The following is a 57671-nucleotide window of genomic DNA, read 5'->3' on the forward strand; positions in this document are numbered from 1 at the left end:
CCGACTGAGCTATCCGGGCAACGGAGCGCTATTAAACGGATTTTCAGCCTTACCGTCAACTGGTTTTTGTAAAAAAAGCGAAAAAAACTTTTGTTTGCTGTGAATTTGAGCAAAAAAAACAATTTCGCTGCTTTTTACTGCAATTTCTCTATATTTCTAGTGTTCAATTATGACGTTAAAAATTATTTGGCAGAATTAAATTCTCTTTGATAAGCCGTCACTTTTTCTAAATAACGTCTTGATTCTGCATTCGGATGCTTTTTAGTTAACGCCCAATAAACTTGATCTGGTGATAAATTATTCAAATCGCGCATCGCTTGGCTGCGGTTTGAATCGAAGGTATTCAGGACTCCTCCAGTGCCTCCGTTATACGCTGAAATCATACTGTATTCCAGAGACGTTGGATTTTGCACCGCTTTTAGGTAGCGTGTTTTTAGTAAGTGAAAATACGCCGTTCCGGTATCAATGTTATTGGCTGGGTTATATAGGTATTCCGGTGTTGGCATTCCAGAGCGACCTTTGACTAAATTAAATACATCATGCCCAGCCGTTTTTGGCACAATTTGCATCAAGCCATAAGCATTGGCCCAACTGACCGCGTAGGGGTTAAAGCTACTTTCAGTTTTAATAATGGAATAAATTAAATCTTCTGGAATATCGTATTTTTTTGAAGCATTACGAACGATATCAGCATATTGATAACTACGAAGCTGAGAGTGATTTTGTACCATAGGGATGGTGACGTAATACGATGTTTTAAAATCCACTTCTCGAGTTTGCAACTTGTTAGCAATTAAGTAATCGGCAAATTGATTGGCGCGCCAAGACCATTGTACTGATTGGCCATTTTGATCCACCACTTGATCGGATAAAAATGGTTTTCCGCCCATAGCAATCTCTTTGGAAGAAAAAAGATCAACATTAGCAGGATTGTCGGGAGTTAATAAGGTGGTGACAATGGCATGTTTTAAGTGGGCTTTCGGATCGGTTGAAGCGATCGTTTCAATGGTTACGGTGCCTTTATCAAAATCAATGTCAGCTCGGTTTAGATAACCATCCGTATATTTGACGTAGGTTTTCGCACCCGCCATTTTGATATTATCTTGACCCCACTTATCAGCAACTTGGCCTGAAAATTGATTCATTAAACTGTCAAGTGCATCAGTATCCTTGGCAAATTGCCCAGGCAGAGGGGCAAGGTTTTTTGCAAAACGGTTGGATGGGGTGTAATCAACATCATAAACGCTTTCAATAAATTCACGGCTACAACCGGAGAGTAGGATAACGCTAAGAATAAGTAGGAATTTATTTCTGTTCATTTTTTGAATTCATGTAGATAAAGGGCGAACGCAACGTGCTTATTGCTTAATTTGCCACAAAATAAAACAGGCATTGCTATTTTTACTTAGCAATGCCTGCCATAAAATTTATGTGGGTATTATACCCTTATTTATTCACTTGGTGGGGTGTAACCATCAATAACGATGTCTTTGCCTTCAAATAAGAAATTCACCATTTCAGTTTCAAGTAATTTACGATGCTCAGGATCCATCATGTTGAGTTTCTTTTCGTTGATCAGCATAGTTTGTTTGTGTTGCCACTGTCCCCAAGCTTCTTTACTGATGTTATCGAAAATACGCTTACCTAAGTCGCCAGGGTAAAGTTGAAAGTCTAAACCATCAGCATCTTTTTTTAAGAAAGAACAATATACGGTGCGGCTCATAGGAGCTCCTTGCGAGTTTTTAAATAATCTTTAAGTTCAAAGGGCAGGCTTTCTAGTAACTGCTTAACCGGTGCAGCTAAGCCGACTTCTTTAGGCTGGGACAAGTTATACCAAAGTCCCTTGCTTCCTTCCATCACCAAGTTAGGTTCTTGGGTTAATTTCACCAAGATTGGCGTAATGTCTAGGTGATAGTGGCTGAATGTATGCCTAAATGCATTTAAGACTTGCTTGCTTTGTACCATGTTGTCATGAATAGAGCGTAGATCAAGCTGATGCTCTATCTGATCGTTTTCATGTTGTGGAAAACAAAATAACCCACCCCAAATACCGCTTTGTGGGCGTTGTTCTAACCATACTTGGTTATCGTGATACAGCATGACAAACCACGTCTCTTTCACTGGCTTTTCTTTCTTTGGCTTTTTGCCGGGAAATTCTAACTGGCGCTGTTGAGCTTTGGCTTGGCAAAAATTACTCACAGGGCATAAATCGCATTTAGGCTTGCTGCGAGTACAAACAATCGCACCCATATCCATCATGGCTTGGTTGTATTTGTCGACATCGTGTTGAGGGGTGTGGGTTTCGGCAATCTCCCACAGTGTGTTTTCGACTGTTTTTTGTCCCGGCCAACCTTCGACGGCAAAACAGCGAGCTAAAGTGCGTTTTACATTACCGTCTAAAATCGCATGTGGCTGCTTATATACCGAAGATAAAATAGCCGCAGCGGTGGATCGACCAATTCCGGGAAGGGCATTCATTTGTTCAATATTGGTTGGAAATTCACCGTTAAATTCTTGCTGAACAATTTGCGCGGCTTTATGTAAGTTACGAGCACGAGCGTAATAGCCAAGCCCTGTCCATAAATGAAGGACTTCATCTTGATGGGCATTCGCCAGATCGGTCACGGTAGGAAAGCGTTCTAAAAAGCGATAAAAGTAAGGAATAACCGTGGTGACTTGAGTTTGTTGCAACATGATTTCAGATAACCAAACGGTGTAAGCGGTTTTATCTTGTTGCCACGGTAGCGTTTTACGCCCAAAGTTTTCATACCAATCTAAAATGGCATTTGAAAATGAAGTCACGGATTGCTCTTTATTTTAATTTTAGTTGAAGCGAATTGCATCATAGGCTCAAGGGTAAGTAAATAGAGGATAAAAATCGAAAGACAACAATTTCGTACAATACGCTTTTTTCTAGTGAAATATCATGGATGGTCAGTGAAATATTAAGGACGATTTATGACCATGTTTTTTGCAATGGCTATGTTTGCTTTTGTTACATCAATATCACCCGGGCCGGTTAATATTTTAGCAACGGTGACTGGTGCTAATTTCGGTTACTCGCGAACGGTGCCGCATATTTTAGGCGCTACAATAGGCTTTGTCTCAATATTGTTTTTATTGGGCCTCGGCTTTGCTCAGGTCATATCTAGCTCCCTTGTGATAACAAAAGCGTTAACTTATCTTGGTGGTGTTTTCTTGCTTTATTTAGCTTATAAAGTAGCGACAATCCATGAAATCAATGCTGATAACTCAGTGAGTGGCAGTGCCCCATCATTATCACAAGGCATTTTATGTCAGTGGTTAAACCCTAAAGCTTGGATTGTTTCTTTATCTGGGATCAGTGTCTTTTTTAATACTGGAGACGTTGTTTCAAGTGATCTAATGATTTTTTGCTTTATCTTTTTTATTGTTTGCTATGCTTCAATCTCGATATGGGCCATAGTCGGTTTAACGATTGGAACCACGTTGAAAAAATCCAAGCACTACAAGATTTTTAATATCACGATGGGAGGGCTGTTGGCATTGAGCGTTGTTTATGTTTTTTTTCTATCCCTCTAATAACAAGGGCCACTATTGATGTCTAAGCAGAAGTTTTTTAGATCATCCCATGTTCCTATTGAATTGCGTTATTCATCAGCAAGTCATGCTTGCTATAAAAAACATACTCATGATGAGTTTTCGATTGGCGTGGTTGATAGTGGTGTCAGTGAATACTTTAATCAAAATAACATCCACCTTATTCGAGCGGGGACCACTGTTATTGTGAACCCGAATGAGGTTCATTCATGTAACCCCAAAAAAGGAACGAGCTGGAGTTATAAAATGCTATATGTGTGCCCTAAGTGGTTAGCGCATGTGCAAGGTATGGTTCTTAATGAATCAAACCACGAGTTTATTCCTTTTCAACAAAATCATACAAACAGCACTGTGGTGTTTCAGCAGTTTCAGAATTTGGTTGATATTTTAATCCAAGATAATTCAAAACTTGCGGTGGAAGAAGCCAGTATTACTTTTTTTTCTAACCTTTTTTCCTTTATAAATACTCGTAATTTAGATTTTGAAGTCTCGAAGCCTAAACTTTTAAACGCTTACCATTACATTAGCGATAACTGCCATAAAGCGTTATCTATAAAGGATATTGCGGAATATTCATATATTAGTGAATTCCATTTAATCCATTCGTTTCGAAAGGAGTTTGGTATTACACCACACGCTGTACAATTGGTTATGAGAGTTAATCTGGCGAAAAGCTTATTAAAGGAAGGGCAAAGTATTGCCTCGATTGCGACCGATTTAGGTTTTGTTGATCAAAGCCATTTTTATCGTAATTTTAAAAAAATTGTGGCTGCGACACCGTTAGAATACAAAAATGGTTAACACATAGGCTTTTGGGTTTGGCGTCTTATTTTGATTTCCCCTTCTGCGATGACTCCTGCTAAATTCATCTTTAAACGAATTGACGTAATTTAACGATAAAAGCTTGCACCTTGGGCGTATCTTTGGATAATTCTCACTCCATATTCACAGTACTTGAATCGGCTGTTTTACGGCGACTTTATTTATTTTGAATATACTTTAATTTTGAACCTGCCAATTTTGTACCTGCTTAACATGGTCAATGGCAACTAACCTTCAGGCGAAACCATGACAGAAGTAACAACAAACGAAGTGAATGAAGATGGCAAAATTGTACGAAGAATTCGCAGTTTTGTTCGCCGTGAAGGGCGTTTAACCAAAGGCCAAGAAAATGCCATAAATGATTGTTGGCCTAACATGGGCATTGATTACACAAAGCAGCGTTTAGATTGGAATGCGGTGTTTGGTAACGACAACCCAGTAGTATTAGAAATTGGTTTTGGTATGGGCGCATCATTAGTCGAAATGGCAAAAAATGCTCCAGAGAAAAACTTCTTAGGCATTGAAGTACATAGCCCTGGCGTTGGGGCTTGTTTGGCGTCTGCTCAAGAAGCAGGTGTCACCAACTTACGTGTAATGTGTCATGATGCGGTTGAAGTTTTTGAACACATGATCCCCGATAACAGCTTAATTACTTTACAGTTGTTCTTCCCTGATCCTTGGCATAAAAAGCGTCACCATAAACGTCGTATCGTTCAACTTGGTTTTGCTGAAATGGTTCGTCAAAAGCTAATGATTGGTGACGGCATTTTCCACATGGCGACAGATTGGGAAAACTACGCAGAGCACATGGTTGAAGTAATGAATGAAGCGCCGGGCTTTGAAAATATTGCCACTGATGGTGACTTTATTCCTCGTCCAGATGAGCGTCCTTTAACCAAGTTTGAAGCTCGTGGTCATCGTTTAGGTCACGGTGTATGGGATATTAAATACCGCCGCACTGTTTAATGATGCCTGTGTAGGATTGAAACCTACTGATTATTTTCAAAAGCCAGTCGCTGATGCCGCTGGCTTTTTTGCCCTAAGGAAATGGTATGCCACAAGCCACAAAAGAATTATTAGCCGATATTCTAGAACAAGTTCGCCCTTTAATTGGCAAAGGTAAGGTTGCCAATTATATTCCGGCTTTAGCTTGTATCCCTAACGACAAATTGGCAATCGCGATATACACCAATAAAGGTGAAGTGATCAAAGCGGGTGATGCTGATGAAGCGTTTTCCGTACAATCGATTTCCAAAGTGCTAAGCCTGACTTTAGCGATGCAAATCTATCAACCAGAAGAGATCTGGCGTCGTGTGGGTAAGGAACCTTCAGGGCAAGCCTTTAATTCTTTAATTCAGCTTGAAGTCGAACAAGGCATTCCACGCAATCCATTCATCAATGCAGGGGCGATTGTGGTGGCCGATATGCTGCAAACGCGTTTATCCGCACCTAGGCACCGTTTACTTGAGTTTGCGCGTCAGTTATCAGGTGATACTCATATTGTGTACGACAAGGTCGTTGCGGCTTCAGAAATGCAACATAGCGATCGAAACGCAGCGATTGCTTATTTAATGCGTTCGTTTGGTAATTTCGAGAATGATGTGATTCCGGTGTTGAATAACTACTTCCATGCTTGCGCGTTAAAAATGAGTTGTGTGGATTTAGCGAAAACCTTCAGTTATTTAGCCAACCAAGGTCAATCTGTACAAACCAAAAAACAGATAGTGGCGCCGAATCAAACTAAACGCTTAAATGCTCTGCTTGCAACATGTGGATTATACGATGGAGCGGGTGAGTTTGCCTTTAGAGTCGGAATGCCGGGTAAATCGGGAGTGGGTGGTGGTATTGTCGCTGTGATCCCTGGGGAGATGAGCATTGCAGTATGGTCGCCAGAGTTAGATAAATCGGGTAACTCGCTGGCTGGAACCGCGGCTTTAGAACTTTTATCGACAGAGTTAGGTCGATCGATCTTTTAGCGTTATTTAGAATCCAGTGACTCGTAGCTCGAGTTATAACCATCGAGCTACGAGATGCGAAGCACTCTAAAAACCAGAATCATCTCTATTCTTCAACAAACAACTCAACCAAATCATTAAAAAATAATTTCCCTTTCTGAGTGATATGCCAGTGAGTGGCGGTTTCAGTTAAGTAACCTTGCTCAATCGCCGTTTGTATTTGTACTTCTATGTGATTTATCGATAAACCTGTGCGCTCAACAAACTCAGCTTTTGGGCATGGTTCAATTAAGCGAAAGCGGTTCATGAAGTACTCAAAAGGGCGATCTTCATCAGCGACTAAGGTTTCAGCGTCTAAGTAAGGTTTTACTAAGTTTTGATACGCCGCTAAGTAGCCTTTAGGGTGTTTGACCTTAACCGTTCTCACAATACGCCCATCATTAAAACTTAACTTTCCATGTGAGCCACAACCAATGCCTAAGTAATCACCAAAGTGCCAATAGTTTAAATTATGGCGACATTGATAACCTGGCTTGCTGTAACCTGAAATTTCATATTGAACATAACCGGCTTCGGTTAAGCGCTGGTGGCCTTGTTCGAAAATATCCCACAAATCATCATCGTCTGGTAAAACAGGTGGCTTGGAATAGAACAAGGTATTTGGCTCAATAGTGAGCTGATACCAAGATAAATGATATGGATTCAGTTCAATCGCTTTGTCTAAATCGGCCAGTGCTTGTGCTTGGCTTTGATTAGGTAAGCCGTGCATTAAGTCCAAATTAAAGCTGTTCAAACCTATTTTATGGGCAAGATTTGCTGCATTGATCGCTTCTTCTTTGCCATGAATTCGACCAAGTGCTGTGAGCTTTTCATCTTCAAAACTTTGTACGCCAATCGAAATACGGTTGACGCCTTGCTGTTGAAATTGTGCAAATCGTTTCGCTTCAATGGTGCCGGGGTTGGCTTCCATCGTAATTTCAATATTGTCTTCAAAAGGAATTTGAGCCTCAACGCCTTTTAAAAGTCGACCAATTTGTTCAGGTGAAATCAAGCTTGGCGTACCACCACCAATAAAAATCGAATGCAGTTTTCTATTATCATTGTGAGCGTTTGTGCCATTTTGTAATTGATACTTAGCAATGTCGGTGGCTAAGTCTTCCAATAAGGCATCGATATAAAGTACTTCAGGGATCTCGCCTTTTTGTGCGTGAGAATTAAAATCGCAATAAGGGCACTTTTGTACGCACCAAGGAATATGAACGTATAAGCTAAGTGGTGGTGGGGTAATCAAGCGATAGCCTTATTGAGTCAGTTGTGGTGTTTGTGCCAAAGTAGCAAACAGTTTTTTCAGTGCTTTACCACGGTGCGATAATTGTTTTTTACGCATCGAATCTAATTGCGCTGATGAGCAGTTATCTTCAGGTACCCAGAAAATAGGATCGTAACCAAAACCATTTTCGCCTAATGGATTCTCAAGGATTTTTCCTTCCCACTGACCATGACAAACAATCGGCGTTGGATCGTTTTCATGCTTCATAAGTACCAGTACACAATGAAAACGTGCTGTGCGTTGCTCTTCTGGCACCCCTTTCATTGCTTCTAATAGCTTTTCTAGGTTTTGTTGATCGCTGGCATTTTCTCCAGCGTATCGCGCAGAATAAATTCCCGGCGCACCTTTAAGATAATCCACTTCTAAGCCTGAATCGTCAGCAATGGCAGGAAGCCCGGTTTCTTTTGCTGCATGACGAGCCTTGATAATGGCATTTTCAATAAAAGTGGTGCCAGTTTCGGCAACTTCTGAAACGTTATATTGGTTTTGCGCTTCAACATCAAAACCGAATTCAGAGAGTAAATCTGCCATTTCTTTAACTTTGCCTTGGTTGCCCGTAGCAAGAACAAGCTTTTTCATTGTCTATCCTGTGATCGAAAGAGTGGTTATTCTTCGATATAAAATTTTTGAGTAAAACTGAATGGACCGCTGCCAGTATTACCGGCATCCACATTAATGTTGAAGGTTAGGTTCTCCTCATCACTAATTGGAAACTCGGTAAGGTAATAAATGGCGCTGCCTTCTTTCACTTGTTTGAATTCAAGTTGGCGAGTTTGCCCAATTAAATTTTTGCTAGTACCGGTGATCTTAGCATTTATTGCCGGTTTACCCAGTTGGCTTTTATCCAAAACACTAATATTTAAAATAGCCGAATAACCATTTCGTTTGAGTTTGTATTGTGTCGCCACTTCAGGGGTGATCATGGTGGAATTAAAGGCGGAATAATGGATTTCACTATTCTTTATCGTTTTAAACTGTTCAGCATGCGCTGGTATTGTTGCCATGATGAAGAATAACGCGGTGAGTATTTTTTTCATTATCATTTCCTTATGAGGTTTACTACGACGAGCTGTAATCAACGGATAAGCAGTGTTTGGATTTCGCTTGGAATGTGAGTTGGCGAGCAAATACGAATGGTTTTATGTCGCCCCAATTCACCTTTTTCAATACAAACACTACTTTTGGCAATTTTGAATTGTTTGGCTAAATACTTTGTAAGATAGGCATTGGCTTTGCCATCGACCGGTGGAGCGGTGATGGCAATTTTCAATTCATCACCATGCAAGCCGACAATATTATCTCGGCTTGCTTTAGGCTGAACGTAGACTCGCAAAACAATATCGTCGCCTGCGAGTTGTGCGGCTTGTGCCATTAGTGAATCGATAGCATGGCTATAGTTGGAACCAGATAGGACCAATCAAATCACCGATTAAGAAGTTCGCAAATTGTAAAATGAGGAACAGAACCAGTACGCTTAAATCGAAACCGCCCATCGCGGGTAAAATTTTGCGGATAGGTGCTAACAGTGGTTCAGTTAATTGCACCATCACAAATTCAACAGGACTGCGACCTTGGCTTACCCAACTTAAAATGGCACGCATTAGTAGAATCCAGAACAGCAATCCACCAATCGCTTTTAGTAATGATAGCCCACCCCAGATCAGGAAGGTCATATCAAATACAAGCTGACCATTTGAAATCAGAATTAAAGTAATGAATTTTAATACACTTAATACGTAAGCAAATAAAATGGTGGCAAGATCGATATTGCCGATAGATGGAATAACACGACGTAATGGGCCAACAATGGGTTGCGTAGCTTTCACGACAAATTGTGAGAACGGATTATAAAAATCAGCACGGGCCATTTGTAGCCAAACACGCAAAATCACGACCATAATGTATAAGTCGAATACGGTTGAGACTAAAAAATTCAAAGAGTTCATTTAAGTAAAACCTTGTTTGATATTAAAAATTTATGTTGGAATTTATACTTAGTAAAAGAAAAGCGACATCTCGAGAGTTCGTCCCTCACTTTCGAGATAAAGGTAACTCGCTTTACTTTTCTAGCATAAACAGAGTGCTTAAATCAGCTTTTCCATTTCTTCCGCACGTTGCACAGCGGCTTGCATTGCTTTTGAGACAATGTCCGAAAGATTGTGTTCATTAAAAGTGCGTAAGGCTTCTGCGGTTGTACCGCCTTTAGAGGTCACTTGTTCACGTAACGTCGACAGTTCTAATTCAGGGTTGGCGACTACCATTTCAGCTGCACCTAAAGCGGCTTGTTGAACCAAAAGGCGTGCCGTATCTTGATTGAAGCCTTGTGCTATTGCTTCTTTTTGCATCGCTTCCATAAATAAGAAGAAGTAAGCCGGAGCGCTACCTGCCGCAGCAATGATGTTGTTAATGCCAGATTCGGTATCTACCCAGCAAATTTCACCAACAGCGGCCATAAGATCGCCAGAGAAATCTTTGTCGTTTTCTGAAACATTAGCCGTGGCAAATAATCCGCTCATGCCTTTGCCAACCAAAGATGGGGTATTTGGCATAACTCGTACCAGTTGAACTTCTTGGCCAAGCATTTCATTCAAACGTTTTGCAGAAATCCCTGCCGCAATCGAAATAACTAATTTATTGCTAAGATCAAGTGACTGGAAATCGGCGCACACACCTTCCATCATTTGAGGCTTAACCGATAGGATTACCACATCCGCTTGCTCAACCGCTGCAACATTATTGGTAGTGGTATGGATACCGAAGCAATCAGTTAAATTTTTTAGTTTTACTTCATCACGACCTGTTGCTGTAATGTTAGCGGCTTTGTAGCCACTGGATAACATACCAGCGAAAATTGAACGAGCCATGTTACCTGAACCAATAAAACTGATTTTCCGTTGTTCCATATTAAGTCATCCTATTGTCGTCAAAGGGGATTTGAGTGACACGCCTTGTCTATACTCGATCATAACGGTTAGGTCATTATGCCCTATAATTTATTTGATGTGATCTGATTGTCCATTTTTTGCTGTTTATCAGCACTATGAACGGTTCACGTTATTTTTTATTGTAATCTCTTTCACCGAAAATGGCGGTTCCAATACGAACCATAGTACTACCAGCTTCAATGGCCGCTTGCATGTCACCGCTCATGCCCATAGATAAGGTATCCACTTGAGGGTAAAGTGCCTGTAATTGTGCTTTTAGAGCTGTCAATTGTTGAAAAGCCGCTAGCTGAGATGCGTAATCGGAAACATTTTCAGGGATTGACATCAGTCCTCTTAATGTGAGGTTTGGAAGCGTATTTATCAACTCAGCAAGAGCAAATACTTGATCGTGATTGGTGCCTGATTTAGACGCTTCACCACTGGTATTGACCTGAATAAGGACTTGAATTGGTGCGCATTGTTGATTTTGTTTGCTTTCTTCTCGTTGATCATTGAGGCGTTGTGCGATTTTTTCACGATCAACAGAGTGAACCCAATCAAAGTTTTCTGCGATGAGTCGAGTTTTATTGGATTGAATAGGACCAATGAAGTGCCATTCAAGCTCACTCTGGCTATAGTGTTGCTTAAAGTGCTGAATTTTATCGACACCTTCTTGCACATAGTTTTCGCCAAAGGACTTTTGGCCTGCATGAATAGCGGCTTGTAGTGCTTCAATTGGTTTGGTTTTACTGACCGCGAGTAGCTGCACAGAATGCGGCTCACGAGAGTAACGCAATTCAGCCTCACGAATTTGTTGGCTGAGTTGCTCAATGTTTTTTTGAATAATGCTTTGATGAGAACAAGTCATAGTTTTTCTTTCAGTAAGGAATTTTAATGGATATCGCTGAATTATTGGATTTTAGTGTAAAGCATAATGCATCAGATCTACATCTTTCTGCAGGCGTTCCGCCCATGTTACGCATTGATGGGGATATGCGAAAGCTTGAAATGGATGCATTTAGTCATTCTGAGGTACATGCATTGGTATTCGATATTATGAATGATGCCCAACGTAGTGAATATGAAGAAAAATTGGAAATCGACTTTTCTTTTGAATTACCGAATGTAGGGCGTTTTCGTGTCAATGCCTTTAATCAATCTCGTGGTTGCGCAGCGGTCTTTCGTACGATTCCTATGAACATTCCTTCATTTGATGATATTTCTGCACCCGAGATTTTTGAAAAGATCTCTAATTATGAAAAAGGGTTAGTATTGGTCACAGGGCCAACCGGTTCGGGTAAATCGACTACCTTGGCGGCGATGGTAGATTACATTAACCGTAACCATAAAAAGCACATACTCACGATTGAAGACCCGATTGAATTTACTCACCCGAATAAAAAATGTTTGGTAAACCAACGTGAAGTGCATCGTGACACTCACAGCTTTAATGCTGCTTTACGTTCAGCCCTTCGTGAAGATCCAGACGTGATTTTAGTAGGGGAGTTGCGTGATAAAGAAACCATTAGTCTTGCGTTAACTGCAGCTGAAACGGGACATCTAGTGTTTGGTACATTGCACACCAGTTCGGCGGCTAAAACCATCGACCGTATTATTGATGTATTCCCCGGTGCAGATAAAGACATGGTGCGCTCAATGCTGTCTGAATCTTTACGCGCTGTTATCGCGCAAAAATTATTGAAACGTAATGGTGGAGGGCGTGTTGCTTGCCATGAAGTTATGATCGCCACACCGGCAATTCGTAACTTGATCCGTGAAGATAAAGTCGCGCAAATGCTATCAATGATCCAAACCGGCTCTGCAACCGGAATGCAGACAATGGAACAAGCGGCTCGTCAATTATTGATGCAAGGCTTAGTCGATCAAGAAGAAGTGCAACAAAAAATTGAAACGTTGGCTTCACCATATTAAACAAGGATGAGTATGAGATTTTTTATTATTGTCATGTCTGTTTTTTTAACGGCATGTTCAGCACCAAAGTATTCTGTTAGCCCTATTTAAAATGATCAAACCGAGACTAATGTTACCGTTATAAAAGATGATGCTACGAGAAGTATATTTCCTGAAACTATTCAATCTTGGTGTTTAGATACAGCCCATTTGTGCAAGTTTATGGATGACTACACTCAACCTAATCCAGATGAATTAACACTTACTTATGTATCTCGTTGGAGTTGGGATTTTACAACTTTTATCGCTGATGCAAAAATTTCTGCTTTTAAAAATAATAAGAAAGTAGGGGAAGTTCAGTTTCAAGCTCCAAATACTTTAGATACCAGTAAGTTTGGTGATGACGAGAAGAGAATTTATATGATGCTTCAGCTTTTATTTGCTGAAAAAACGATTAATGAAGCTCAAAACTCGATATCTAGAGGGGATATTTGATGCAACTCTCTCAAGTGCTAGAAATCATGGTGTCGTCGAAGGCATCCGATATTTACCTAACGGTTGATGCTCCTTGTTTATTTAGAATTAATGGCGAACTAAAGGCGCATGGTGAAAAGCTGGATAAAGGTGGAGTGGAAGCCTTATTGTTTGAGATGATGGACACAGATCGTCGTGAAGAGTTTCAAACTCAACATGAAGCAAACTTTGCCATTATGCGCCCAAGTGGTCGTTTCCGTGTGAGTGCTTTTTTTCAACGTGAATTACCGGGGGCGGTGATCCGTCGTATCGAAACACGTATTCCAAGCATGGAAGAGTTACATCTACCTGAAGTGCTCAAAGATCTCGCTACTTCTAAACGTGGCTTAGTGCTGGTGGTTGGGGCGACAGGTTCTGGTAAGTCAACCTCGATGGCCGCCATGACTGGGTATCGAAATATACACCAAACTGGGCATATTTTGACGGTAGAAGATCCGATTGAATTTGTGCATGAACACAAAAAATGCATTATTACTCAACGTGAAGTCGGGCTTGATACAGAAAGCTATGAAGTGGCGCTGAAAAACTCACTGCGCCAAGCACCAGATATGATTTTGATTGGTGAGATTCGTAGCCGTGAAACCATGGAGTACGCCATGACTTTCGCCGAAACTGGGCATTTATGTATGGCAACCTTGCATGCAAATAATGCCAACCAAGCGCTAGAACGTATATTGCACCTGGTTCCAAAAGATCAAAAAGAACAGTTCTTATTTGATTTATCGTTGAATTTAAAAGGCGTGGTGGCACAGCAGTTGGTTCGAGATAAAAATGGTAACGGTCGTCACGGTGTGTTTGAAGTCTTGCTGAATACGCCGCGGATTTCAGATTTGATCCGTCGAGGTGATCTACACGAATTGAAACCGACGATGGTTCGTTCCAAAGAAGCGGGAATGCAAACGTTTGATCAAGCGTTATTTGATTTACTTAGAGCGGATAAAATTTCTTTGGATGATGCGATGCACAGTGCTGATTCTGCGAATGACTTACGTTTAATGCTGAAGTCTACAGGTGATGCAGGTGTTGAAAGCAGTAAGTTAAAAGGCATTAAGATCGATATGTGAGTGTGGATGATTATCCTGCCTGACTTGAAGTTTGGCGGTCATCAATACTTCAAAAGCGCAATGGGAATTAACTCATTGCGCTTTTTTGAATTTAGCCTTCTATCACCAATCTAACTTGCCCAGCAATTTTTCACCGAGTGTTGTCAATTGAGCTCGTGAGTAGCGAGTTTGTTCCCAATTTCGTGGATCACCGGGAAATGCAAACCCTTCTGGAGGTAAACGTTTATCCCAAGATTGAACGCGCCAATCTTTTATTGTGGTATTTTCTGGCTCTGCGGGCACCATGGAAATGTATTGCGCCATACGAACTTGATCAGAACGGTTAGGGCGAATGCCATGAGGTAATAAGCTGTTAAAAATCAATAAATCGCCTTCTTCCATTGCAATAAACTCAGGATCATAACCATGAAGATCAGGAACATAAGGGTCGCGATCGCTTGGCTGTGTTTCGCGCCATGTTTCTAAATCGCGATAGAGTTGTGGAACACACTGAAAGCCACCGGTGTCTGGGGTTGTATTGGAAAGTGCAAGTACGCCTTGAATATTAACCGGCAAAGGCGACAAGCTTGTATCGGCATCCCAGTGAATGAATCCATCAAATTGGCGACCATTGCGATTTGGGGGATTGAGGTTGGCACGATCAATGGTGACCCATAAATCTTCACGATCCCAAATATCAACAAAAGCGTGATAGATCTTTTCAGTTTGGCGGTTATTCCAAAGTATTTGGTGGTGATAACATTCCACCATACCGGAGTTGTTTAGCTCGGTCATGGCATGATCTTTAAGTTGAGGTTTATACCAAGAGTCAGGGACATTTGCGTCCATTTCTTGAAACTCCCACAATAGGTCTTGTGTCGCTTTGACTGCATTGGAATCAACTGCATTTTTGATCACGATATAGCCATTGTGTTGCCAGCTAGCAAATTGTTCTTCAGTCAGTACTTTAAGAGGCAACGATTTGACGATGTCTTTTAATTGCACATCATGCAGATTTGAAACACTGTTATTGCCTGGGGCGTTATCACCAAATCCGTAGCGATTCTTCATGGCGTTCTCCTTTTTATTATTGTATTAGCATTCTAGAGATTCAAAGTAAGGAACCCTTAATAGGGGCACTGTGGTGTAGCACGTTAAAGTGACTTCATTATGGAAGTAAAGCGGGCATCAATGTGGTGAAATGTGAGCAATAACTAATACTATTTGCTCATTATTAGTGTATCTATAGGTGGAATTTAATTGTTAATGGTGGAGTTGATTGGTGAAAGCTCAATTAGAAAAGATAATGTTACCGGAAGGGGGATCGTGGTGTTTCTTATTAAGAGATATTGATGCGATTCCATTTGAGTGGCACTTTCACCCTGAATATGAACTGACGTTAACGTTAAATGAGTCAGGAGAGCGCTATGTGGGTGATTCAATTGAAGGGTATCAACAATCCGATTTAGTTTTAGTTGGACCTAATCTTCCTCATACATGGCAATCTGCCCCTTCTGTTGAGTATACAGAGCAAAAGCCATTGGTGTTTGTTTTGTGGTTTAGCCAACAATGGGTTGATCAATTAGTCCAACAATTTCCTGAGTATGCTGAGCTGCCAAAATTACTTCAGAAATCTTATCGAGGTATTAAGTTCAAACCAGAGCTTGCGCAAGTGTTAACGGAGAGCTTTACATCTTTGGCCGAGGCGAGTGTGCGTGAGAGGTTGATTATTTTATTATCGATTTTAGATGCGTTACTAGAGCAACCAATGGAGATGCTGGCTTCTTATCATTTTCAAACCGATGTGGTCGACAATGATCATCAAGATGTCTTGAATCATATCTTGTTTGATGTACACCAAAATTTTAGTCAATTATTGACTTTAGAGATGATGGCAAGCCGTGCCAATATGAGTGTGAGTACTTTTGTGCGCTTTTTTAAAAGGCATATGAAGCAGAGTTTTAATCAGTATTTAACGCAGATTCGGTTAGGTCATGCATGCCAGTTATTGATCCGGAGCCAAAAGCCGATCACTTTCATTGCAGAAGAAAGCGGTTTTCACAATCAATCTAACTTTAATCGGCTATTTAAAAAATATAAAGGGATGACACCTGCTAAGTTTCGTGACAGCTTTCGTAATAAGTCGATGAACTAATATTGATTTTCAAACCAACTTTCTAAAATGATCACTGCCGATTGGCAGTCCACATTACCTTTGCTTAACGCTTTATAGCCGCCCATTGAAAAGAGTTCCGCTCTGGCTTCTTGAGTTGAAAGGCGTTCATCATGCAACTCGACTTTGACTCCAAAGCGACCATGTAGGCGATTCGCGAACTTCTTGGCGCGAGAGGTAATATCGGTTAGATCTTTACCTTGCATATCAGTAGGCAGACCAACAACGACAAGATCAGGTTGCCATTCTTTAAGCTGTTTTTCGATTTCTTCCCATCTTGGAATACCATCTAGGGCTTTAAAAGCTTTAAGTGGAGAGGCGGTGCCAGTAATGGTTTGGCCTATGGCACTCCCAATGCTTTTAGTGCCGTAATCGAAAGCCATGATGGTTTGGTTTGACATAGTGTTTCTCGGTTTAAAAATCTAAAAATTAAGCGTGACCAGCTTGGTCTGAGAGTTGCGCAACATTGATACCCAGTGATTGTACAGCTTTTTTCCAACGAGAATGAGCCGGTGTATGGAAGATGATATCCATGTCGGCCGGAGTCGTTAGCCAAGAATTATCTAATAGTTCTTGCTCTAATTGACCAGCATCCCAACCAGAGTAACCTAGTGTGACTAAGTAATGCTTAGGTTCAGCTTCTGTCCCTAATACCGTTAAGATATCTTTTGATGTGGTGACGCTTAAATCGGGTGTGACGTCTATGCTGGATTGGTAGGTATCTTTTGGTGTGTGTAGAACAAATCCTCTGTCGCTGGCAACTGGGCCGCCATTAAGAACAGGAGTCGATAAACTTTGTGTACAGACTTGAGGATGAACAGGTTGAACATCGATTTGTTTGAGCATGTTACCCACATCGATACCAACGGCGTCGTTGATGACCAAGCCCATTGCACCGTCCTCATTGTGCTCGCAGATGTAAATCACACTGCGAGAAAAACTAGAATCTGTCATGCTTGGCATAGCAATCAAAAAGTGGTCGGTTAAATTCATCCTATTCTCCATTGATAAGATTTCAGTATGGCAGAATGATGCCACACTGAATTTCTCTATGATGATGGTTATTGGATTATGCTTTTAGATAACGTACCTAAATCATACTCTTAATATCACTTAGCAGCTTGAACTCGACGTTCAATCGCATCCATCAATTTTCCAGTAATCGAAATATCAAAAGCCGCTTCAATTTCTTTAATGCACGTTGGGCTAGTGACATTGATTTCAGTTAGCTTATCACCGATAACATCTAGCCCAACAAAGATCAGGCCTTTTTCTTTTAATGTTGGGGCGACTGCTTGAGCAATTTTAAGATCAGTTTCGCTTAATGGACGCGCTTCACCACGGCCACCGGCCGCTAAGTTACCACGAGTTTCCCCTTCCGCTGGAATACGAGCAAGGCAATACGGCATTGGCTCACCATCGACCACTAAAATACGCTTATCACCATTGCTAATGTCTGGAACAAAGGTTTGTGCCATGGCGTAGTTTTGGCCGTGATTGGTCAGTGTTTCGATGATCACCGATACGTTTGGATCGCCTTGTTTTACTCGGAAAATAGACGCGCCACCCATACCATCAAGCGGTTTTAGGATCACATCACCATGTTGCTCACGGAAGGCTTTAATTTTTTCGGCTTTTCGAGTCACGATAGTGATTGGCGTTAATTCTGGGAACCAAGCCGTAAACAGTTTTTCGTTACAATCACGCAAGCTTTGTGGTTTGTTGACGATCAAAGTACCTTGTTCTTCTGCGCGCTCTAAAATGTAGGTCGCATAAATGAACTCAGTATCAAATGGCGGATCTTTACGCATTAATACCGCATCAAGTTCGGATAGCTCAATGGTTTGTTGTGAATTGAATTCATACCATTTGGCAGGATCTTCGATGAGCGTGACTGTTTTGGTGTCGGCAATCGCCACACCTTGCTCTAGATGAAGATCGGCCATTTCCATGTAGTGAATTTCCCAACCGCGTCGTTGGGCTTCTAGCATCATGGCAAAGCTAGAGTCTTTTTTAATGTTAATAGACGAAATAGGGTCCATTACGATGCCGATTTTCATATTTTTCTCCTGCTAGTTTGGCGACTTATCTCATCTATGCCTTGGCATAAGATGGTGAGTTAACCAAGATCGCCAAAACGAAGTTGTAGGGCGGTGATTGCGGTCAGGCCGGCGGTTTCGGTGCGCAGCACACGAGGGCCTAATAAGGTTTCTTCAAACTGATATTGTTCAGTCATTTGAATTTCGTTATCGGATAATCCACCTTCAGGGCCAATCAGTAAGCGGACTTTATTGACCGGTTCTGGAAGGGTGTTGATTGAGTATTTTGCTCGAGGGTGCAAGTTGAGTTTTAAGCCATCGTAATCTTCCGCGCACCATTGCTCGAGTTGCATCAATGGTCGAATTTGCGGCACGATATTACGGCCGCATTGCTCACACGCCGCAATCGCAATTTTTTGCCATTGCTGTAGCTTCTTTTCAAACCTTTCTGCATTCAGCTTTACACCACAGCGTTCTGAGATCAGTGGTGTAATAGTATTCACACCAAGTTCGACTGCTTTTTGAATGGTGAATTCCATCTTATCACCACGAGAGATGACTTGACCGAGATGTAAGTCTAAAGGTGATTCGATACTGCGTTCAATACGTTTTTGTATTGTGACGGTCACGTTTTTTTTCGATACCACTGAAATGGTTGCTGGAAATTCAGCGCCAGAGCCATCAAACAGTAACACTTCTTGTCCTTCGGACATGCGAAGTACTCGACCAATATGGCCTGCGGCATCTTCAGATAAACTTATCTCCCCTGAAGTCGAAATGGTTTCAGGGTGATAGATTCTTGGGATTCTCATGATTTAACCTGTGTAAGCGAAAGAGCTTTTCATAACATGGATGTTTTTGAGGTAAAAAACAAGGGGGGATAGGCGCTTTAGTTGACCTGAGCTTCGGATAAGAGCGGATCTCGTTATCCGAATGAGAGATTAAGGTGTATTAATCAAGCATGATGACTTGGTTACGACCTTGTTGTTTTGCAATATACAGAGCCTTATCGGCTTGGCCATAACTCGTATCAATATCATCATCGGCGTTGAGCGCGGTTACACCAATTGATAGTGTGCATTGAATACGAAGTTCATCTTGTGTGTCTTTATCACTAATAACGAAGTGATTTTGTTCGATAGAGGTACGGATCGATTCTAAACGTTTCAGTACTTTTTCTTTCGATTGAGACTTAATCAATAGAATAAACTCTTCACCGCCTAACCTTGCCAGATGGTCTTCTGGTTGAGTGAAATCTTGCAAAATTTGCGTGAACTGCAGTAAAACTTTATCCCCCGCAAGATGACCATATTTGTCATTAACCTTTTTAAAGTAATCAATATCCATAATTGCTTTAAAGTATTGATTAACGGTTTGATCTTTATGGATATCTCTTAATACATTGAGTATATAGCGACGATTATGGATTTGTGTTAGTGCGTCCTGCTCAGATAGTCGTTTTAAATGTTGCTGCTTTTTGATGGTATCCGTCACTATGCTGATATAAGTGCATAATGCTTGTTGACCTTGCCACATAATCGACTTATCGGTTATTTCAACCATAACAGGGTTACCGGCTAAATCGGTATGAGCAATGATTTTGGAGTCGGTTTTTTTATTGTCTAAGGCGAGTTGATAGCGAAGCAAAGCGTCTTCACGTTCTTCAGGGTTGATGAGCACCATAAGTGAATCCATAGTAAGAATTTCTTTTGCACTTTCTAAGCCACTGAAACGCGCAAATGCATCATTAGCATACAGAGGTTTAAAATTAACATGCACAACAAATGGATTAGGGTGCATGTCCAGAATATCTTTGAACTCATTCATGGTGAGATTAACCGTCCTTTTAAGAGGCACAAATCATAATGCGCTTTGTATCACAATGATAGTGTAAGAAAGAAATAAGTCAGGTTTTTCTGATGCTTATCACTTATGCTTTTATCAATTGTGATTGACAGGCGGTGCAATGGTATTGCATCTGTTGACGTTGAATTTTGTTATGGCGGCGAATCGACAGTTCATGCTGTCTGCATTGGCATTGGTAAAGAAAGGTTTCGCCTTGTACCGATGAGACATCAAATGTGTGGCGTGTTTGTGCTGGGATATGAAAAACGTTAAGCATGATAAATTGCCATTCTTTTCCATGAGGCTTTACTCGACCAAATTGATGGAAGGTTATCAAGTGGGCAAGCTCATGAGGAATAACGTGCTGTAAAAATGCCTCTTGATTTTCAAGCAACAAAGTTGGATTCAAGCGGATCTGCCATAAATGCAAATAGGCTTTGCCTGCGACTTTCCCTCTTACCTTAAAGTTGTAAGTGGGAATGGCAAACTCGCATTCTAAAGCTTGTTCTGCTTTTTGCAGGTATAGCTCAATAGTTTGTTGAATAGAGAGTTCAAGTGAGGTGGGTATAGAGTTTGATTGCACGAGTTGTTCTCTTGTTATACCAATACCAGCTCTGCTTAAATCACAGCAGAGTGGCATGGTAACCAAGAGAGGTTAAGGAATCTATCTTTTATTCTTTGGCTATCGATCTCGGTGAGTTGATTGTTCGCTCCTTAATGCTTACGGCTAATGGTGCTGCGATAACCATGCCAAGTCGCGTAACCTAAGACAGGCATAATAATTAACATACCAATTCCAGCAGTTAAAAACCCTACCGCTATTCCAACGACAATGATCATCGCCCAAACGAACATAGCACCTATATTATTTTTAACCGCGTTATAGCTCGTAAATACGGCGGTCATCATATCGACTCTTCTTTCCATCATTAAGGGAATAGAGAAAGCAGATATAGCAAAAATGATACAAGAGAAAATGATACCTACCACTGAACCGGTTACTAAAAATGGTAAGAAGGCTTGAATGGAAGCACCTTGCATTTCTGGGTACAGTGCGTGCAGTAACGATGCGATTCTCATCCAAAAAATCATTGCCACACAAAGCAACAAAGCAAAGCTCCATTGAGAAACACCATTTCGGCGAATGGCTTTAATAGAATGAAACAGTTTTGGTTTGTGATTTTTTTCTACTTGCCAGCTGGCATCATACAATCCTAGCGCTAAGAATGGTCCAATGAGCATGTAGACAATTAGGCTTGGGAAAACCACTAAATGCGAGCCTTGCATATAAACAAGCCATTCAATAGCCGCTGCGGCTACAGCAAAGCATAACCCGTAAAAAAAGGTGATTAGTGGAGCTTTAAAGAGATCGTTGACTCCCATTCTTACCCATTGAAATGGTGCGAAGGTTGTTAGCGTCTCGCATGGAATCGTGCGGGCGTATTCGGTATCTGGTGTTTTAAAATCTGAGCTTTTGGCAGTACGAGGCATAAATCCCCCTTAAGGTTCATGTAAGAACAACTTTCATAGGTTTTACTGACAAACCATTTTGTTTGCGTACCTATTTATTCCAAACCGTCCAAGGATCTTATCGTTATTCAGAATGAAGACCTGAATGGGCTGATCTAGATACTTATAACTATTATCGTAGATATCCAGAATTACAAATTTTATGATTAAAAAGTGAGCGGTGAAAGACGTATTAAAATCGGCAATAACTAAGGGGTAGATAAACAAAAGCCCCAACCAAAAGGTAAGGGCTTGATACACAAATTCTTTTAAAGAAAATTAACGAAAGGCGTTAATTAAAGACCTGCGAACGCACGTAGTGATTCAGCTTTGTCTGTTGCTTCCCAAGGGAATTCTTCACGACCAAAGTGACCGTATGCTGCAGTTTTCTTGTAGATAGGTTGTAGCAAATTCAGCATTTCTTGTAGGCCGTATGGGCGTAGGTCGAAATGTTGACGAACGGCTTCAACGATAATATCGGTAGGCACTTTTTCAGTACCGAATGTTTCCACCATGATTGAAGTCGGCTCTGCCACACCAATTGCATAAGAAAGTTGAATTTCACAACGATCAGCAAGACCCGCTGCAACAATATTTTTCGCAACATAACGCGCGGCGTAGGCTGCACTACGGTCAACTTTTGATGGATCTTTACCAGAGAATGCACCACCACCGTGACGCGCTGCGCCGCCGTAGGTATCAACGATAATTTTACGACCTGTTAAGCCACAGTCACCCATTGGGCCACCGATCACAAAACGACCAGTTGGGTTAATAAAGAATTTAGTTTCTTTGTTTAACCATTCTGCTGGTAGGACTGGTTTGATGATTTCTTCCATTACCGCTTCACGTAGATCCGGTGTTGAAATTGAATCACAGTGCTGAGTTGAAAGCACAACCGCGTCAATACCCACGATTTTGCCTTGGTCGTATTGGAAAGTAACTTGAGATTTAGCATCTGGGCGTAAGAAGTTTAATTTACCACTTTTACGGACTTCAGCTTGTTTTTTAACCAATAAGTGAGAGTAAGTAATTGGCGCAGGCATAAGGATTGGAGTTTCGTTAGTTGCGTAACCAAACATGATACCTTGGTCGCCAGCGCCTTGATCTTTAGGATCTGCTTTATCCACCCCTTGATTGATGTCTGGAGATTGCTTACCGATAGTGTTTAATACGGCACATGAATCGGCATCAAAGCCCATATCTGAATGCACATAACCAATTTCGCGAACGGTTTCACGAGTAATCTCTTCAATATCAACCCATGCAGAAGTCGTGACTTCACCACCCACCATGACCATACCGGTTTTTACATACGTTTCACACGCCACACGTGCTTTCGGATCCTGTTCTAGGATTGCATCTAATACCGCATCAGAAATTTGATCAGCAATTTTGTCTGGATGACCTTCAGATACAGATTCTGAAGTAAATAAATGCTTAGACATGTGTGAGTGCTCCACTTTGAATCACGTTAATTCATCGCTTAATGAATCAATTTGAGTTAGAAAAGACGCGTTCTTATAGCTTTTTGCTATGAATCGCGTCTTCTTAAAAACAGTTAAGTTTGTAGGTGTTTCTACATCTAGACGTCTATTCTAGTTTTGATTGGTCGAATTACAAGCCTTTTTTTAATGCTGGCGCAGGAAAACGATTGCCCGTTGATAATAAGAGAGAATTTTTTTTAATTATTTTTTTGGGAATGACTTTATGGTCAATACGATAACGTTTGCGTTGCTAACCCTATATTTTGTTTAGATTCCAGTTAAATGTGGGGAAGTGTGGGCTAGGTAAAAAAAGGAAAAAAAGAAAGGCAAAAACGAAAATATGATCACCTTAATGTTTGCAGTCATTCCGGTGCTTTGCGACAATACCGACCACAAAGTGGGCTGAACGAATTCAGTTGGCTTTATCCAACCTTAAATAAAATCGCTTATGCACTCAGGAGCAGACATGACGTCTCGTAAAGATTTAGCAAATGCAATCCGCGCTTTAAGCATGGATGGTGTTCAACAAGCCAATTCGGGTCACCCGGGCGCCCCAATGGGGATGGCCGATATCGCTGAAGTTCTTTGGCGTAACCATTTAAACCACAACCCACAGAACCCTGAGTGGGCGGATCGTGACCGTTTCATTCTTTCGAATGGCCATGGTTCAATGCTGATTTATTCTCTTCTTCATCTTTCTGGCTACGCATTGCCAATTGAAGAGCTGAAAAATTTCCGTCAACTGCACTCTAAAACACCAGGTCACCCAGAATACGGTTACGCTCCAGGTGTTGAAACCACGACTGGCCCACTAGGTCAAGGTATCACCAATGCAGTTGGTATGGCGCTTGCTGAAAAATCACTTGCTGCACAATTTAATAAAGAAGGTCACGACATCGTTGATCACTTCACATACACCTTCCTAGGCGACGGTTGTATGATGGAAGGTATCTCGCATGAAGCATGTTCTTTAGCGGGTACGTTAGGTCTTGGTAAGTTGGTTGCTTTCTGGGATGACAACGGTATTTCTATCGATGGTCACGTTGAAGGTTGGTTCTCTGACGATACACCTAAGCGTTTTGAAGCGTACGGTTGGCATGTTATTCCTGGCGTTGATGGTCACGATTCAGACGCAATTGAAGCGGCTATTCAAGCAGCTAAAGCCGATCCTCGTCCATCACTTATCTGTACTAAAACAGTGATTGGTTTTGGTTCGCCAAACAAAGCGGGTACGCACGATTGTCACGGCGCGCCACTAGGTGCAGACGAAATTGCAGCGACTAAAGCGCAACTTGGTTGGGAACATGGTCCTTTTGAAATTCCAACTGACATTTATGCTCAGTGGGATGCGAAAGAAGCCGGCGCTGCAAAAGAAGCAGCTTGGAACGAAAAACTTGCGGCATATGAAGCAGCTTACCCAGAGTTAGCGGCTGAATTTAAACGTCGTACTGCCGGTGATTTACCTGGCGATTGGGAAGAGAAAGCGAACGCTATCATTGCTGATCTACAAGCAAACCCAGCGAACATTGCTTCACGTAAAGCGTCTCAAAATGCACTAGAAGCATTTGGTCAAATGTTACCTGAGTTCATGGGCGGCTCTGCTGACCTTGCACCTTCTAACTTAACCATGTGGTCTGGTTCTAAATCACTGACGGCTGATGATGCTTCAGGCAACTACATCCACTACGGTGTGCGTGAGTTTGCGATGACAGCTATCATCAACGGTATCGCGCTACACGGCGGTTTTGTTCCTTACGGCGCAACTTTCCTAATGTTCATGGAATACGCACGTAACGCAATGCGCATGGCTGCTTTGATGAAAATTCAAAACATCCAAGTGTACACACACGATTCTATCGGTCTTGGCGAAGATGGCCCAACTCACCAACCGGTTGAGCAAATTGCATCATTACGTATGACACCAAATATGAGCACATGGCGTCCATGTGACCAAGTTGAGTCTGCGGTAGCGTGGAAACTTGCGATTGAACGTAAAGATGCGCCTTCTGCACTTATTTTCTCTCGTCAAAACCTAGCACAACAAGAGCGTACGGCTGAGCAAGTTGCGAACATCGCAAAAGGTGCTTACATTCTTAAAGATTGCGCAGGTAAGCCTGAGTTAATCTTGATTGCGACAGGTTCTGAAGTTGAGTTAGCGGTTGAAGCGGCTGCACAACTTACCGCTGAAGGTAAGCAGGTACGTGTTGTATCTATGCCATCAACCGATGCATTTGATAAGCAAGATGCGTCTTACCGTGAAGCAGTATTACCATCTGATGTGACGGCTCGTATCGCGGTTGAAGCGGGTATTGCTGATTACTGGTTCAAGTATGTTGGCCTAGACGGTCGCATCATCGGTATGACCACATTTGGCGAGTCAGCACCTGCTGGCGAACTATTCAAAATGTTCGGCTTTACAGTTGAAAACGTGGTTGAAACTGCGAGAGAGTTGATTGCTTAATCCTTTAAGGTTTAGATAATTGAAAGATGAAAGCCGGGCATTATGCTCGGCTTTTTTAATGCGTATTAAAAGTCGATGAGGTAACATACTGCCACTTTATATTGATGCCATGGAAAGATTATGCTTAGAATTGCTATTAATGGATTTGGTCGGATAGGGCGCAGTGTAGTGCGCGCTTTATATGAAAGCGGTAAAAACCAATCGATCCAAGTTGTTGCGATTAATGAGTTGGCAGAACCTGAAGGCATGGCGCATCTTCTTCAGTATGACTCAAGCCATGGTCGCTTTTTCAAAAAAGTGTCTCACGACCAAGAGCATCTCTTTATTCACCACGATGGGTTAAAACTATCCACTAAAAAAAATGCAGCGGAGACTACCGAGGTTGACTCGATCCGAATTTTGCACCTTGCCGATGCAAAGTTATTGCCTTGGAAAGATCTTAACGTGGATATTGTTTTAGATTGCACCGGTAAGTTCGGCTCACAAGCCGATGGGCAACTTCATTTGCAAGCCGGGGCGAAGAAGGTGTTATTTTCTCACCCTGGTGGAAATGATGTCGATAACACCATTATCTATGGTGTGAATCATGAGAGTTTAACTGCTGAGCATAATGTCGTGTCGAATGGTTCTTGTACCACTAACTGCATTATCCCTGTGATCAAAGCTTTGGATGATAGTTTTGGTATTGAATCTGGGACCATCACCACCATCCACTCTTCAATGAACGATCAACAAGTTATCGATGCCTATCATTCCGATTTACGCCGTTCTCGAGCTGCCAGCCAATCGATTATTCCAGTGGATACTAAACTGCACTTAGGTATTGCACGAATTTATCCAAAATTTTCTGATAAATTTGAAGCAATTTCTGTACGAGTTCCTACAATTAACGTCACTGCGATGGATTTAAGCGTTACTGTTCACAAAAATGTGAAAGTTGATGACGTAAATCAATCTATCGTGGAAGCATCTCGTTGTACATTGGATGGCATATTAGATTACACCGAAGCCCCATTGGTTTCGATAGACTTTAACCATGATTCACACAGTGCAATTGTTGATGGCTCACAAACTAGAGTCAGTAATCATCGCTTGGTGAAAATGCTGGTTTGGTGCGATAACGAATGGGGATTTGCCAACCGCATGCTCGATACGACTCAAGTGATGGGAGCAATGATTGACTAAATAACGGTATTTGGTGAATATTTAGTCGATTTATTATTTTTACCCTTGAAATAATAAAAAATCACCCCCAGTATAAGTAACAGATGATAATTACATCGCTGAAGCATTACATTTATCAGCGATAAAGAAATGAACAAAAGAATCACATTGTTGGGCGTTTGCCAAGCAATGAGCCGTTTTAACTTTATTAATTTCATTAACATTTTAGAGGACAAACAATGTCTGTAATCAAGATGACTGACCTGGACCTTGCAGGTAAACGTGTATTTATTCGTGCTGACCTAAACGTGCCAGTAAAAGACGGTAAAGTAACTTCAGATGCTCGCATTCTTGCATCACTTCCAACGATCAAAACTTGTTTAGAAGCGGGTGCTAAAGTCATGGTTACTTCTCACCTTGGCCGTCCTACTGAAGGTGAATACAGCGAAGAGTTCTCTCTTGCTCCTGTTGTAAACTACTTAAACGATGCCCTAGATTGTGACGTGAAACTAGCAAAAGACTACCTAGATGGTTTAGAGCTTAATGCTGGTGAGTTAGTGGTTCTTGAAAACGTTCGCTTTAACAAAGGCGAGAAGAAAAATGAAGAAGAATTATCTAAAAAATACGCAGCACTTTGTGATGTATTTGTGATGGATGCATTTGGTACGGCTCACCGTGCACAAGCGTCTACACACGGTGTTGGTATGAATGCACCAATCGCGTGTGCAGGCCCTTTACTTGCAGCTGAACTTGATGCACTTGGTAAAGCAATGGATAACCCAGAGCGCCCACTGGTTGCTATCGTTGGTGGTTCTAAAGTATCAACAAAACTAACGGTTCTTGAGTCTTTATCTAAAATTGCTGACCAGTTAGTGGTTGGTGGTGGTATTGCGAATACCTTTATTGCAGCAGAAGGCCATAATGTTGGTAAATCTTTATATGAAGCAGATTTAGTTGAAACAGCTAAGAAGCTAATGAAAGATTGCGCGATTCCAGTCGCAACAGACGTGGCTTGTGCAAAAGCTTTTGATGAAAACGCAGAAGCTGAAATCAAAAACGTGGCTGACGTTCAAGATGACGATATGATTTTTGACCTTGGCCCAGACTCAACAGCAGTATTGGCTGACATCATCAAGAATGCGAAAACTATTCTTTGGAATGGCCCTGTCGGCGTCTTTGAATTCAAAAACTTTGAAGCGGGTACAGCTGGTATTTCTAAAGCGATTGCAGAATCAGCAGGTTTCTCTGTTGCTGGTGGTGGTGACACATTAGCGGCTATCGACAAGTTTGGTATCAAAGCGGACGTTTCTTATATCTCAACGGGTGGCGGTGCTTTCCTTGAGTTTGTTGAAGGTAAAGTATTACCTGCAGTTGCGATGCTAGAAGAGCGTGCAAAAGCTTAATAATAGTTGCAAAAGGCGAGAGACACCTCTCGCCTTTTTTACATTGGTATCAATTAAAAATAACGATTGATGCAACGTGCATAGATCACACTATGTGAATCTGAGCTTTTTATTGCTACAATGCGCCGCATCAATCAAGCAAACGTTTACTAAATGCTCATTTTGTTCTAAAACGAACGAAAAACTTAAACGGCTGTAATTTAAACGACAGTAAAATAGGACTCAAATCATGTCTAAAATCTTTGATTTTGTAAAACCTGGTGTTATCTCTGGTGATGACGTACAGAAAGTTTTCGCAGTAGCGAAAGAAAACAACTTTGCTCTTCCAGCAGTTAACGTTGTGAATACTGACTCTGTAAACGCAGTACTAGAAGCAGCAGCAAAAGTTAAAGCTCCTGTAATCGTTCAGTTCTCTAACGGTGGTGCAGGTTTCTTCCTTGGTAAAGGCGTTAAGCTTGAAGGCCAAGGTGCACAAATCCTAGGTGCAGTTGCTGGTGCAAAATATGTACACGCTGTTGCAGAAACTTACGGTATCCCAGTTATTCTTCATACTGATCATGCTGCTAAGAAACTTCTTCCTTGGATCGACGGACTACTAGACGCGGGTGAAAAACACTTTGCAGAAACTGGTAAGCCTCTTTTCTCTTCTCACATGCTAGACCTTTCAGAAGAGTCTTTAGAAGAGAACGTTGAAACTTGTGCTAAATACCTAGAGCGCATGGCTAAGATGAACATGACTATCGAAATCGAACTAGGTTGTACTGGTGGCGAAGAAGATGGCGTTGATAACTCTGACATGGATGCATCTGAGCTTTATACTTCTCCTGAAGATGTTGCTTACGCGTACGAAAAACTAACTGCTGTTAGCCCACGTTTCACCATCGCTGCTTCTTTCGGCAACGTACACGGTGTTTACCAAGCAGGTAACGTTGTTCTAACTCCAACGATCCTACGTGATTCTCAAGCGCATGTTTCAGAGAAATTTGGCCTACCAGCTAATTCTCTAAACTTCGTATTCCACGGTGGTTCTGGCTCTTCTGAAGCTGAAATTCAAGAATCTATCGGTTACGGCGTTATCAAAATGAACATCGATACTGATACTCAGTGGGCTTGTTGGGATGGCGTTCGTCAATACGAAGCTGACAACCACGATTACCTACAAGGTCAAATCGGTAACCCAACTGGTGAAGCTGCGCCAAACAAAAAATACTACGATCCACGCGTATGGTTACGTGCTGGTCAAGCGTCTATGGTTACACGTCTTGAAAAAGCGTTCGCAGACCTTAACGCAATCGACGTACTATAATCCGTCTTTAGTTTCTTAAAGTGTGAAGCCCTACAGTAATGTGGGGCTTTTTTTGTCGGTAAATTATGGGTGTTTGTCTATTATTTGTATCTATAGCATATCTATGAGGGTGTTACCTTTAATTAGTTTAACGATAATTTATGTAGGATTTCTCGTAAAGTGGAGTGGCTTTGGTGGAATTGTTTTTGTTGTAATGACAACAAATAGTTTTCAGCAACATGAAAAATAGATATATTGTGCCTTAGACGTATAGTGTGTGGGTGTTTATTTAACAAATTAGTTTTTAATAAAATTTTTTAAAATGAAAACACACTATTGACTCAGTTTTAACTAAGCATTTTTATGATTAAATCGTTAGGAAGGAAATAACAATGGCAACAGAAGATCAAGTAACGGAAGTAGCACATGCTATCGCTCCAAAGGTAACAGATTGGCTGACATCTAACTCTGATTTATTGGTTCAATATGGCGTGAATATTCTTTCCGCATTAGTCATTCTTTTCATTGGTAATATTGTTGTTAAAACAATCAGCAACAGTGTTGCTAAGTTGCTTGAAAAGAAACAAATGGATCAAGCGGTAGTGCACTTTATTAGTTCACTTGTTCGCTATGTGTTATTTGTTATCGTATTAATTGCTGCTCTAGGCCGTGTTGGCGTTGAAACGGCTTCAGTCGTTGCTGTGATCGGTGCTGCAGGTTTAGCGATTGGTTTGGCACTGCAAGGCTCATTAGCTAACTTTGCTGCTGGTGTGTTGATTGTGGCTTTCCGTCCATTCAAAGCTGGTGACTACGTTGAAATTGGTGGCGTTGCAGGTAGCGTTGAATCTATCCAGATTTTCCAAACTGTTTTAACGACACCAGATAACAAAATGATCGTTGTACCAAATGGTGGCGTAATCGGTGGTCCAATTGTGAACTACTCTCGCCATGCTACTCGTCGTATCGATCACGTGATTGGTGTTTCTTATAAAGCTGATCTGAAAAAGACTAAAGAAGTGATTGCTCGTGTGCTTGAATCTGAATCTCGCATTCTTTCAACGCCAGCACCAACGATTGGTGTTGTTGCTTTAGCTGATTCTTCAGTGAATTTTGTAGTTCGCCCATGGGTAAAAACGGCTGATTACTGGGATGTTTATTTTGATACTCTGCAAGCGATTAAAGAAGAGCTTGACAATGAAGGCATCGAGATTCCATTCCCACAAATGGATGTGCATTTGAATAAGCTTGATGTTTAATCAACGAGCTTTATGTAACAAATAAATCAAAGGCGCCTAGTGCGCCTTTTTTATTGCTACAATGAATGCTTTATACCAATCCTAGTTTTAGAAAGAGGTTGTTATGCGAGTATCTATTAAACATCTTTTATGTGCAGTATTGTTTTTTTTAAGTGCCAATGCTTATGCCGCAGAGGCAAGTCAGCCCACACTATCAACAACGGGGTATGGGCAAGTGATTGCTAAGCCTGATATGGCTGAATTTTCTGTGGCTATTCAGTCAGAGCGAACTCAAGCAAAGCAAGCGAAAATGGCGGTAGATAAAGTTGTCGAAAAATTAATGAAATCTTTAGAATCATCTAACATCGACAGAAAAGACATTGAAAGCAGTAATTTACAGATTACGCCTCAGTATATTTACCCTAAAGATGGCAAACCGCAACTCTCTGGCTACCGTGCGGTACGTAATATTACGGTTACGGTAAAGCAATTAGATAAGCTAAATGATTATCTCGATCTTGCGTTGCAATCAGGCATCAATCGAGTAGATAGCATTCAGTTAAAAGTACAAGATGAAGCCAAATATAAAGAGCAAGCGCGTCAATTAGCTATTGATGATGCAAAAAGCAAAGCTGCATCATTAACAAAAGGCTTTGATGCGACGGTAAATGGTGTGTGGTCTATTGAATATAGAAGTAATATATCTCGCCCTGTTGTCGCAAAATCAATGGCAATGGAAAGTCGTGTTGCCGATCAAGGCTATCAAGATCAAAGCATTATGATCAGCGATCAAGTAAGTGTTGTGTTTTTAATTTCTAATAAATAAAGACGTAAAAAAAGCAGTCGCTTAAGGGGCGACTGCTTAATATTCGGTAGATAGGAGCAACTATTCTTAGTGCAGAATACGCGCTCGAATGGTTCCTTGAACAGCTTTCATTTTCTCTAATGCTTCTTCTGAACGATTCGCTTCGATATCAATGACCACATAGCCCATTTCTGCATTGGTTTGTAGATATTGAGCTGCGATATTAATACCAGCGTCAGCAAATATGCTGTTAATTTGCGTTAGGATACCAGGTCGGTTTTCATGAATATGTAAAAGACGTGACGTGCCTGTGTGTTCTGGTAATGATACTTCAGGGAAGTTTACACAAGATAACGTTGAACCATTGTCTGAGTATTTAGCTAATTTCCCAGCAACTTCAATACCAATGTTTTCTTGGGCTTCTTGAGTTGAACCACCAATGTGAGGTGTCAAAATCACATTATCGAATTTCATTAATGGAGACTCGAATGGGTCGTTATTGGTTTTTGGTTCAACTGGGAATACATCGATTGCCGCGCCACCTAAATGACCAGACTCCAGAGCGTCACATAACGCTGGAATATCGACAACCGTTCCACGAGCTGCATTGATAAAGATTGCGCCCGGTTTCATTTGAGCAAACTCATCAGCACCCATCATATCTTTGGTACTATTGGTTTCTGGCACATGTAATGAAATGATATCTGATTTATTAAGCAACTCACTCATAGTCGCTACTTGATTCGAGTTACCTAACGATAGTTTATTTTCGATATCGTAGTAGTACACGCGCATGCCTAAGTTTTCAGCAAGGATACTCAACTGAGTACCGATATGGCCGTAGCCAATGATGCCTAGACGTTTGCCACGGGCTTCATAAGAAGCATCGGCACTCTTTTTCCAAATGCCACGGTGAGCCAGTGCATTTTTTTCTGGAATACCACGAAGTAGCAGTAATGCTTGACCTAATACCAACTCAGCCACACTGCGTGTATTGGAGAATGGGGCATTAAATACTGGAATACCACGTGCAGCAGCAGCATGAAGATCCACTTGGTTTGTACCAATACAGAAACAACCTACAGCAACGAGTTTCTCGGCAGCATCAAAGACTTCTTGAGAAAGATGAGTACGCGAGCGAATACCAATGAAATGCGCATCTTTTACCGCTTCAAGCAACTCATCTTCAGAAAGTGAACCTTTGTGGTATTCAATGTTTGTGTAGCCAGATGATTGTAAAACTTCGACAGAAGAAGGATGAAGACCTTCTAATAGGAGAATTTTGATTTTATCTTTACCGAGAGATACTTTGGCCATGTAACGTCGTCCTTAATAGAGAATATAGATTCTTTGCACACATCAACTACTGGTTTACCTTATTGGGTATTGCGAGCATTCCTTGTGCGGCACTGTGAATAAAATATCAAAAAAATGTGAACTTGGGTAAGATTTTTAGAGAATAAAGTATAAAAAAACGGCGCATTTAAGCACCGTTTTGTTAATTACCACCAAAAAGACAAATAATGTTGTTTAGCAGCATATTATTCTTCTATTTTTGCACCTTCTGGGGTGCCAGTAATCACGACATCAGCACCACGATGGGCAAACAACCCAACAGTTACCACACCAGCCAAGGCATTAATTTTATCTTCAAGTTCTTTTGGATTAATAATTGAAAGATTATGTACATCTAAAATGATGTTGCCATTATCGGTTACAACACCTTGACGATATTCAGGAGTACCGCCAAGTTTTACTAATTCGCGGGCAACATAAGAGCGTGCCATTGGAATAACTTCAACTGGCAGCGGGAATTTACCTAAAACATCAACAGCCTTAGTGCCATCGACAATACACACGAATGTTTTAGACATTGCCGCGACGATTTTTTCACGCGTTAATGCTGCGCCGCCACCTTTGATCATGTCACGTTGTGCGTTAATTTCATCAGCGCCATCGACATACACATCTAAGCCATCGACTTCATTTGAATCAAAAACTTCAATGCCAAGTTGTTTTAGTTTTTCAGTTGAAGCGACTGAACTTGAAACAGCACCTTGAATTTGACCTTTCATGGTCGCTAATGCATCAATGAAGTGATTCACCGTTGAACCCGTACCAACACCAACGATGGTGTCAGGCTTAACGTAATTTAGTGCAGCCCAACCAGCGGCTTTTTTCATTTCATCTTGCGTCATGCGAACTCCTAGATAGATAAAGTAATCGATTGCGTTGTTGTCTGTAATTGGGCGAGATTATATACCCAAGTGACTTTAAGATGCGAGTTTCAGTGAGAGAAAAGCAGTGATTAATATGGCAAATTGAAGATGGTAGATATTTTATCTCATCGTACCCTATTATTTATGTCCCAGTGCCAAGCCTGTTTTGGCGTGACAATGATAGGTAATGGAATATCCCAATGCTGTGAGGGAAGGTGTTCAACTTGTTGGCATTGATGAGCGAGCCCAATGGGGGTAGCACCTCGGCCTGTGTTAAACCATGTTTCAAGTGTACGGTCGTAATAACCACCGCCCATACCTAGGCGTTGTCCTGTGGGATCGAAAGCCACAAGTGGTGTGAAAATAATGTCTATATTACTCACTGGGCACACTTGAGTTTGATCGAGTTTAGGTTCAACAATGCCATATTTATTATGACAAATAGGACTGTTGGCGTGATATTTAAGAAAAAGAAGGTGCCCTTTGGAAAAAGGATGAAGTACAGGGAGCAATACTTGCTTGCCTTGCTGCCATAACCAATTAATGGTTGGTTGGGTATCTATTTCACCATCGGATGAAAGATACAGAGCAATATTGTGTGCGTCAGTGATGTTTGAAAGTTGCTTGATTTGCTCTAATAGCTCAAGGCCAGCGGCCTCTTGTTCTTCTTGAGAGAGCGACTGGCGTTTTTGACGAATAAGTTGTCGCCATTGAGTGCGAGATAAATCTTGTGTGATTGGATATTTCATAAAAGAAGGAATACCCCAAAGTGCCGTTGAGAATTGATGGACCTATGAACCAGCGAGTTCAAGGCGGATCCGCAATGAAAACCGTAGGCTTCTCGGTACTAGCCGAGCTTGCTCAATAGTTTTCAAGTACCAATCCTGGGTTGTTGCTTATCGGCTCAGGGACTTAAATCCTCTGACAAACACTCCAGGGTAAATTTTGTATGCACTATCACCTAACGTGAGCCACCTAAATCCTTGGTGAGTGCTGATTTTATTCCTTATTTTTGCCTAACGCTTTGTCTAAAGCTTCATTTAAGTGAGCAATTCTTTGGTTGAGTTGCTCATTGTCAGACATTTCTTTCTGCAATGCTTTCACTTCATAACAAGCATTGAGAGCAGCTATGGTGAGTAGCTGTTCGATGTTGTGTACTTTAGTACGTTCAGTCATCTGTTTCAAGCGTTGGTTTAGCTCGGATGCTGCAGCATGCAAAGCTTCTTCTTGCCCTGGTGGACAATTGACACGAGTGAGTTTTCCTAAAATTTCGACTTCCACTGTGGCGCACTCTTTATAGCTGATGACAAAATGAACAATCGCAAGTCAATAAATGACATTTTGAGATTGATTTGAACAGGCTGTTCTCTTTAAGGTAGAAACTATAGGCTAAACTGCCTTTGATATTCAAGCATTTCAGTAATGAGGGGCGCTATTTTGCTTAATGTTGACCGATCCGATTACAAAGTGAGTCATTTCGTGGTGATTATGTTTTCGGGTGTGCTTGGTAATTGGTATACTCAGATTAAATTCAAATATTAAATGAGACTTCCTATGAGCGACATTCGTCTACCTGATTACACTACAGCCCAAACTGAACTCACCACGGCCTCTTTATCCGTTACGCCAGCAGAGTTACAAGGTTTGATTACTGGGATGTTAAGTGGAGGGCTAACTCTGGAAGATGACAGCTGGAAAACAATCTTATTTGATTATACTAATGATGGTATGGGTTGGCCGAGTAAGGCTGCGGTGCTTGCTGATACTATTTATGCACTTTCAGTTGAAGAGTTAATTAAAGCTGATGTGGTGCTTAGCTTATTACTACCTGATGAAAATGATTTAATACATTATGCTGATGCGGTGTCTGACTGGGTGAATCACTTCATTTCAGGACTAGGTCTGGCAGGATCGAGTTTGGCAAAATTATCATCGGAAACCAAAGAAGCTTTGTCGGATCTAGAAGAAATATCAAAGCTTGGAATTGATGAAGATGATGATTTACAAGAGCAAGCTATTTTACTTGAGCAAGTGATTGAGCATGTTAAGGTTTGTGTCTTGACGATTCATTCTGACTTAGGTGCGAAACCTGCGATTGAAACAACCACCAATACCAGTAAAACCCTGCATTAAAATTAAATTAAGAAGGTCATGGTATGAAGCAGTATGATGTAGCGATTATTGGTGCGGGCATGGCAGGGGCAACCTTGGCACTTGCGATACACCAATTATGCGAAGGCAAACTTAAAATCGCGGTCGTTGAAGCTAATCAGATGGATGGTTCAGCGTTACATCCGGGGTTTGATTCTCGAGCTATTGCTTTGTCATTTGGTACTTCGAATATTTTAAAGCAACTGAATCTTTGGCCTGATTTTTTACCTTTTCTCACACCAATTACTGACATTGAAGTGTCTGATAAAGGGCATTGTGGATTGGCCGACATTAAAGCTGAGTCACAAGGTGTTGAGGCGCTCGGTTATGTGGTGGAATTAGAAAATGTTGGGCGTATTTACCAACAGAAATTAATGCAATGCCCTTCGATTGATTATTTCTGCCCGAATACGATTAAGACAATTAAACGTACTCTTGATGACGTTGTGGTCACCCTTGATGATGATTCTCAATTTAGTGCTAAGTTGCTAGTTGCCGCTGACGGGGCATTATCTGAAAGTTGTCAGCAATTGGGGATTCCATTAACTGAGATTGATTTTGAACAGTTCGCAGTCATAGTGAATGTGAGTACAGAGCAGCTTCCTCAAGGCCGTGCATTTGAGCGTTTTACATCGTCAGGTCCATTGGCATTTTTGCCGATGTCGGAAGGTAGAAGCTCCGTCGTATGGTGTGTCTCAGAACAAAGATCACGTCAGTTAATGGCAACAAGTGATCACGAGATCATTACACAGTTGCAACAGGATTTTGGTTGGCGATTAGGCAAAATTACCAGAGTCGGTGCACGCGGTTGTTATCCATTATTATTGCGCTATCGCGAGTCGGTGGTTTCTCATCGAAGTGTGGTTATTGGCAATGCTGCGCAAACCTTGCATCCTATTGCGGGGCAAGGCTTCAACCTCGGCATTCGAGATGTCATCAGTTTGGCTGAAGAGATCCAGAAAGCGCATAAAGTTTGCGGTGATATTGGCGATTACTCGGTCTTATCTCAATATCGACAACGTCGTGATCATGATAGAAATAGCACCATGTCTTTGACGTCAAGCTTAGTAAACTGCTTTTCAAATGATTTACTTGCCATGAGAATTGGTCGTAATCTAGGTTTATTGGCGATGAATTACTTACCTTATATAAAGCAACCTATAGTCAAACAGACTATGGGATTAGTGGAGCGATAACATGCAAAGTTTTGATATCACTGTTGTTGGTGGAGGAATGGTTGGACTCGCACTTGCAGCGTCCTTTGCTGAAACTAATTTGCGTATTGCCGTTATAGAAAGTGTGATTCCGGATGATACTTTACTTGCTATGCCAGACACCCGAGTCTCTGCGTTAAGCCGTGCCAGTGAGCTGTTTTTGAAAAACATTAAAGCATGGGACGGTATTATTTCTCGTCGACTTTCTCCTTATCAAGCAATGGAAGTGTGGGAAAAAGACAGTTTTGCTCGTTTATCTTTTAACGCAGATGACCTATCACAATCAAATCTAGGTCATATTGTTGAGAATCGAGTTATTCAATTGGCGTTACTTGATCGAGTTAAACAGCTTGCGAATGTAACCTTATTCATGCCTAGTCGTTGTATGAATATGGCCGTTGGTGAAAGTGAAACTTGGATAACGCTTGAATCGGGCGATTCCATTTCAACCAAGCTGGTGGTCGGGGCTGATGGTGCTAATTCTTGGGTGCGTAAACAACAAGATATCCCATTAACGCATTGGGATTATGGGCATAGTGCCATTGTTGCCAATATCAGAACCTCTGAACCTCACGAAGGTGTGGCAAGACAGATCTTCACCCCACAAGGCCCGATAGCCTTCTTACCGTTATCGGATCCTCATTTGTGTTCATTGGTATGGTCGACCGATCCTAATCGAGCCGATACTCTAATATCACGCTCAAATACTTCGTTTAATCAATACTTAACCAGTGAGTTTGATGGGCGCTTAGGGCTTTGTGAAGTGGAAGGAGAGCGTCATTCTTTTCCACTAAAAATGCGTTACGCTCGTAATTTTGTGGTTAACCGTGTTGCCTTAGTTGGTGATGCCGCTCATACCATTCATCCTTTAGCCGGTCAGGGGGTGAATTTAGGCTTTCTTGATGCAGCTAGTTTGGCAGAAGTAATCATGGCGTTGTGGGAGCAAGGAGAAGATATTGGCTTGCAACGCAATTTACGCTCATACGAACGTTGGCGCAAAGCAGAAGCTGCAAAAATGATTGCCGCGATGCAAGGCTTTAAAGACCTATTTGAAGGTGATAACCCTGCCAAGAAGCTAGTGAGAGGTTTAGGTATGCAATTTATTGGTCATTTACCTGGTATGAAAGAAGAAATGATGAAAAGAGCTTTAGGCATTACCGGTAAGCTACCGAGCTTGGTGAAGTAATCTCAGGTTTAGCTAAGAGATTCCGTAGAACATATACTGACAGGTAATAAAAAAGGTTGGCGTAATGCCAACCTTTTTGTTTTGAAGCTCTTTACACAAGTAAAGTCACCAATATCAGTGAGTATTATGCTGCAATACAGCGAATACGGCTTACTTCTTGATTGATTTCTTTCACCGTTTGGTAGTGCTTATTTTCGGCTTCAGAAGGAATGATTAACTTAGCGTTATCAAACTCAAATTTTCCTACACCATTAATATAAATACGTCCTTTAAAGAAACGGCTTATGTGCTTAGCTATTTGCCCAGGCACATATTTATTAAACAATCTCATACTAACATCCTTAATAGTAATTGAGATTATTATACCAATTTTTATAGCGTTTAAATGTTATTTTTAAAACAAATATGTAGGAATTGACTTATTGTTTGGAGTTTAAATCTATTCTGTTTATCATTTACAGGGAATGTATTTATGGTCACTATGGTTCATATGCTTTGCCTGATTTTATGGTGTTTAAATTGAAAGCAAAAAAAGCCCGCACTCATAGGCGCGGGCAAATAGTCACAGATGCATTATACAAAGTGGATATAGCTAGTAGAACCAGCTCTACACTTTTACTTGAAATAGATGCTGAAATTTCAACACCATGTTAACAAGTTTCCTAACCATACAATAAAACGACCAAGATCAATAACTATTCATTTATATTAAATAAAAATTCTCTATCACTTTTTATTATATGTGATAAAGATCAATTAGGAATATTTTTTGTTGCATTAGATTGCATGGTTAAGTGTTACTTTAAACAATGATTTAGATTTTTTGTGAAGATTTAATTACAAAAAAGCCACCAAAGATATAGGTGGCTTTAGGGCATTTAAAAGCTGATTTTTATTCTTGTAATGAATAGGGTAGCTCTGCAAACGTCAACAGGGTAGTCGGTGAATCTTCAAATCTAAATGAAGTATCAGGCTCTAAATTATTGGGTAATACCGCAAGGGCGATAATTTTTCCGTCGGTAAATTGATATTGAGCGAGTAACTTACCTGCTCCTCTCCAATTTTCACCCACTTGCCTCTCTATGGTGGTTTTACTAGGAAGAGGGGAGTCTGAGTGACCTTCTAATTTGAACATTGCACGTTTATTAATGCCACGGTATTTTGCTCTAGCAACCGTTTCTTGTCCCGTGTAACACCCTTTGGTGAAAGAAATGCCATCTAATGCCTGCAAGTTCATCGCTTGAGGGATATGCTCCAGTTGATCTTCTGAGCTTATCCTTGGTATCGCGTCAAGGATATCCGCGTAATCCCAAATGGCGTCATTAGCTAGGCTAGCAGTTGTATCAGTGTCTAAAATTTGCTCCGCACTTTCTTGAGTTAATAGCAATAACCAACGTGTTGTACTGATTTGCACCGCGCTACCACCGTTAATCGCAACGACTTGGTTTGTGTGCTCAGAATTGAATGACTTAGAGGCTAACTTTTGAATGAAAGTATTGGCATGTACGCCGATTACGCCGAGACAAACATCAGTGCTTTCTTGTATTTCGACTTTAGAGAAGATGGCGTATTTTTTTATTTCGACAAGCTCTTTTTCAATTGCAGAGCGATGTTGGAACATGGCATAGCCATTATTATGATGAAATAAGCGAAAGGTACTCAGCATTTTCCCTTTGCCATCACAATGTGCTCCTAAGGTGGATTGGTTTGGTTCTAAAGCCACGACATTACTAGTAATTTGTCCTTGAAGGTAAGACTTTTTGTCGTCACCTACCATGGTGATCGCGCCCCAAGAGGGTAAATGACAAATAATTAAATCGGGAAGATCTTGAGTTGAAGAGATGGGCAAGGCCGTGAATGTCTTTGTCAAATTCATCATAACATCCTAGTTCAGGTGGTAATTATGCACCCATGGTAATGTCGCAATTGATATTTGTCAGCTTTTCTTGCGATTGATTTAAAATTGCATCGAGTTTGTGATAGCTGCACTAGAGGATAAGTTGAGCAACTGATAGACTCAGGGGCATATGTATTATCAGATGGAATGAATATGTACAAACCTGAAGAGAAAGCTCGAATTAAATGGGCATGCCGTCGTGGTATGTTGGAACTTGATGTCGTTATCATGCCATTTTTTGAAGAATGTTTTGAAGAGCTAACGGAACAAGAGCAGCAAGAGTTTGTTGCTTTGTTGGAATGTGATGATCCAGATTTATTCACTTGGATCATGGGACATGGCAGGAGCGAGCATCTAGGCCATGCTAAAATTGTAGATAGAATCGTTGCCCATAATCTCAGTAAAGTGCGTTAATACTCATACGAACGCGCAACACATTGAATCGTTTTATTACCGCGACACCCTGATTGCCCAGCTATTGATTATCGTTATGAGTATTTTCAGTATTTGGGCCATCATCATTTCGACAGCCCCCTTCGTTTTTTCCTTATTATTGATATCTTTGTTATATAGCCACGGTTACAAGCATCTAATGGAATCTTTTAATCTCAATGACTTTGGTGAATATTGCAAAGTTATTAGAGTGAATAGATCTTTAAATGAATTTATGATCCAAGTTTATCTTTCCCCGCAAGTACCATATCGTTTATGGCGTCATCAAATGACGGATCATGATTACAAGCAGTTTATGGCGCTAATTAATGATGAACAATTCGGTTCAGTTTGGATCAAAAAAGAGCACTAAACGGTGCTCTTTTGGGTTTGTTTTATTTTGTCTAGGATCGAGTATCGATTAGAACAAGGGATTACTGGTTCTGAATTTTTCCGGAGAGAGTATTGTTGGGCCGCTATTTTCAAGCTGGTTCGGGTAATCTAAGGTGTAGTGCAGACCACGGCTTTCTTTTCTTTCCATTGCACAACGAACCATAAGTTCAGCGACTTGCAGCAGGTTGCGTAATTCTAATAAATTGTTCGATACCCTAAAGTGGCTGTAATATTCATGTGTTTCTTGTTGTAGTAATTGGATGCGGCGTAAAGCTCGTTCTAAACGTTTATCGGTACGGACAATCCCCATGTAATCCCACATGAATAAACGCAGTTCATGCCAGTTATGCTGCAAAATGACTTCTTCATCAGAATTGGTTACTTGGCTTTCATCCCAATAAGGTAAGGAACTTGGCATTTGGGCTGAATCTATATTACTGATGATATCCTTTGCCGCAGACCAAGCGTAAACCACACATTCAAGCAATGAGTTGGATGCTAAACGGTTTGCACCATGCAGCCCAGTGTAGGTGACTTCACCCACTGCATATAAATGCTTAAGATCGGTGAGACCTTGCTGGTTTACCATCACGCCACCGCAAGTATAATGCGCTGCAGGGACAATTGGGATTGGCTCTTTAGTCATATCAATCCCTAAATCCAATAAACGCATATTGATGGTCGGGAAGTGCTTTTCAATAAAATCGGCAGGTTTATGGCTGATGTCTAAATACATGCAATCCGCACCAAGACGCTTCATTTCATAATCTATCGCACGAGCGACAATATCGCGTGGTGCCAACTCTTCTCGTTTATCAAAATCAGACATAAAGCGAGTACCGTCAGGGCGTTTTAAATAGGCCCCTTCGCCTCTTAATGCCTCAGTGAGTAAGAAGTTACGTGCTTCAGGGTGAAATAAACAAGTTGGATGGAATTGGTTGAATTCTAAGTTGGCTACTCGACAGCCCGCGCGCCATGCCATTGCGATCCCATCACCAGAGGAAACATCTGGGTTCGAGGTATATTGGTAAACTTTGGAAGCACCACCAGTTGCGAGGACCACAAATTTTGCACGAACCGATTCAACATGTTCTTTATTACGGTTCCAAATATAAGCCCCGACCACTTTTTTAGGGTCGCCACCAATACGATCTTCTGTGATTAAATCTAATGCGTTGTAACGTTCAAGAAAATGGATGTTGGGGTGATGATTCACATTATCTTGCAAGGAAGTTTGCATCGCCATACCGGTTGCATCAGCGGCGTGAAGAATGCGACGATGGCTATGACCCCCTTCTCGGGTTAAGTGGTGACGTGGGTGATCACTTTTATCATTTTCATCTAAATCGAAAGGAACGCCACCATCAATTAACCATTGAACACAATCTTTGGCATTTTGAGTAATGAAACCGACAGTATCTTCATCGCAGATCCCACCGCCAGCGATGAGAGTATCTTCTATATGAGATTCAACACTATCATCTTCATCAAACACAGCAGCAATACCGCCTTGAGCATAATAAGTAGAACCCTCATTACGAGGCCCTTTACTCAAGACAATCACTTTACCGTGAGGGGCGACTCTTAAGGCAAGTGAAAGCCCAGCAGCACCACTACCAATAACCAATACATCGCACTGATGTTCACTGTTTGTGTTCATAAGTTTGTTTCGTTCCTAAGCGAGTGTAGACAACATTATACAAGCGTATGATTGCTGCCTTCACCATTCCTGTGTAAACCCGATTTAGCCAACGCGAGTGATTATGCCAATTGTACTTATTTTAAATCCTTTTGACTGAGTAGAATTTTTGCTTTGATCTCAAAGCTTTTTCTACATCGTTTCTGAGGATTCTACGAGTATTAATAATAATAAAAATCTACGCGCACTTGACGAAGCATTGAAATAAGAAGGTAATATGCATATATATCGATCAAACTTTCAAGTGTTGTTTTGATTTTTGTTCGAAAAACCCTGAAAGAAGAGTGATGATTACAGCATATTTTGTAGCTAAATTGGGAAAAGTTTTATTTTGGTGAACTTTTCTAATAGCACCGTGTCACAATAGTGGTCGGCGATGCTGTGGTAACAGTACTACAATATATAAGAATAATGTTCATATCTGAGAAGATAAGGATCATAACAATAGGAGTGGGTGCTCGAAATGAGCGAGCAGTTGACTGATCAAGTTTTAATTGAGCGGGTTCAAAGTGGAGACAAACAAGCATTCAACCTTTTGGTGATTAAATACCAAAATAAAGTTTGTAGTCTAATTTCCCGTTACATTAAGAACTCTGGCGATGTGCCTGACGTGGCTCAAGAAGCCTTTATTAAAGCCTATAGAGCTATTCCCAATTTTCGTGGAGAGAGTGCTTTTTATACTTGGCTATATCGTATCGCTGTTAATACAGCGAAAAACCATATTGTTGCACAATCACGACGCCCTCCAGCAAGCGATGTGGATGCAGAAGATGCAGAATATTACGAATCTGGCAGTGCATTAAAAGAAATTTCGAACCCTGAGAACTTAACGTTGTCAGAAGAATTAAAGCAGGTCGTTTTTCAAGCAATTGAAGCACTACCTGAAGATTTAAAAACGGCAATGACGCTTCGTGAACTTGAAGGCTTAAGTTATGAAGAAATTGCAGAAGTAATGGATTGTCCTGTCGGAACGGTTCGTTCTCGGATTTTCCGAGCTCGCGATGCAGTGGAGAAGAAAATTCGCCCACTGATTCAGCGATAATAGACTACTAATTTATGGTGGGAAAAATGACCAATAAACAACAGATCTCAGCTCTAATGGATGGAGAGTTAGTCGATCAGTCATTAATTACTGAGCTTGAGCAAGATCTTGATGCGCAACAATCATGGAGTCATTACCATTTGATTGGCGATACGCTTCGTGGTGAAACGCCGAGCAACCCTAATTGGGATATCGCTTCGAAAGTTGCTCTAGTGTTAGAAGATGAACCTGCACACTCGAAAGTAGTGACTCTTCAAAGAACATTGGAAGCACAGCCCAAACCACAACAAGCTCGTTTGAAAATGCCAGCGTGGTTATCCAATTTAACGCAAGTTGGTGTCGCAGCGTGTGTGTCATTAGTTGTGATTCTTGGTGTACAGCAATATTCTACGGGCGATACCACTAACCTAGCTTCGGATTCAGATCAATTACCCGTTTTGCAAACCATACCTTTTGCTGGATCTGCTGAACCTGTAAGTTTGACACGAGATTCAGTGAATACTCAGTCAAGTGAAGCTAAAGTGATGGATCAACATCGCCGTGTGAATGCGCTAATGCAAGATTATGAATTGCAGTTACGCCTTAACCATGCAAGTGAATAACATGACTTTTGTGGACATTACCTCCATTAATACGGTATTGAAATGAAAAAAATTCTGATTAGTACTTGGTTACTACTCAGCTTATTTAGTCAAATCGCCTCGGCAGAAGATAATACCTCTGCGGAGGCTTTATTGCATAAAATGAGCGACGCGAGTAAGACACTCAATTATGAGTTGTCTTACATCTTAATAAAGAAAAACAGCATTGAGCCGTTACTTTATCGTCATGCCATTGAGAATAATCAAAATTTGGCGCATTTGGTGTATTTAAGTGGACCGGTGCGTGAAGTGATTTTACGTGGTGATGAAGTTAGTTATATTGAACCTGGGCTTGATCCGTTTTCTATTCGTTCTGGGCAAATGGTTGCGCCATTAATCCCAATGCTGAATAGTGACATTGACAAATTAAGCCTTCTTTATGATTTTGTTAAAATTGGCCGTTCTCGTGAGGCCGGAGCAGCATGCCAAGTCGTTCGAGTTGTACCGAAAGATGGGCAACGCTACTCTTACGTAGTGTGGATTGATGAGCGTACGAAACTGCCTTTACGCGCTGATCTTGTTGAACGTAATGGTGAGATCTTAGAGCAATATCGAACCGTTTCTTATGCGGTTAGTGATCATATTGCTAACATCTTAGACGGATTAAATAGTGCGAAGCTGCCTGATGTTTTAACATTACCTAAGCCTCAAGAAGCTCAAGCGGATTGGAAAGTAACTTGGGTACCTGATGGCTTTGAACCTGGCAGTATGAATCGTTATCGCATGTCTGTGACGGGCAATGTTGTGGAAAGCCAATTGTATAGCGATGGCCTGTTTAATTTCTCGGTTTATGTTTCCGATATTAAATCGGCAGACAGTAAACCTCAGGTTTATCGTCAAGGTCGTAGAACCTTACAAACGTTTATTAAAAATAGTCGAGAAATTTCGGTGATTGGAGATATCCCACCTCCGACAGCGAAACTTATTGCTGAGTCAGTGACATTCACTAATGCGAAGAGTAAAGCCAAATGATGACGGCATTGGCAACAGTGACATCGGTAGAGCAATCTAATGGTGTTCATCACGTCCAAGTAAGCTGTGAGCAACAAACCAGTTGCAATAGCTGCAAGTCGCAAAAAAGCTGTGGTACTGGCATGGTTTCTAAAGCTCTTGGTAGCAAAGCGCATTACTGGAAAATTAACACCACTAAACTTTTGCAAGAAGGTCAGGTGGTGGAAATTGGTCTACCAGAAAAAAGCATTGTGCTATCCGCATTAGTGGTTTACATGCTCCCTTTACTTGCGATGATTGCGGGTAGTTTGATTGCTCAACTGTGGCTTCGACCTCTGCTTGAGCTGGGTGAAGGTATTGTCATTTTGATGTTCTTTTTATCTGGTGCTGTCGGAATCTACTTTGCCAAACCTATGACTCAATGGCTTGAAAGTAAAGTGGATAATGAAGTGTCGTTGATACGTGTACTTGGTCAGCCAATCGCTTAAACACCGAAAGAAGTGATACCCTTAAATGCAGTTTTGCTTAAGGGTATAGCTACCCAGCACGAAATTGGGTAGAATCCCACCCACAAAAATGAAATCAGCCTACTAATGCCTCATTTCATATCATCCACTTTTATTTGAGTATTGTCTCCAGCCTATGAAGCACATTCGTAACTTTTCGATTATCGCCCATATCGACCACGGTAAGTCGACTCTATCTGATCGCTTAATTCAAGTTTGTGGGGGGCTAACAGAGCGCGAAATGGCATCTCAAGTTCTTGATTCTATGGACCTTGAACGTGAGCGTGGTATTACCATTAAAGCGCAAAGCGTCACCTTAGATTACAAAGCTAATGATGGTGAAACGTATCAATTAAACTTCATCGACACCCCAGGGCACGTCGATTTCTCTTATGAAGTTTCTCGCTCACTTGCCGCTTGTGAAGGTGCATTGCTGGTGGTTGATGCTGGTCAAGGAGTTGAAGCTCAAACGCTTGCGAACTGTTACACCGCGATTGAAATGGATCTTGAAGTAGTGCCAATCTTAAATAAGATTGATCTGCCAGCTGCCGATCCTGAGCGCGTTGCAGAAGAAATTGAAGATATCGTTGGCATTGATGCAATGGAAGCGGTGCGCTGTTCCGCTAAAACTGGCATCGGTGTTGATCTTGTTTTAGAAGAAATTGTCAAATCTATCCCTGCTCCTGAAGGCGATCCGGATGGGCCGCTACAAGCACTGATTATCGATTCATGGTTTGATAATTACTTAGGGGTAGTTTCTTTGGTTCGAATCAAAAATGGTTCACTGAAGAAAAATGACAAAATTAAAGTCATGAGTACTGGCCAAACTTGGGGTGTAGACCGTATTGGTATTTTCACACCTAAACAAGTGGACACCAATGGATTAAACACCGGGGAAGTCGGCTGGGTTGTTTGTGGTATTAAAGACATTCTCGGCGCGCCAGTGGGGGATACTTTGACCCATGCGAAAGGTGGGTGCGAAAAACGTTTGCCGGGCTTCCAAAAAGTGAAACCGCAGGTTTATGCCGGTTTGTTCCCAGTATCGTCAGATGATTATGAAAACTTCCGTGATGCATTAGGTAAGTTAAGCCTTAACGATGCTTCACTGTTTTATGAGCCAGAAAGCTCTGCAGCTCTTGGTTTTGGTTTCCGTTGTGGCTTCCTTGGTATGTTACACATGGAAATCATTCAGGAGCGCTTAGAGCGTGAATACGATCTTGATCTCATCACAACTGCGCCAACCGTAGTGTATGAAGTGTTCAAGACCGATAAAACGACGCTTTATGTTGATAGCCCAGCAAAATTACCAGCGATAAATGACATTGAAGAAATTCGTGAACCGATCGCTCGTTGTAATATTTTAGTACCATCAGAATACTTAGGTAACGTGATTACGCTTTGTATTGAGAAGCGCGGTACTCAAGTTGATATGGTTTATCATGGTAAGCAAGTTGCATTAACCTATGATCTTCCAATGGCGGAAGTGGTACTCGATTTCTTTGACCGCTTAAAATCAACCTCACGTGGTTATGCATCGCTAGATTACAACTTCCACCGTTATGAATGCTCAAGCATGGTTCGCGTGGATGTTTTATTGAATGGTGATACGGTTGACGCATTGGCAATCATTACTCATAAAGACAACTCGCAAACACGTGGTCGTCAATTGGTTGAGAAAATGAAAGAATTCATTCCTCGCCAAATGTTTGATATCGCAATCCAAGCGGCAATTGGTAACCATATTATTGCACGTTCAACGGTGAAGCAGTTGCGTAAAAACGTAATCGCTAAGTGTTACGGCGGTGATGTGAGTCGTAAGAAGAAACTGTTGAAGAAGCAGAAAGAAGGTAAAAAACGCATGAAGCAAATTGGTAATGTTGAGTTACCTCAAGAAGCTTTCTTGGCGATCCTTCATGTCGGCAAAGATTAATACAGTAGCGGATTCATTTCAGTTTCCGTGCTTTTTATAAAAAGTTAAATCTGTAATAAAAAACACTTACGGATGAACATAAAGTGAAAGAATGTTTGGTTCTTTCACTTTCGTTATTTCTTAAACAAAGAAAGTTATAGGGAAACCGAAGCGGATGGCGAATACATTTTCATTAATTTTAGTGCTAGTAACCTTAGTTACTGGTGTCGTATGGGTGTTAGAAAAATTGGTGTGGGGCAAAAAACGTCAGCAGAAGATTGCTGCTGTTGAAAGCCAAACCAATGAAGCGCTGAGTAAAGACGTTGCGGCTAAAATACAACCACAACCGTGGTGGGTCGAAAATAGTGTTTCTATTTTCCCAGTGATTGCCTTTGTTTTAGTCTTGCGTAGCTTTATTTACGAACCTTTTCAGATCCCATCTGGTTCAATGATGCCAACACTATTGGTGGGAGACTTTATCTTGGTTGAGAAGTTTTCGTATGGCATTAAAGACCCAGTATTCCAATCTAAAATCATTGAGACTGGTGAGCCAAAACGTGGTGACATCGCGGTATTTCGTTACCCGCCACAACCGAACATTGATTATATTAAACGTGTTGTTGGTCTGCCCGGTGACACTATTCGCTATAATGAAGATAAACAAATTTGTGTTCAAGCGGCAGGAACATCCACCTGTAAGCTTGTCGAGCAATCAGATGCAGAAAAAAGTCCATTCTTCCAAGATGGTATGCCTTTGATTCAAGCCAAAGAACAACTTGGCGAAGTGAAGCACAATATACTAATTAGTCCTGTTCGTCGTGATAACGTTGCAGCTTATCAGCCGCGTGCTTACCGCAACGAGTGGGTTGTCCCAGAGGGTGAGTACTTTATGATGGGTGATAACCGTGATAACAGTGCAGATAGCCGTTACTGGGGCTTTGTACCTGAAGCTAACTTCGTTGGTAAAGCTGTTGCCATCTGGATTAGTTTTGAATTTGATCGTGATGCGGACAGCGCATTACCTTCGTGGATCCCAACCGGCGTGCGATTTAATCGTATCGGCGGCTTAATATAATTGAGAGAGCATGAATTCTCAGATAGAAAGATTACAAAAGAAAGTTGGCTATCAATTTAATGATGTCAACTTTTTGCACCTCGCACTGACTCATCGCAGTGCGAATAGCAAACATAATGAACGTTTAGAATTTTTGGGCGATTCAATTTTAAGTTTTGTTATTGCAGATGAACTCTACCATCGTTTCCCGAATATCAATGAAGGAGACATGAGCCGCATGCGTGCGACCTTGGTTAGAGGGCATACGCTTGCTCAACTAGGAAGAGAGTTTGAGCTGGGTGACTACTTAAAATTAGGTCCAGGTGAGTTGAAAAGTGGTGGTTTCCGCCGTGATTCAATCCTTGCTGACGCCGTAGAAGCGATAATTGGTGCTTGTTACCTCGATAGTGATATCGAAGTCGTTCGACGCGTTGTGCTGGCGTGGTACGACTCTCGTTTGGAAGAGATTCAACCGGGTGTATCGCAAAAAGATCCTAAAACGCGCTTGCAGGAGTTTTTACAAGGTCGCCGTAAACCTTTACCTGTTTACACGGTAGCAAACATTAAAGGTGAAGCACACAATCAAGAATTCACCGTTTCTTGTGAAATTACAGGTGTTTCTGATGTGATCGTCGGTAAAGGAACAAGTCGTCGTAAAGCTGAACAGGCCGCTGCGGAACTTGCGCTAGGAGTATTAACTAATGGCAAATAATAACGATAGCAATAATGACCAACCAGAATTCGATCTTGATGCCTACTTTGCCGGAGAAGCTCAACCTTCACAGCAAGACAGTGTTGAAATTGATGAAAGTGAGCAGCATTGTGGTTTCATCGCCATTGTTGGTCGCCCAAATGTGGGTAAATCAACGCTGTTGAATCATTTGTTGGGCCAAAAGATTTCCATTACTTCCCGTAAGCCACAGACCACGCGTCACCGTATTATGGGTGTGGATACCGAAGGCGCTTTCCAAGCGATTTATGTGGATACTCCCGGGCTGCATATCGAAGAAAAGCGAGCAATTAACCGATTGATGAATCGCGCGGCGAGCAGCTCACTTAGCGATGTGAATCTGGTGTTATTTGTTGTGGATGGTACACAATGGACGGCTGACGATGAAATGGTATTAAATAAGCTTCGTAATGCCAACTTCCCAACGATTTTGCTGATCAACAAAGTAGATAATGTGAAAGATCGCACCCATGTGATGACACACATGCAAGCGTTGTCTGAAAAGATGGATTTCGTCGACATCATCCCGATTTCAGCGAAGTTAGGTCGTAATACTGATGCCATTCGTACTCGTGTACGTCAAGCTTTACCTCAAGCGGTGCATCACTTCCCTGAAGAGTATGTCACTGATCGTTCTCAACGTTTTATGGCCTCTGAAATTATCCGTGAAAAGCTGATGCGCTTTACCGGGGAAGAATTGCCATATTCGGTGACGGTTGAAGTCGAACGTTTCGATTACAATCCTGAAACCGATGGTTTTCATATTAACGCATTAATTTTGGTTGAACGTTTAGGCCAGAAAAAAATGGTGATTGGCAAAGGTGGTGAGAAAATTAAAACCATCGGCCGTGAAGCTCGTCTTGATATGGAAGAATTGTTTGAACGTAAAGTTTACCTGGAAACTTGGGTAAAAGTTAAATCAGGCTGGGCCGATGATGAGCGTGCATTGCGTTCTCTTGGCTATATCGATGATTTATAATCGTTAATCGACTCTCGTTACTCGTTTCTTGATGGTGGTAATATCGAGAAACGAGTTTTCGAAACACGAGCTACGGAAAATCTATGTCAGATGCTTTTGGCCTTCAACGCTGCTTTATTCTCCATCGCCGTCCTTACACTGAAACCAGTTTAATTTTAGATGTCTTCAGTGAAGAATATGGCCGAGTCAGCATATTAGCCAAAGGCGCTCGTAGTAAACGTTCCAATCTAAAAGGTGTTCTGCAACCTTTTACTCCCTTATTACTTAAGTGGTTTGGCAAAGGCTCGATGAGAACCTTAAAACAAGCTGAGCCGATTAGCCTTGGCATCCCGCTCACTGGTATTAATCTTTATTCTGCCATGTACATCAATGAGTTGATCGCCCGAGTGATAGAAAGCGAAACGGCTTACCCTGAACTTTTCCATGATTATTTAGCAGCACTCACAGAGTTGGCTCAATGCACCAATCCAGAGCCTGCATTACGTCGTTTTGAGCTCGCGTTATTATCATCACTTGGTTACGGTGTTGATTTTCTTCATTGCGCAGGGACTGGTGAACCGGTCTCAGATGACATGACATATCGCTATCGTGAGCAAAAAGGCTTTATTGCAAGCGTAAGAAAGGATAACTTAACCTTTCTTGGTAATGAATTAGTGGCGATCAGTGAGCGACGTTTCTTAACCAAACCCCAATTACAAGCTGCTAAGCGATTTACACGAATGGCATTAAAACCATACATTGGCAGCAAACCACTTAAAAGTCGGGAGCTATTCATAGCAATAGTTCCTAGGAAATAAATATTAAAATAAGGGTTACCCAACATGAGTCAGATTTACTTAGGCGTCAATATTGATCATATCGCAACCGTGAGAAATGCCCGTGGCACTAAGTATCCCGATCCAGTTCATGCTGCTGAAATTGCAGAGCGAGCAGGTGCCGATGGTATTACCGTTCATTTACGTGAAGACCGCCGTCATATCAAAGATCGTGATGTGCGTATTTTAAGTGAAACACTGCAAACTCGTATGAATCTTGAAATGGCAGTAACCGATGAAATGATCGGTATTGCACTTGAAACTCAGCCTGAATACGTTTGTTTAGTGCCTGAAAAGCGCGAAGAACTGACCACAGAAGGTGGTTTGGATGTTGTGGGGCAATTCGATAAGATTAAAGCAGCGACAGAAAAATTAAGCGCTGCTGGCATCAAGGTTTCTTTATTTATTGATGCTTCACTTGAGCAAATCGATGCCGCAAAAGCCTGTGGCGCACCTTACATTGAACTGCATACCGGGCATTATGCCGATGCTGAAAATGATGTTGTTCAACAAGCCGAGTTAAAGCGTATTGCTGCAGGGGCAAGCTATGCACACGATTTAGGTATTAAAGTGAATGCGGGGCATGGTCTGACTTATCACAATGTTTCACCTATTGCTGCATTGCCAGAAATTTATGAATTAAACATTGGTCACTCTATTATTGGCCGAGCTTTATTTGATGGTTTAGAGAAAGCTGTTGCCGATATGAAAGCTATTATGCAGGAAGCTCGTCGTTAATCATGGCTATTGTTGGGCTAGGCACGGATGTTGCTGATATCGAAAGAATTGAAAAAAGCCTACAGCGCTCGGGCATTGCTTTTGCCGAGCGCATTTTAGTGCCATCTGAATTAGTTGTATTTCATTCACTTAAGCAGCAAGGCCGATATTTAGCCAAACGCTTTTCGGCTAAAGAAGCCGCATCAAAAGCATTAGGGACGGGCATTGCGTGTGGCGTCAGCTTTCAAGACTTTGAGATCAGCAATGACGAACTCGGAAAGCCTGTATTAACATTGCATGGTCAAGCTTTTGTTTTAGCAGATCAACGACAGGTGAAGCACATTCATTTGTCGATTTCTGATGAGAAACGTTATGCGATGGCGACGGTGATTTTAGAGTCGTAGTTGAAAATAGTGCTAGAGCCTCCAGTAAGAGGTTACCCTCTTACCGCCGTCACACTCACTTCAATCAGTACATCACCTTCTAAGGCAACACCTAAGCAAGCCCTTTGTGGCCAATCCTCATGATGCTCACCAAGCCACTGACACCACACTTTATCCATTAAAGGTTTGTCGGCCATATTAGCAATATACACTTGAGCACTTACGATCTTTGTTTTATCAGAGCCCAGTTCTTGTAAGTTCTTTTCTATTGTTTGAAGCGTTAATTCAGTTTGTCCCAATATATCGAGTGCGGTGTTTGAAGAGGTGGCAACGGTCCAAACTAAATCTTTGTATGCTGAAGATTTGTTCCTTCCTTGGTAGAGTCCTCGAATCCTTTCGATCATTATTAGTTCCTAATCTGGTGTGATTACTTCTTGTTATGTCAGGTTAAATACGTCTTTGACGCCTGTTTCACCTTTTCCATTTCATCTTGAAGTTCAAACAATTCTGGTTCGATATCTTCAATGGAACACTCGGCTCTGAGTGCTGTTTCAATGGTCGCACATAGGCTTTGCAGTTTAGATACACCACAATAAGCACAACTGCCATGCAGTTTATGAATAATGACTAACAAGGCTTCAGATTGCTCTGTTGGTGACTCAAGTGCGTGTTGAACCGCTTGATCCACTTCAGGCAAAAACTCGACCAACATCGCTAACATTTCTTTGGCTAGATCAACCTTGTTCGCTGCTTGTTTTAATGCAACTTGCCAATTAAGTACTGCTGAATTTTCAGTTTGAGCTGGGGGCACAGTGTTTTGAGAGTCAGCGGTGAGTGGTAGTTTCTCTATTGTGCCTTCTTCAGCATATGGGTTCCAATGCATTAAGATTTGGTGCAATACATGCTCTTCAATAGGTTTCGATAAATAATCATCCATACCTGCTTTTAATAGCCTTTCTCGTTCGCCTTCAATTGCATGAGCGGTCACAGCAATCACTGGTGTATTGGGATTTAACTGGCTATTTTTGATCTTCTTACAAGCAGTAACCCCATCCATATGAGGCATTTGGATATCCATTAAAATGATGTCAAAGGGCTGTTGATAGGCCAGTTCTACGGCTTCCGCACCATTATTACAAGTGATGATAAATTCCACTTGCTCTGTAAGCAAAGCGCTGATCAATTTTAAGTTGGCAGGGTTATCATCAACCGCCATTACTCGCATTGGCAGCTTTTTATTGCTTGGTAATTCCGGAGCCGCTAGTAAAGTCGATTGAGCTTGATTTGGCAGCATTAATTGCAAGAGTTTGCGACGAATAATCGGCTTAGGAATGCATTGGATTGGGTAAAGTTTGATTAAAGTTTCCGCCAGTGCCAACTCGGTACTCGGTACGCCTAAAATAAGGTTATGAGTTAAAGCTAATCCTTTTTGCACCATGTTAAACATATCGCCTTGGGAATATTGCATGGTCGGCGGTAAATTCAGTAACACGACATCGTAAGGTGTTTTATCTTCGGGGAATTGAGCTTGGTAGGTGACATGAATTCCCACCTGAGTAAGTTGCTGCTCAATTACGGCGGCTGACTGTATGTTTGGTTCAACCAGAAGTACCGACTTTCCAATTAATGGAGAAGTATCCATTTGCGGTGCTAATGGCATGTTTGATGTCTGGAACGTGATATTAAACCAGAATGTTGAACCTTGATGCAGTCGGCTGGTTAAGCCAATTTCGCCGCCCATTTGCCCGACTAAATTTTGAGTGATGACCAAGCCTAACCCGGTTCCACCATAGCGACGAGAAATACTGGCATCAGCTTGGCTAAATGCTTGGAATAATTGTGCTTGTTGGCGTTCTGATATACCAATGCCAGTATCGCGAACTACAAATTGGATTTCTACTTTATTGTCTTTTGAAGAGCGAAGTTCTGCTGCAACATCAATATTACCGCGTTCGGTGAATTTAATAGAGTTACCGACTAAATTGGTGAGAACTTGTTGAATGCGAAGTGGATCGCCGACCACGCCTTGTGGGATATTTGGATCAATTCTTAATGTGATTTCTAAGCCTTTTTCATGAGCGCTTGGCGCTTGCAGGCTTACAACTTCATCCAGAGACTCTTGTAGATCAAATTGAATATTTTCAAGCAGTAGCTTACCGGCTTCAAGTTTCGAGAAATCTAAAATGTCATTGATGATCGACAATAAATTTTGCGCCGAACGCTCAATGGTTTGTAAGTAATCAACTTGGTTAGGCGTTAAGTCTGTTTTGAGCATTTGTCTTGCAAATCCAATCACACCATTCAGAGGAGTACGAAGCTCATGTGACATATTGGCTAAGAATTCTGATTTGACTCGCGCGGCTTCTTGAGCGCGTTTTTTCGCGATATCTAATTCGATGTTTTGAATTTCAAGTTGCTCTAAGGTTTCACGTAAATCGGAGGTGGCTTGATCGATACTGTGTTGCATTTCAACATGGTATTCAGACAATGACATTGCCATCGCATTGATACCACTTTTTAAGGTATCTAATTCACCATGTAACTTCCCTTCTATTCGTACGTCTAAATGACCGCGGCGAATACGGTCAACAACACTTACCATGTGTGAAATAGGTAAGGTCACATCACGCATTAATCGGTAAGCAAAGAAACCGGATAATCCAATGCCCAGCAGCAGCACCATTAAGGCGGCAAAAATCTCTTGGTATTGTTGCAAGCGTAATGACGATAAATCTAATTCTATCGCGATATAACCCAATGGTTTATTCGGATCGATCTCTTTACCGTTTGGGTCGACAAATTGTCCTTCGGCAAGAATGGGTGAGCGCAAGATCATAATGCTTGGGTTGGTTTTCGATTGCTCTATGGTGCTTAAAAGCGGAATAGGTTTGGTTTTATCAAATGTCAGTGATTGAAAGTTAGGGTGAAAGTTTGAGGTGACAAATAATTCATGATGCGCGTCAAACACCGCAATACTACGAACAATATCAGAGTGCTTACGGTGAGCGTAACTGATTAAGCGACGAACGGCTTCACGACTTTGCTGAGTCATACCATATTCGCTGGCAATGGCTAAAGGCTCAATGATATCGGTACCCGAAGTTACTAACTGGGTTTCAAGATCATGATAGCGATTGAAGGTAAAAAAGGCGCTTAAAAGTAAGCCGATAATCAGCGTTGGTGCTAACGTTAATGTAATGACGCGGGCGCGTAAGCCATAACTTGCCATGATTCTTTAATTACAAGCCTGTCTGGATATGGGAAAATAGCGTTATCGAGTACAATCTTGCAATCTAAGCCTAAAATAGGCCTGAATTTTGCTAAATAAACTCATTATTCGCTGATATATCCGCTTAGCTTAATCAACTAAGTGCTATTCGACAATCTTTGTCGTGGATAATTAAGATATTGGCAACAAAAAGTTTTCTAAATATTAAGCTGACGACTCAAGTGGTTTACGACGTAATTGTAATTCCATTTCTTGGGAACCTCACCTTTGCAATCATAGGTAGTAATCATTAATGGCCAATTTTTACCAAGCCAAGAAAAACATTCAAACCAGTCATAAACATCAAGTTGTGACGATTGAAAAACTGGATCATCAAGGTACGGGAATCGCCTATTTCAATAAAAAACCTATGTTTGTTGAAGGAACATTACCAAATGAAGAGGTTGTCGTTCAACCGATTGAGGATAAAAGTAAATTTATTCGAGCGAAGTTAATCACCATTCAAAAACCAAGCTCGCAACGCATTGATGCTTTTTGCCCGCACTATCAAACCTGTGGTGGCTGTAATTTGCAGCATTTGGGGCATGATGATCAAATTGCAATGAAGTCCGAATCATTAGCGCAAATAATGAATAAATTTTCTGAGAAACCTATCTCTCTGGACGCTACAATTCGCTCTGAACGTTTAGGGTATCGCCGTCGTGCTCGTATTAGTTTGGTGTTTGATAATAAAAAACAAGCATTGCAATTCGGGTTTCGTGAAAAAGGCAGTAAGCATATTGCGAACGTGACCAATTGCCCGGTGTTAGAGCCCGCATTGAATGCCTTACTGCCTGAAATAAAAAGCATTTTGAGTTCTTTTTCTCAACCAAGACAGCTAGGACATGTTGAATTAGTGTTTGATGGAAAACGTAAAGCGGTTCTACTTCGGCATACTGCTGACTTGTCTGATATTGAGCAGCAACGCTTAATTGATTTTGCCAAGCAAACCGAGGCGACGATGTACTTGCTGCCAAATAGTGGTGAACTACACTGTTTAATTGGTGAGCCGCTGCAGTGTGTAGAGACGGGCAATAAGATCGATTTTTTACCGACCGATTTTATACAAATCAACCAAGGTGTGAATAAAGCCATGGTTGAGCAAGCGGTATCATGGTTAGAGGTCACTAAAACCGACCGTGTACTGGATTTATTTTGTGGTTTAGGTAACTTTAGCTTCGCTTTGGCTCAAAAAGCCCAATGTGTTGTAGGTGTTGAAGGCGTTCAAGCGATGGTCGATAGAGCGAGAAGTAACGCTCAAATTAATCAATTAGATAACATAGAGTTCCATCAGGCTGATCTAGAGCAAGACTTTACGCGTAACGATTGGGCTATAAACCGTTTTGATAAAATAGTCTTGGACCCAGCTCGAGCAGGGGCGACGGGTGTAATAGACAAAATAGCTAAACTTGGCGCGAAATCGGTTGTCTATGTATCGTGTAATCCATCCACTTTAGCCAGAGATAGCCAAAGCCTATACCAACAAGGCTATGAGCTGAAAAAGCTCGCAATGATGGATATGTTCCCTCATACCAGCCACCTAGAGTCGATGGCACTGTTTGTTAAGACCTCTAATGGAAAGAAAAAAAGCGGCAAAAAACCGCGTTCAATCAAGCTTTTTTAATCAGCATTGATCGAATTGGCAGCAAGAGGGGAGATGCATTGTTGCCGTTAACCGTTTTTAAATTTATGAGCAGGAATATGTAATGGTCGCAGTTAGAAGCGCACATTTAAATAAGAATGAAGAATTTGAGCTTGAAACTTGGATAACAAGCTTACATCAAGACGGTAAAACCAGTAATAAGCTGACCCAAGTGTATCAGCAATGTGAAGCGCTACTTGAAGATAGTCCTGAAAAAGGGTTACTGCTATGGCGTGGGCGTGAAATGATCGAAATATTGATCACGCTTTCTATGGATCGCCCAACGTTAATGGCCGCTCAGCTTTTCCCAATTGTTACCGCTGGCTTATTTGAACGAGA

General features: G+C 41.4%; 59 protein-coding genes, 1 other RNA gene and 1 pseudogene (1 of these 61 running past the window's edge). 32 read left to right on the forward strand and 29 right to left on the reverse strand.

All coding sequences use genetic code 11. The annotated features are described in order from the left end of the window. Nucleotides 1-182 precede the first annotated feature (182 nt). The 3 genes from mltC to mutY all read right to left on the reverse strand — a co-directional run bounded on the left by mltC (nucleotide 183) and on the right by mutY (nucleotide 2802). Nucleotides 183-1319, reverse strand: coding sequence for a membrane-bound lytic murein transglycosylase MltC (gene mltC, locus A1QC_RS03735; protein ID WP_017024133.1), 1137 nt, complete (start codon nucleotides 1317-1319; stop codon nucleotides 183-185). 131 nt (nucleotides 1320-1450) lie between these two features. Next, nucleotides 1451-1723, reverse strand: coding sequence for an oxidative damage protection protein (locus A1QC_RS03740; protein WP_017024134.1), 273 nt, complete (start codon nucleotides 1721-1723; stop codon nucleotides 1451-1453). Next, the gene (gene mutY / locus A1QC_RS03745; protein ID WP_017024135.1) at nucleotides 1720-2802 is read right to left on the reverse strand and encodes an A/G-specific adenine glycosylase; all 1083 of its coding nucleotides are present in this window, start codon (nucleotides 2800-2802) and stop codon (nucleotides 1720-1722) included. Before mutY ends, A1QC_RS03740 begins: the two co-directional genes overlap by 4 nt. A gap of 156 nt (nucleotides 2803-2958) precedes the next feature. On the opposite strand from mutY, the gene A1QC_RS03750 reads away from it, so the two are divergent. The 4 genes from A1QC_RS03750 to glsB all read left to right on the forward strand — a co-directional run bounded on the left by A1QC_RS03750 (nucleotide 2959) and on the right by glsB (nucleotide 6377). Next, the gene (locus A1QC_RS03750; RefSeq protein WP_017024136.1) at nucleotides 2959-3561 is read left to right on the forward strand and encodes a LysE family translocator; all 603 of its coding nucleotides are present in this window, start codon (nucleotides 2959-2961) and stop codon (nucleotides 3559-3561) included. An 18-nt stretch (nucleotides 3562-3579) separates the two neighbouring features. Next, the gene (locus A1QC_RS03755; RefSeq protein WP_017024137.1) at nucleotides 3580-4380 is read left to right on the forward strand and encodes an AraC family transcriptional regulator; all 801 of its coding nucleotides are present in this window, start codon (nucleotides 3580-3582) and stop codon (nucleotides 4378-4380) included. Between the two features lie 267 nt (nucleotides 4381-4647). Further along, nucleotides 4648-5367: a tRNA (guanosine(46)-N7)-methyltransferase TrmB gene (trmB, locus tag A1QC_RS03760; protein WP_017024138.1), complete on the forward strand. Its 720-nt coding sequence runs from the start codon at nucleotides 4648-4650 to the stop codon at nucleotides 5365-5367. Between the two features lie 86 nt (nucleotides 5368-5453). After that, nucleotides 5454-6377, forward strand: a complete 924-nt coding sequence (gene glsB, locus A1QC_RS03765) for a glutaminase B (RefSeq protein ID WP_017024139.1) — start codon at nucleotides 5454-5456, stop codon at nucleotides 6375-6377. An 85-nt stretch (nucleotides 6378-6462) separates the two neighbouring features. On the opposite strand, the gene hemW is transcribed toward glsB, so the two are convergent. The 7 genes from hemW to A1QC_RS03800 form a co-directional block, all read right to left on the reverse strand. Continuing rightward, complete coding sequence (gene hemW, locus A1QC_RS03770) at nucleotides 6463-7647, reverse strand: radical SAM family heme chaperone HemW (protein ID WP_017024140.1); 1185 nt, start codon at nucleotides 7645-7647, stop codon at nucleotides 6463-6465. A gap of 9 nt (nucleotides 7648-7656) precedes the next feature. Then, nucleotides 7657-8265 (reverse strand): XTP/dITP diphosphatase, encoded by a 609-nt coding sequence (locus A1QC_RS03775; RefSeq protein ID WP_017024141.1) that lies wholly within the window; start codon nucleotides 8263-8265, stop codon nucleotides 7657-7659. A 26-nt stretch (nucleotides 8266-8291) separates the two neighbouring features. Next, nucleotides 8292-8723 (reverse strand): DUF4426 domain-containing protein, encoded by a 432-nt coding sequence (locus A1QC_RS03780; protein ID WP_017024142.1) that lies wholly within the window; start codon nucleotides 8721-8723, stop codon nucleotides 8292-8294. 38 nt (nucleotides 8724-8761) lie between these two features. Next, complete coding sequence (yggU, locus tag A1QC_RS03785) at nucleotides 8762-9058, reverse strand: DUF167 family protein YggU (protein ID WP_017024143.1); 297 nt, start codon at nucleotides 9056-9058, stop codon at nucleotides 8762-8764. A gap of 19 nt (nucleotides 9059-9077) precedes the next feature. Further along, the gene (locus A1QC_RS03790; protein ID WP_017024144.1) at nucleotides 9078-9632 is read right to left on the reverse strand and encodes a YggT family protein; all 555 of its coding nucleotides are present in this window, start codon (nucleotides 9630-9632) and stop codon (nucleotides 9078-9080) included. A gap of 138 nt (nucleotides 9633-9770) precedes the next feature. After that, nucleotides 9771-10589 (reverse strand): pyrroline-5-carboxylate reductase, encoded by an 819-nt coding sequence (proC, locus tag A1QC_RS03795; RefSeq protein ID WP_017024145.1) that lies wholly within the window; start codon nucleotides 10587-10589, stop codon nucleotides 9771-9773. A 151-nt stretch (nucleotides 10590-10740) separates the two neighbouring features. Continuing rightward, nucleotides 10741-11478 (reverse strand): YggS family pyridoxal phosphate-dependent enzyme, encoded by a 738-nt coding sequence (locus A1QC_RS03800; protein WP_017024146.1) that lies wholly within the window; start codon nucleotides 11476-11478, stop codon nucleotides 10741-10743. 26 nt (nucleotides 11479-11504) lie between these two features. On the opposite strand from A1QC_RS03800, the gene A1QC_RS03805 reads away from it, so the two are divergent. The 3 genes and pseudogenes from A1QC_RS03805 to A1QC_RS03815 all read left to right on the forward strand — a co-directional run bounded on the left by A1QC_RS03805 (nucleotide 11505) and on the right by A1QC_RS03815 (nucleotide 14119). Continuing rightward, nucleotides 11505-12542, forward strand: coding sequence for a type IV pilus twitching motility protein PilT (locus A1QC_RS03805; protein WP_017024147.1), 1038 nt, complete (start codon nucleotides 11505-11507; stop codon nucleotides 12540-12542). A 105-nt stretch (nucleotides 12543-12647) separates the two neighbouring features. After that, nucleotides 12648-13016, forward strand: a pseudogene (locus A1QC_RS03810) (Sbal_3080 family lipoprotein); the annotation flags it as partial. Then, nucleotides 13016-14119 (forward strand): PilT/PilU family type 4a pilus ATPase, encoded by a 1104-nt coding sequence (locus A1QC_RS03815; protein ID WP_017024149.1) that lies wholly within the window; start codon nucleotides 13016-13018, stop codon nucleotides 14117-14119. The pseudogene A1QC_RS03810 and the gene A1QC_RS03815, both read left to right, overlap by 1 nt. 102 nt (nucleotides 14120-14221) lie before the next feature. On the opposite strand, the gene A1QC_RS03820 is transcribed toward A1QC_RS03815, so the two are convergent. Beyond that, a complete protein-coding gene (locus A1QC_RS03820) occupies nucleotides 14222-15169 on the reverse strand; it encodes a phytanoyl-CoA dioxygenase family protein (protein ID WP_017024150.1) in 948 nt (315 codons plus the stop codon). Nucleotides 15170-15380: 211 nt separating this feature from the next. On the opposite strand from A1QC_RS03820, the gene A1QC_RS03825 reads away from it, so the two are divergent. Further along, complete coding sequence (locus A1QC_RS03825) at nucleotides 15381-16253, forward strand: AraC family transcriptional regulator (RefSeq protein WP_017024151.1); 873 nt, start codon at nucleotides 15381-15383, stop codon at nucleotides 16251-16253. Here A1QC_RS03825 and ruvX read toward each other — a convergent pair. The 8 genes from ruvX to metK form a co-directional block, all read right to left on the reverse strand. Further along, a complete protein-coding gene (ruvX, locus tag A1QC_RS03830) occupies nucleotides 16250-16672 on the reverse strand; it encodes a Holliday junction resolvase RuvX (RefSeq protein ID WP_017024152.1) in 423 nt (140 codons plus the stop codon). The two genes, A1QC_RS03825 and ruvX, sit on opposite strands and share 4 nt — an antisense overlap. A 28-nt stretch (nucleotides 16673-16700) precedes the next feature. Beyond that, a complete protein-coding gene (locus A1QC_RS03835) occupies nucleotides 16701-17264 on the reverse strand; it encodes a YqgE/AlgH family protein (protein ID WP_017024153.1) in 564 nt (187 codons plus the stop codon). 116 nt (nucleotides 17265-17380) lie between these two features. After that, the gene (gene gshB / locus A1QC_RS03840; RefSeq protein ID WP_017024154.1) at nucleotides 17381-18331 is read right to left on the reverse strand and encodes a glutathione synthase; all 951 of its coding nucleotides are present in this window, start codon (nucleotides 18329-18331) and stop codon (nucleotides 17381-17383) included. Nucleotides 18332-18390: 59 nt separating this feature from the next. After that, nucleotides 18391-19122 carry a 16S rRNA (uracil(1498)-N(3))-methyltransferase gene (gene rsmE, locus A1QC_RS03845; protein WP_017024155.1) on the reverse strand — a complete coding sequence of 244 codons (732 nt, stop codon included), beginning with the start codon at nucleotides 19120-19122 and terminating at the stop codon, nucleotides 18391-18393. 139 nt (nucleotides 19123-19261) lie between these two features. Further along, a complete protein-coding gene (locus A1QC_RS03850) occupies nucleotides 19262-20137 on the reverse strand; it encodes a sensor domain-containing diguanylate cyclase (protein WP_017024156.1) in 876 nt (291 codons plus the stop codon). Between the two features lie 103 nt (nucleotides 20138-20240). Beyond that, nucleotides 20241-20795, reverse strand: a complete 555-nt coding sequence (locus tag A1QC_RS03855) for a SprT family zinc-dependent metalloprotease (RefSeq protein ID WP_017024157.1) — start codon at nucleotides 20793-20795, stop codon at nucleotides 20241-20243. A gap of 74 nt (nucleotides 20796-20869) precedes the next feature. Then, nucleotides 20870-21646, reverse strand: coding sequence for a DUF2189 domain-containing protein (locus A1QC_RS03860; RefSeq protein ID WP_017024158.1), 777 nt, complete (start codon nucleotides 21644-21646; stop codon nucleotides 20870-20872). Between the two features lie 314 nt (nucleotides 21647-21960). Beyond that, nucleotides 21961-23112, reverse strand: a complete 1152-nt coding sequence (metK, locus tag A1QC_RS03870; protein ID WP_017024160.1) for a methionine adenosyltransferase — start codon at nucleotides 23110-23112, stop codon at nucleotides 21961-21963. A 505-nt stretch (nucleotides 23113-23617) separates the two neighbouring features. Here metK and tkt point away from each other — a divergent pair. The 6 genes from tkt to A1QC_RS03900 all read left to right on the forward strand — a co-directional run bounded on the left by tkt (nucleotide 23618) and on the right by A1QC_RS03900 (nucleotide 31525). Beyond that, a complete protein-coding gene (gene tkt, locus A1QC_RS03875; protein ID WP_017024161.1) occupies nucleotides 23618-25612 on the forward strand; it encodes a transketolase in 1995 nt (664 codons plus the stop codon). Nucleotides 25613-25732: 120 nt separating this feature from the next. Continuing rightward, a complete protein-coding gene (epd, locus tag A1QC_RS03880; protein ID WP_017024162.1) occupies nucleotides 25733-26797 on the forward strand; it encodes an erythrose-4-phosphate dehydrogenase in 1065 nt (354 codons plus the stop codon). Nucleotides 26798-27015: 218 nt separating this feature from the next. After that, nucleotides 27016-28179: a phosphoglycerate kinase gene (locus A1QC_RS03885; protein WP_017024163.1), complete on the forward strand. Its 1164-nt coding sequence runs from the start codon at nucleotides 27016-27018 to the stop codon at nucleotides 28177-28179. Nucleotides 28180-28408: 229 nt separating this feature from the next. Further along, nucleotides 28409-29485, forward strand: a complete 1077-nt coding sequence (gene fbaA / locus A1QC_RS03890) for a class II fructose-bisphosphate aldolase (RefSeq protein ID WP_017024164.1) — start codon at nucleotides 28409-28411, stop codon at nucleotides 29483-29485. A gap of 371 nt (nucleotides 29486-29856) precedes the next feature. Next, a complete protein-coding gene (gene mscS / locus A1QC_RS03895) occupies nucleotides 29857-30720 on the forward strand; it encodes a small-conductance mechanosensitive channel MscS (protein WP_017024165.1) in 864 nt (287 codons plus the stop codon). Between the two features lie 103 nt (nucleotides 30721-30823). Further along, complete coding sequence (locus tag A1QC_RS03900) at nucleotides 30824-31525, forward strand: oxidative stress defense protein (protein WP_017024166.1); 702 nt, start codon at nucleotides 30824-30826, stop codon at nucleotides 31523-31525. 66 nt (nucleotides 31526-31591) lie between these two features. Here A1QC_RS03900 and serA read toward each other — a convergent pair whose 3' ends face one another. From serA to zapA, 5 genes are all read right to left on the reverse strand, one after another. Next, on the reverse strand, nucleotides 31592-32821 hold the full coding sequence (gene serA, locus A1QC_RS03905; protein WP_017024167.1) for a phosphoglycerate dehydrogenase: 1230 nt from the start codon (nucleotides 32819-32821) through the stop codon (nucleotides 31592-31594). Nucleotides 32822-33045: 224 nt separating this feature from the next. After that, the gene (gene rpiA, locus A1QC_RS03910; RefSeq protein ID WP_017024168.1) at nucleotides 33046-33702 is read right to left on the reverse strand and encodes a ribose-5-phosphate isomerase RpiA; all 657 of its coding nucleotides are present in this window, start codon (nucleotides 33700-33702) and stop codon (nucleotides 33046-33048) included. A gap of 146 nt (nucleotides 33703-33848) precedes the next feature. Next, the gene (locus tag A1QC_RS03915; protein ID WP_017024169.1) at nucleotides 33849-34472 is read right to left on the reverse strand and encodes a 5-formyltetrahydrofolate cyclo-ligase; all 624 of its coding nucleotides are present in this window, start codon (nucleotides 34470-34472) and stop codon (nucleotides 33849-33851) included. A gap of 8 nt (nucleotides 34473-34480) precedes the next feature. Further along, nucleotides 34481-34666: non-coding RNA, 6S RNA (ssrS, locus tag A1QC_RS03920), on the reverse strand. A gap of 56 nt (nucleotides 34667-34722) precedes the next feature. After that, nucleotides 34723-35004: a cell division protein ZapA gene (zapA, locus tag A1QC_RS03925; protein WP_017024170.1), complete on the reverse strand. Its 282-nt coding sequence runs from the start codon at nucleotides 35002-35004 to the stop codon at nucleotides 34723-34725. Between the two features lie 273 nt (nucleotides 35005-35277). Between zapA and A1QC_RS03930 the strand changes: the two genes are divergently transcribed. The 3 genes from A1QC_RS03930 to A1QC_RS03940 are packed head-to-tail and all read left to right on the forward strand — an operon-like array spanning nucleotide 35278 to nucleotide 38274. Further along, nucleotides 35278-35856 carry a YecA family protein gene (locus tag A1QC_RS03930; RefSeq protein ID WP_017024171.1) on the forward strand — a complete coding sequence of 193 codons (579 nt, stop codon included), beginning with the start codon at nucleotides 35278-35280 and terminating at the stop codon, nucleotides 35854-35856. A 23-nt stretch (nucleotides 35857-35879) separates the two neighbouring features. Beyond that, complete coding sequence (ubiH, locus tag A1QC_RS03935; protein ID WP_017024172.1) at nucleotides 35880-37070, forward strand: 2-octaprenyl-6-methoxyphenyl hydroxylase; 1191 nt, start codon at nucleotides 35880-35882, stop codon at nucleotides 37068-37070. A 1-nt stretch (nucleotide 37071) separates the two neighbouring features. Further along, a complete protein-coding gene (locus A1QC_RS03940) occupies nucleotides 37072-38274 on the forward strand; it encodes an FAD-dependent 2-octaprenylphenol hydroxylase (RefSeq protein WP_017024173.1) in 1203 nt (400 codons plus the stop codon). A 124-nt stretch (nucleotides 38275-38398) separates the two neighbouring features. Here the strand turns inward: A1QC_RS03940 and A1QC_RS03945 are convergent, their stop codons facing one another. Together A1QC_RS03945 and ygfZ are read right to left on the reverse strand one after the other, a co-directional pair. Beyond that, nucleotides 38399-38605 carry a DUF1107 domain-containing protein gene (locus A1QC_RS03945; RefSeq protein WP_017024174.1) on the reverse strand — a complete coding sequence of 69 codons (207 nt, stop codon included), beginning with the start codon at nucleotides 38603-38605 and terminating at the stop codon, nucleotides 38399-38401. A gap of 561 nt (nucleotides 38606-39166) precedes the next feature. Next, on the reverse strand, nucleotides 39167-40150 hold the full coding sequence (gene ygfZ / locus A1QC_RS03950; protein WP_017024175.1) for a tRNA-modifying protein YgfZ: 984 nt from the start codon (nucleotides 40148-40150) through the stop codon (nucleotides 39167-39169). Between the two features lie 174 nt (nucleotides 40151-40324). Here ygfZ and A1QC_RS03955 point away from each other — a divergent pair, with 174 nt between their 5' ends. After that, nucleotides 40325-40585, forward strand: a complete 261-nt coding sequence (locus A1QC_RS03955) for a succinate dehydrogenase assembly factor 2 (protein WP_017024176.1) — start codon at nucleotides 40325-40327, stop codon at nucleotides 40583-40585. A gap of 229 nt (nucleotides 40586-40814) precedes the next feature. Beyond that, nucleotides 40815-40976, forward strand: coding sequence for a hypothetical protein (locus A1QC_RS15505; protein ID WP_158006021.1), 162 nt, complete (start codon nucleotides 40815-40817; stop codon nucleotides 40974-40976). 48 nt (nucleotides 40977-41024) lie between these two features. Here the strand turns inward: A1QC_RS15505 and nadB are convergent, their stop codons facing one another. Beyond that, on the reverse strand, nucleotides 41025-42656 hold the full coding sequence (gene nadB, locus A1QC_RS03965) for an L-aspartate oxidase (protein WP_017024178.1): 1632 nt from the start codon (nucleotides 42654-42656) through the stop codon (nucleotides 41025-41027). A 502-nt stretch (nucleotides 42657-43158) separates the two neighbouring features. Between nadB and rpoE the strand changes: the two genes are divergently transcribed. From rpoE to acpS, 11 genes are all read left to right on the forward strand, one after another. Further along, on the forward strand, nucleotides 43159-43737 hold the full coding sequence (rpoE, locus tag A1QC_RS03970; RefSeq protein WP_017024179.1) for an RNA polymerase sigma factor RpoE: 579 nt from the start codon (nucleotides 43159-43161) through the stop codon (nucleotides 43735-43737). A 26-nt stretch (nucleotides 43738-43763) separates the two neighbouring features. Then, a complete protein-coding gene (locus A1QC_RS03975; RefSeq protein WP_017024180.1) occupies nucleotides 43764-44339 on the forward strand; it encodes an RseA family anti-sigma factor in 576 nt (191 codons plus the stop codon). A gap of 42 nt (nucleotides 44340-44381) precedes the next feature. Beyond that, complete coding sequence (gene rseB / locus A1QC_RS03980) at nucleotides 44382-45350, forward strand: sigma-E factor regulatory protein RseB (RefSeq protein WP_017024181.1); 969 nt, start codon at nucleotides 44382-44384, stop codon at nucleotides 45348-45350. Next, nucleotides 45347-45817: a SoxR reducing system RseC family protein gene (locus A1QC_RS03985; protein ID WP_017024182.1), complete on the forward strand. Its 471-nt coding sequence runs from the start codon at nucleotides 45347-45349 to the stop codon at nucleotides 45815-45817. The genes rseB and A1QC_RS03985 overlap by 4 nt, the downstream gene beginning before the upstream one ends. Nucleotides 45818-45971: 154 nt before the next feature. Continuing rightward, nucleotides 45972-47765 (forward strand): translation elongation factor 4, encoded by a 1794-nt coding sequence (lepA, locus tag A1QC_RS03990; RefSeq protein ID WP_017024183.1) that lies wholly within the window; start codon nucleotides 45972-45974, stop codon nucleotides 47763-47765. Between the two features lie 154 nt (nucleotides 47766-47919). Continuing rightward, nucleotides 47920-48819 (forward strand): signal peptidase I, encoded by a 900-nt coding sequence (gene lepB, locus A1QC_RS03995; RefSeq protein ID WP_017024184.1) that lies wholly within the window; start codon nucleotides 47920-47922, stop codon nucleotides 48817-48819. Nucleotides 48820-48829: 10 nt separating this feature from the next. After that, nucleotides 48830-49510: a ribonuclease III gene (gene rnc, locus A1QC_RS04000; RefSeq protein WP_017024185.1), complete on the forward strand. Its 681-nt coding sequence runs from the start codon at nucleotides 48830-48832 to the stop codon at nucleotides 49508-49510. Then, nucleotides 49500-50507 (forward strand): GTPase Era, encoded by a 1008-nt coding sequence (gene era, locus A1QC_RS04005; RefSeq protein ID WP_017024186.1) that lies wholly within the window; start codon nucleotides 49500-49502, stop codon nucleotides 50505-50507. Before rnc ends, era begins: the two co-directional genes overlap by 11 nt. 83 nt (nucleotides 50508-50590) lie before the next feature. Continuing rightward, on the forward strand, nucleotides 50591-51304 hold the full coding sequence (recO, locus tag A1QC_RS04010; protein ID WP_017024187.1) for a DNA repair protein RecO: 714 nt from the start codon (nucleotides 50591-50593) through the stop codon (nucleotides 51302-51304). Between the two features lie 24 nt (nucleotides 51305-51328). Further along, nucleotides 51329-52060: a pyridoxine 5'-phosphate synthase gene (pdxJ, locus tag A1QC_RS04015; RefSeq protein WP_017024188.1), complete on the forward strand. Its 732-nt coding sequence runs from the start codon at nucleotides 51329-51331 to the stop codon at nucleotides 52058-52060. Between the two features lie 2 nt (nucleotides 52061-52062). Further along, entirely contained in the window at nucleotides 52063-52443 is a 381-nt protein-coding gene (gene acpS, locus A1QC_RS04020) for a holo-ACP synthase (RefSeq protein WP_017024189.1), read from the forward strand. 32 nt (nucleotides 52444-52475) lie between these two features. On the opposite strand, the gene A1QC_RS04025 is transcribed toward acpS, so the two are convergent. Together A1QC_RS04025 and barA are read right to left on the reverse strand one after the other, a co-directional pair. Beyond that, nucleotides 52476-52826, reverse strand: coding sequence for a RidA family protein (locus A1QC_RS04025; protein ID WP_017024190.1), 351 nt, complete (start codon nucleotides 52824-52826; stop codon nucleotides 52476-52478). A 38-nt stretch (nucleotides 52827-52864) separates the two neighbouring features. Further along, on the reverse strand, nucleotides 52865-55651 hold the full coding sequence (gene barA / locus A1QC_RS04030) for a two-component sensor histidine kinase BarA (protein WP_017024191.1): 2787 nt from the start codon (nucleotides 55649-55651) through the stop codon (nucleotides 52865-52867). A 292-nt stretch (nucleotides 55652-55943) separates the two neighbouring features. On the opposite strand from barA, the gene rlmD reads away from it, so the two are divergent. After that, complete coding sequence (gene rlmD, locus A1QC_RS04035; protein ID WP_017024192.1) at nucleotides 55944-57314, forward strand: 23S rRNA (uracil(1939)-C(5))-methyltransferase RlmD; 1371 nt, start codon at nucleotides 55944-55946, stop codon at nucleotides 57312-57314. Nucleotides 57315-57396: 82 nt separating this feature from the next. Further along, nucleotides 57397-57671 carry the start of a GTP diphosphokinase gene (gene relA / locus A1QC_RS04040; RefSeq protein ID WP_017024193.1) on the forward strand. It continues 1942 nt past the right edge of the window, so the window shows 275 of its 2217 coding nt (coding positions 1-275); the start codon lies at nucleotides 57397-57399; its stop codon lies off the right edge, out of view.

This window comes from Vibrio rumoiensis 1S-45 (genome assembly GCF_000286955.2).
GTDB classification, from domain to species: domain Bacteria; phylum Pseudomonadota; class Gammaproteobacteria; order Enterobacterales; family Vibrionaceae; genus Vibrio; species Vibrio rumoiensis_A.

Coding starts and splice junctions, on each gene's coding strand:
- A1QC_RS03790 (WP_017024144.1), bottom strand. CDS start 9,632: ATGAACTCTTTGAATTTTTTAGTCTCAACCGTATTCGACTTATACATT.
- A1QC_RS03780 (WP_017024142.1), bottom strand. CDS start 8,723: ATGAAAAAAATACTCACCGCGTTATTCTTCATCATGGCAACAATACCA.
- A1QC_RS03835 (WP_017024153.1), bottom strand. CDS start 17,264: ATGAATTTAACCGACCACTTTTTGATTGCTATGCCAAGCATGACAGAT.
- serA (WP_017024167.1), bottom strand. CDS start 32,821: ATGGCCAAAGTATCTCTCGGTAAAGATAAAATCAAAATTCTCCTATTA.
- yggU (WP_017024143.1), bottom strand. CDS start 9,058: ATGGCACAAGCCGCACAACTCGCAGGCGACGATATTGTTTTGCGAGTC.
- gshB (WP_017024154.1), bottom strand. CDS start 18,331: ATGAAAATCGGCATCGTAATGGACCCTATTTCGTCTATTAACATTAAA.
- A1QC_RS03775 (WP_017024141.1), bottom strand. CDS start 8,265: ATGAAAAAGCTTGTTCTTGCTACGGGCAACCAAGGCAAAGTTAAAGAA.
- glsB (WP_017024139.1), top strand. CDS start 5,454: ATGCCACAAGCCACAAAAGAATTATTAGCCGATATTCTAGAACAAGTT.
- tkt (WP_017024161.1), top strand. CDS start 23,618: ATGACGTCTCGTAAAGATTTAGCAAATGCAATCCGCGCTTTAAGCATG.
- rpoE (WP_017024179.1), top strand. CDS start 43,159: ATGAGCGAGCAGTTGACTGATCAAGTTTTAATTGAGCGGGTTCAAAGT.
- ruvX (WP_017024152.1), bottom strand. CDS start 16,672: ATGTCAAACCAAACCATCATGGCTTTCGATTACGGCACTAAAAGCATT.
- A1QC_RS03805 (WP_017024147.1), top strand. CDS start 11,505: ATGGATATCGCTGAATTATTGGATTTTAGTGTAAAGCATAATGCATCA.
- A1QC_RS03855 (WP_017024157.1), bottom strand. CDS start 20,795: ATGCCACTCTGCTGTGATTTAAGCAGAGCTGGTATTGGTATAACAAGA.
- rpiA (WP_017024168.1), bottom strand. CDS start 33,702: ATGACGCAAGATGAAATGAAAAAAGCCGCTGGTTGGGCTGCACTAAAT.
- A1QC_RS03955 (WP_017024176.1), top strand. CDS start 40,325: ATGTACAAACCTGAAGAGAAAGCTCGAATTAAATGGGCATGCCGTCGT.
- A1QC_RS03750 (WP_017024136.1), top strand. CDS start 2,959: ATGACCATGTTTTTTGCAATGGCTATGTTTGCTTTTGTTACATCAATA.
- A1QC_RS03885 (WP_017024163.1), top strand. CDS start 27,016: ATGTCTGTAATCAAGATGACTGACCTGGACCTTGCAGGTAAACGTGTA.
- barA (WP_017024191.1), bottom strand. CDS start 55,651: ATGGCAAGTTATGGCTTACGCGCCCGCGTCATTACATTAACGTTAGCA.
- rlmD (WP_017024192.1), top strand. CDS start 55,944: ATGGCCAATTTTTACCAAGCCAAGAAAAACATTCAAACCAGTCATAAA.
- lepA (WP_017024183.1), top strand. CDS start 45,972: ATGAAGCACATTCGTAACTTTTCGATTATCGCCCATATCGACCACGGT.
- era (WP_017024186.1), top strand. CDS start 49,500: ATGGCAAATAATAACGATAGCAATAATGACCAACCAGAATTCGATCTT.
- A1QC_RS03860 (WP_017024158.1), bottom strand. CDS start 21,646: ATGCCTCGTACTGCCAAAAGCTCAGATTTTAAAACACCAGATACCGAA.
- lepB (WP_017024184.1), top strand. CDS start 47,920: ATGGCGAATACATTTTCATTAATTTTAGTGCTAGTAACCTTAGTTACT.
- A1QC_RS03975 (WP_017024180.1), top strand. CDS start 43,764: ATGACCAATAAACAACAGATCTCAGCTCTAATGGATGGAGAGTTAGTC.
- trmB (WP_017024138.1), top strand. CDS start 4,648: ATGACAGAAGTAACAACAAACGAAGTGAATGAAGATGGCAAAATTGTA.
- metK (WP_017024160.1), bottom strand. CDS start 23,112: ATGTCTAAGCATTTATTTACTTCAGAATCTGTATCTGAAGGTCATCCA.
- A1QC_RS03755 (WP_017024137.1), top strand. CDS start 3,580: ATGTCTAAGCAGAAGTTTTTTAGATCATCCCATGTTCCTATTGAATTG.
- ygfZ (WP_017024175.1), bottom strand. CDS start 40,150: ATGAATTTGACAAAGACATTCACGGCCTTGCCCATCTCTTCAACTCAA.
- A1QC_RS03740 (WP_017024134.1), bottom strand. CDS start 1,723: ATGAGCCGCACCGTATATTGTTCTTTCTTAAAAAAAGATGCTGATGGT.
- ubiH (WP_017024172.1), top strand. CDS start 35,880: ATGAAGCAGTATGATGTAGCGATTATTGGTGCGGGCATGGCAGGGGCA.
- mscS (WP_017024165.1), top strand. CDS start 29,857: ATGGCAACAGAAGATCAAGTAACGGAAGTAGCACATGCTATCGCTCCA.
- A1QC_RS03930 (WP_017024171.1), top strand. CDS start 35,278: ATGAGCGACATTCGTCTACCTGATTACACTACAGCCCAAACTGAACTC.
- proC (WP_017024145.1), bottom strand. CDS start 10,589: ATGGAACAACGGAAAATCAGTTTTATTGGTTCAGGTAACATGGCTCGT.
- rseB (WP_017024181.1), top strand. CDS start 44,382: ATGAAAAAAATTCTGATTAGTACTTGGTTACTACTCAGCTTATTTAGT.
- pdxJ (WP_017024188.1), top strand. CDS start 51,329: ATGAGTCAGATTTACTTAGGCGTCAATATTGATCATATCGCAACCGTG.
- acpS (WP_017024189.1), top strand. CDS start 52,063: ATGGCTATTGTTGGGCTAGGCACGGATGTTGCTGATATCGAAAGAATT.
- A1QC_RS03815 (WP_017024149.1), top strand. CDS start 13,016: ATGCAACTCTCTCAAGTGCTAGAAATCATGGTGTCGTCGAAGGCATCC.
- A1QC_RS03850 (WP_017024156.1), bottom strand. CDS start 20,137: ATGAATGAGTTCAAAGATATTCTGGACATGCACCCTAATCCATTTGTT.
- A1QC_RS03945 (WP_017024174.1), bottom strand. CDS start 38,605: ATGAGATTGTTTAATAAATATGTGCCTGGGCAAATAGCTAAGCACATA.
- fbaA (WP_017024164.1), top strand. CDS start 28,409: ATGTCTAAAATCTTTGATTTTGTAAAACCTGGTGTTATCTCTGGTGAT.
- A1QC_RS04025 (WP_017024190.1), bottom strand. CDS start 52,826: ATGATCGAAAGGATTCGAGGACTCTACCAAGGAAGGAACAAATCTTCA.
- A1QC_RS03800 (WP_017024146.1), bottom strand. CDS start 11,478: ATGACTTGTTCTCATCAAAGCATTATTCAAAAAAACATTGAGCAACTC.
- epd (WP_017024162.1), top strand. CDS start 25,733: ATGCTTAGAATTGCTATTAATGGATTTGGTCGGATAGGGCGCAGTGTA.
- A1QC_RS03940 (WP_017024173.1), top strand. CDS start 37,072: ATGCAAAGTTTTGATATCACTGTTGTTGGTGGAGGAATGGTTGGACTC.
- A1QC_RS03985 (WP_017024182.1), top strand. CDS start 45,347: ATGATGACGGCATTGGCAACAGTGACATCGGTAGAGCAATCTAATGGT.
- rnc (WP_017024185.1), top strand. CDS start 48,830: ATGAATTCTCAGATAGAAAGATTACAAAAGAAAGTTGGCTATCAATTT.
- recO (WP_017024187.1), top strand. CDS start 50,591: ATGTCAGATGCTTTTGGCCTTCAACGCTGCTTTATTCTCCATCGCCGT.
- nadB (WP_017024178.1), bottom strand. CDS start 42,656: ATGAACACAAACAGTGAACATCAGTGCGATGTATTGGTTATTGGTAGT.
- rsmE (WP_017024155.1), bottom strand. CDS start 19,122: ATGAGAATCCCAAGAATCTATCACCCTGAAACCATTTCGACTTCAGGG.
- A1QC_RS03900 (WP_017024166.1), top strand. CDS start 30,824: ATGCGAGTATCTATTAAACATCTTTTATGTGCAGTATTGTTTTTTTTA.
- A1QC_RS03820 (WP_017024150.1), bottom strand. CDS start 15,169: ATGAAGAATCGCTACGGATTTGGTGATAACGCCCCAGGCAATAACAGT.
- A1QC_RS03915 (WP_017024169.1), bottom strand. CDS start 34,472: ATGAAATATCCAATCACACAAGATTTATCTCGCACTCAATGGCGACAA.
- mltC (WP_017024133.1), bottom strand. CDS start 1,319: ATGAACAGAAATAAATTCCTACTTATTCTTAGCGTTATCCTACTCTCC.